Origin of the sequence: Longitalea arenae, from assembly GCF_016924755.1 — a bacterium.
GTDB classification, from domain to species: domain Bacteria; phylum Bacteroidota; class Bacteroidia; order Chitinophagales; family Chitinophagaceae; genus Niastella; species Niastella arenae.
The window spans coordinates 1-57671 of sequence record NZ_JAFFJX010000023.1 but is presented as its reverse complement, the minus strand read 5'-3'; the positions used below and the strand labels follow the sequence as shown (position 1 = coordinate 57671).

At 44.8% G+C, this 57671-nt stretch carries 45 protein-coding genes and 1 pseudogene; 23 read left to right on the top strand and 23 right to left on the bottom strand.

Features of this window, described 5'->3' with window-relative positions:
• Window positions 1-402: 402 nt before the first annotated feature.
• The 7 genes from JT717_RS26210 (at window position 403) to JT717_RS26180 (ending at window position 10309) form a co-directional block, all read left to right on the top strand.
• On the top strand, window positions 403-1023 hold the full coding sequence (locus tag JT717_RS26210; protein ID WP_205514191.1) for an RNA polymerase sigma factor: 621 nt from the start codon (window positions 403-405) through the stop codon (window positions 1021-1023).
• A gap of 90 nt (window positions 1024-1113) precedes the next feature.
• Window positions 1114-2694 carry a FecR domain-containing protein gene (locus JT717_RS26205; protein ID WP_205514189.1) on the top strand — a complete coding sequence of 527 codons (1581 nt, stop codon included), beginning with the start codon at window positions 1114-1116 and terminating at the stop codon, window positions 2692-2694.
• A gap of 22 nt (window positions 2695-2716) precedes the next feature.
• Window positions 2717-3151: a carboxypeptidase-like regulatory domain-containing protein gene (locus JT717_RS26200; protein ID WP_205514187.1), complete on the top strand. Its 435-nt coding sequence runs from the start codon at window positions 2717-2719 to the stop codon at window positions 3149-3151.
• Window positions 3152-3652: 501 nt separating this feature from the next.
• Window positions 3653-4207, top strand: coding sequence for an RNA polymerase sigma factor (locus tag JT717_RS26195; protein WP_205514185.1), 555 nt, complete (start codon window positions 3653-3655; stop codon window positions 4205-4207).
• A gap of 131 nt (window positions 4208-4338) precedes the next feature.
• Window positions 4339-5616, top strand: coding sequence for a FecR family protein (locus JT717_RS26190; protein ID WP_205514183.1), 1278 nt, complete (start codon window positions 4339-4341; stop codon window positions 5614-5616).
• Window positions 5617-5708: 92 nt separating this feature from the next.
• On the top strand, window positions 5709-8909 hold the full coding sequence (locus JT717_RS26185; protein ID WP_205514181.1) for a TonB-dependent receptor plug domain-containing protein: 3201 nt from the start codon (window positions 5709-5711) through the stop codon (window positions 8907-8909).
• Between the two features lie 32 nt (window positions 8910-8941).
• Window positions 8942-10309, top strand: coding sequence for a RagB/SusD family nutrient uptake outer membrane protein (locus JT717_RS26180; RefSeq protein WP_205514179.1), 1368 nt, complete (start codon window positions 8942-8944; stop codon window positions 10307-10309).
• Here JT717_RS26180 and JT717_RS26175 read toward each other — a convergent pair whose 3' ends face one another.
• The 6 genes from JT717_RS26175 to tssD form a co-directional block, all read right to left on the bottom strand.
• Entirely contained in the window at window positions 10310-10588 is a 279-nt protein-coding gene (locus JT717_RS26175) for a hypothetical protein (protein ID WP_205514177.1), read from the bottom strand.
• 228 nt (window positions 10589-10816) lie between these two features.
• Window positions 10817-11596, bottom strand: coding sequence for a non-homologous end joining protein Ku (ku, locus tag JT717_RS26170; RefSeq protein WP_205514175.1), 780 nt, complete (start codon window positions 11594-11596; stop codon window positions 10817-10819).
• Between the two features lie 1189 nt (window positions 11597-12785).
• On the bottom strand, window positions 12786-13187 hold the full coding sequence (locus JT717_RS26165) for a hypothetical protein (protein WP_205514173.1): 402 nt from the start codon (window positions 13185-13187) through the stop codon (window positions 12786-12788).
• 17 nt (window positions 13188-13204) lie between these two features.
• Window positions 13205-14002 carry a M35 family metallo-endopeptidase gene (locus JT717_RS26160; protein WP_240348441.1) on the bottom strand — a complete coding sequence of 266 codons (798 nt, stop codon included), beginning with the start codon at window positions 14000-14002 and terminating at the stop codon, window positions 13205-13207.
• Window positions 14003-14077: 75 nt separating this feature from the next.
• Complete coding sequence (locus JT717_RS26155) at window positions 14078-15745, bottom strand: type VI secretion system Vgr family protein (RefSeq protein ID WP_205514171.1); 1668 nt, start codon at window positions 15743-15745, stop codon at window positions 14078-14080.
• Between the two features lie 17 nt (window positions 15746-15762).
• Window positions 15763-16158 (bottom strand): type VI secretion system tube protein TssD, encoded by a 396-nt coding sequence (gene tssD, locus JT717_RS26150; RefSeq protein ID WP_205514170.1) that lies wholly within the window; start codon window positions 16156-16158, stop codon window positions 15763-15765.
• Window positions 16159-16586: 428 nt separating this feature from the next.
• Between tssD and JT717_RS26145 the strand changes: the two genes are divergently transcribed.
• Together JT717_RS26145 and JT717_RS26140 are read left to right on the top strand one after the other, a co-directional pair.
• The gene (locus tag JT717_RS26145) at window positions 16587-17486 is read left to right on the top strand and encodes a FimB/Mfa2 family fimbrial subunit (RefSeq protein ID WP_205514169.1); all 900 of its coding nucleotides are present in this window, start codon (window positions 16587-16589) and stop codon (window positions 17484-17486) included.
• A 3052-nt stretch (window positions 17487-20538) separates the two neighbouring features.
• A complete protein-coding gene (locus JT717_RS26140) occupies window positions 20539-21510 on the top strand; it encodes a Gfo/Idh/MocA family protein (protein WP_205514168.1) in 972 nt (323 codons plus the stop codon).
• Here JT717_RS26140 and JT717_RS26135 read toward each other — a convergent pair.
• Window positions 21507-21935 carry a response regulator gene (locus JT717_RS26135; RefSeq protein WP_205514167.1) on the bottom strand — a complete coding sequence of 143 codons (429 nt, stop codon included), beginning with the start codon at window positions 21933-21935 and terminating at the stop codon, window positions 21507-21509. The two genes, JT717_RS26140 and JT717_RS26135, sit on opposite strands and share 4 nt — an antisense overlap.
• Before the next feature lie 633 nt (window positions 21936-22568).
• Here JT717_RS26135 and JT717_RS26130 point away from each other — a divergent pair.
• The gene (locus JT717_RS26130; protein ID WP_205514166.1) at window positions 22569-22976 is read left to right on the top strand and encodes a nuclear transport factor 2 family protein; all 408 of its coding nucleotides are present in this window, start codon (window positions 22569-22571) and stop codon (window positions 22974-22976) included.
• Between the two features lie 243 nt (window positions 22977-23219).
• On the opposite strand, the gene JT717_RS26125 is transcribed toward JT717_RS26130, so the two are convergent.
• The 6 genes from JT717_RS26125 to JT717_RS26100 form a co-directional block, all read right to left on the bottom strand.
• Complete coding sequence (locus tag JT717_RS26125; RefSeq protein ID WP_205514164.1) at window positions 23220-24089, bottom strand: FHA domain-containing protein; 870 nt, start codon at window positions 24087-24089, stop codon at window positions 23220-23222.
• Between the two features lie 226 nt (window positions 24090-24315).
• Window positions 24316-28335, bottom strand: coding sequence for an FtsW/RodA/SpoVE family cell cycle protein (locus JT717_RS26120; RefSeq protein ID WP_205514162.1), 4020 nt, complete (start codon window positions 28333-28335; stop codon window positions 24316-24318).
• 144 nt (window positions 28336-28479) lie between these two features.
• The gene (locus tag JT717_RS26115) at window positions 28480-30246 is read right to left on the bottom strand and encodes a serine/threonine-protein kinase (RefSeq protein WP_205514161.1); all 1767 of its coding nucleotides are present in this window, start codon (window positions 30244-30246) and stop codon (window positions 28480-28482) included.
• Between the two features lie 2 nt (window positions 30247-30248).
• Window positions 30249-31748, bottom strand: coding sequence for a PP2C family protein-serine/threonine phosphatase (locus JT717_RS26110; protein WP_205514160.1), 1500 nt, complete (start codon window positions 31746-31748; stop codon window positions 30249-30251).
• A 90-nt stretch (window positions 31749-31838) separates the two neighbouring features.
• The gene (locus JT717_RS26105) at window positions 31839-32822 is read right to left on the bottom strand and encodes an FHA domain-containing protein (RefSeq protein ID WP_205514159.1); all 984 of its coding nucleotides are present in this window, start codon (window positions 32820-32822) and stop codon (window positions 31839-31841) included.
• 914 nt (window positions 32823-33736) lie between these two features.
• Window positions 33737-34591, bottom strand: coding sequence for an SMP-30/gluconolactonase/LRE family protein (locus JT717_RS26100; protein WP_205514158.1), 855 nt, complete (start codon window positions 34589-34591; stop codon window positions 33737-33739).
• Window positions 34592-34938: 347 nt separating this feature from the next.
• Between JT717_RS26100 and JT717_RS26095 the strand changes: the two genes are divergently transcribed.
• Window positions 34939-35295: a VOC family protein gene (locus JT717_RS26095; RefSeq protein WP_205514157.1), complete on the top strand. Its 357-nt coding sequence runs from the start codon at window positions 34939-34941 to the stop codon at window positions 35293-35295.
• 49 nt (window positions 35296-35344) lie between these two features.
• Here JT717_RS26095 and JT717_RS26090 read toward each other — a convergent pair whose 3' ends face one another.
• Entirely contained in the window at window positions 35345-35731 is a 387-nt protein-coding gene (locus JT717_RS26090; RefSeq protein ID WP_205514156.1) for a hypothetical protein, read from the bottom strand.
• Window positions 35732-35742: 11 nt separating this feature from the next.
• Between JT717_RS26090 and JT717_RS26085 the strand changes: the two genes are divergently transcribed.
• Together JT717_RS26085 and JT717_RS26080 are read left to right on the top strand one after the other, a co-directional pair.
• Window positions 35743-36597 carry a helix-turn-helix domain-containing protein gene (locus JT717_RS26085; protein ID WP_205514155.1) on the top strand — a complete coding sequence of 285 codons (855 nt, stop codon included), beginning with the start codon at window positions 35743-35745 and terminating at the stop codon, window positions 36595-36597.
• 139 nt (window positions 36598-36736) lie between these two features.
• Window positions 36737-37513 carry an isocitrate lyase/PEP mutase family protein gene (locus JT717_RS26080; protein WP_205514153.1) on the top strand — a complete coding sequence of 259 codons (777 nt, stop codon included), beginning with the start codon at window positions 36737-36739 and terminating at the stop codon, window positions 37511-37513.
• 84 nt (window positions 37514-37597) lie between these two features.
• Here JT717_RS26080 and JT717_RS26075 read toward each other — a convergent pair whose 3' ends face one another.
• The 3 genes from JT717_RS26075 to JT717_RS26065 all read right to left on the bottom strand — a co-directional run bounded on the left by JT717_RS26075 (window position 37598) and on the right by JT717_RS26065 (window position 40944).
• Window positions 37598-38542, bottom strand: a complete 945-nt coding sequence (locus JT717_RS26075) for an NAD(P)-dependent alcohol dehydrogenase (protein ID WP_205514152.1) — start codon at window positions 38540-38542, stop codon at window positions 37598-37600.
• 183 nt (window positions 38543-38725) lie between these two features.
• Window positions 38726-39463 (bottom strand): helix-turn-helix domain-containing protein, encoded by a 738-nt coding sequence (locus JT717_RS26070; RefSeq protein WP_205514150.1) that lies wholly within the window; start codon window positions 39461-39463, stop codon window positions 38726-38728.
• Window positions 39464-39552: 89 nt separating this feature from the next.
• Window positions 39553-40944 carry an MFS transporter gene (locus JT717_RS26065; RefSeq protein WP_205514149.1) on the bottom strand — a complete coding sequence of 464 codons (1392 nt, stop codon included), beginning with the start codon at window positions 40942-40944 and terminating at the stop codon, window positions 39553-39555.
• Between the two features lie 94 nt (window positions 40945-41038).
• Between JT717_RS26065 and JT717_RS26060 the strand changes: the two genes are divergently transcribed.
• Window positions 41039-41410, top strand: a complete 372-nt coding sequence (locus JT717_RS26060) for a winged helix-turn-helix transcriptional regulator (protein WP_305068084.1) — start codon at window positions 41039-41041, stop codon at window positions 41408-41410.
• A gap of 27 nt (window positions 41411-41437) precedes the next feature.
• Here the strand turns inward: JT717_RS26060 and JT717_RS26055 are convergent, their stop codons facing one another.
• Both JT717_RS26055 and JT717_RS26050 read right to left on the bottom strand, forming a co-directional pair.
• A complete protein-coding gene (locus tag JT717_RS26055; protein ID WP_205514147.1) occupies window positions 41438-42187 on the bottom strand; it encodes a glucose 1-dehydrogenase in 750 nt (249 codons plus the stop codon).
• Between the two features lie 115 nt (window positions 42188-42302).
• Window positions 42303-42959 (bottom strand): Crp/Fnr family transcriptional regulator, encoded by a 657-nt coding sequence (locus JT717_RS26050; RefSeq protein ID WP_369411757.1) that lies wholly within the window; start codon window positions 42957-42959, stop codon window positions 42303-42305.
• Window positions 42960-43040: 81 nt separating this feature from the next.
• Between JT717_RS26050 and JT717_RS28695 the strand changes: the two genes are divergently transcribed.
• Window positions 43041-43169 carry a hypothetical protein gene (locus JT717_RS28695; RefSeq protein ID WP_255553046.1) on the top strand — a complete coding sequence of 43 codons (129 nt, stop codon included), beginning with the start codon at window positions 43041-43043 and terminating at the stop codon, window positions 43167-43169.
• A gap of 155 nt (window positions 43170-43324) precedes the next feature.
• On the opposite strand, the gene JT717_RS26045 is transcribed toward JT717_RS28695, so the two are convergent.
• The 3 genes from JT717_RS26045 to JT717_RS26035 form a co-directional block, all read right to left on the bottom strand.
• Window positions 43325-44152, bottom strand: a complete 828-nt coding sequence (locus JT717_RS26045; protein WP_205514146.1) for a helix-turn-helix domain-containing protein — start codon at window positions 44150-44152, stop codon at window positions 43325-43327.
• A gap of 75 nt (window positions 44153-44227) precedes the next feature.
• The gene (locus JT717_RS26040; RefSeq protein WP_205514144.1) at window positions 44228-45019 is read right to left on the bottom strand and encodes an SDR family NAD(P)-dependent oxidoreductase; all 792 of its coding nucleotides are present in this window, start codon (window positions 45017-45019) and stop codon (window positions 44228-44230) included.
• A gap of 602 nt (window positions 45020-45621) precedes the next feature.
• On the bottom strand, window positions 45622-46269 hold the full coding sequence (locus tag JT717_RS26035) for an HAD family hydrolase (RefSeq protein ID WP_205514143.1): 648 nt from the start codon (window positions 46267-46269) through the stop codon (window positions 45622-45624).
• Window positions 46270-47966: 1697 nt separating this feature from the next.
• On the opposite strand from JT717_RS26035, the gene JT717_RS26030 reads away from it, so the two are divergent.
• From JT717_RS26030 to JT717_RS26000, 7 genes are all read left to right on the top strand, one after another.
• Window positions 47967-48542: an N-acetylmuramoyl-L-alanine amidase gene (locus JT717_RS26030; RefSeq protein ID WP_205514142.1), complete on the top strand. Its 576-nt coding sequence runs from the start codon at window positions 47967-47969 to the stop codon at window positions 48540-48542.
• A 20-nt stretch (window positions 48543-48562) separates the two neighbouring features.
• On the top strand, window positions 48563-49456 hold the full coding sequence (locus JT717_RS26025; protein WP_205514141.1) for a hypothetical protein: 894 nt from the start codon (window positions 48563-48565) through the stop codon (window positions 49454-49456).
• A 42-nt stretch (window positions 49457-49498) separates the two neighbouring features.
• Window positions 49499-51478, top strand: a complete 1980-nt coding sequence (locus JT717_RS26020; RefSeq protein ID WP_205514140.1) for a gluzincin family metallopeptidase — start codon at window positions 49499-49501, stop codon at window positions 51476-51478.
• 17 nt (window positions 51479-51495) lie between these two features.
• Entirely contained in the window at window positions 51496-52902 is a 1407-nt protein-coding gene (locus JT717_RS26015; protein ID WP_205514139.1) for a ComEC/Rec2 family competence protein, read from the top strand.
• Window positions 52903-53592: 690 nt separating this feature from the next.
• Complete coding sequence (locus JT717_RS26010; RefSeq protein ID WP_205514137.1) at window positions 53593-54102, top strand: hypothetical protein; 510 nt, start codon at window positions 53593-53595, stop codon at window positions 54100-54102.
• Complete coding sequence (locus JT717_RS26005) at window positions 54099-54797, top strand: hypothetical protein (RefSeq protein ID WP_205514136.1); 699 nt, start codon at window positions 54099-54101, stop codon at window positions 54795-54797. The genes JT717_RS26010 and JT717_RS26005 overlap by 4 nt, the downstream gene beginning before the upstream one ends.
• Before the next feature lie 690 nt (window positions 54798-55487).
• On the top strand, window positions 55488-56153 hold the full coding sequence (locus JT717_RS26000; RefSeq protein ID WP_205514135.1) for a hypothetical protein: 666 nt from the start codon (window positions 55488-55490) through the stop codon (window positions 56151-56153).
• 1009 nt (window positions 56154-57162) lie between these two features.
• Here the strand turns inward: JT717_RS26000 and JT717_RS25995 are convergent.
• Window positions 57163-57372 (bottom strand): transposase, encoded by a 210-nt coding sequence (locus tag JT717_RS25995; protein WP_205514134.1) that lies wholly within the window; start codon window positions 57370-57372, stop codon window positions 57163-57165.
• A 76-nt stretch (window positions 57373-57448) separates the two neighbouring features.
• On the opposite strand from JT717_RS25995, the pseudogene JT717_RS28930 reads away from it, so the two are divergent.
• Window positions 57449-57574, top strand: a pseudogene (locus JT717_RS28930) (DUF4276 family protein); the annotation flags it as partial.
• Between the last annotated feature and the right edge of the window lie 97 nt (window positions 57575-57671).

Genomic DNA, 57671 nt, shown 5'->3' with positions numbered 1-57671 from the left:
CTAAGGAAATCATGTATGGCGGGACTGTAAACATGTCGGTACTTGTATGTGTTGTGCAATATTACAGCATCGCCTTTTAAAAACAAGTTGCTTAGTAAGAACTTGATCACTGCTATGTTTTCAAAAAAAATACTCGAATTGTTTTAGTTAAAAACATCTATGAATTGTATGGTTCAAAAATGTACTTTTTATTTCACAACAGCATTGCAGTAAATTAAACTTTTGCTACTTTCGAGCGCATTAATCCTGCTCACCCACCCTGTGATGACTCACCTCGTTAATATTGATCCCACCTGATCCGCACTGCTATGTGTCGCTTACATATTTAGTAGCTACACAACGGATGCGCCATCAATTAACCATATTAAACATCTCGCTTCACTTTAAAAGTATAATGCCATTATGCTTGAACAATATGAGCTCGATCAGTTTAATGCTCGTAACCATGAAATATTCACTAAACTGTTCCATAAGTACCACAAAGAAATAGTTATTCTTTGTTTCTCTCTGTTAGAAGATTTAGATAAAGCCAAAGGTTTAGCGCAGGAGACATTCATCAAACTGTGGGAAAACCAGCGGCCTTTCGAAAGCGAAGGGCATATAAAAGGCTTCCTGTTTACCACCGCCCGCAACATGTGTATTGATAAACTGAGAAAATATAAAACGATCCGGCGATTCCAGAAATGGCTGCAGCAAAGCCAGGAGGTTGAAGATCCCCAGGCTATACACGATCACGCAGCTACTGATGCTATCGTTCAGATCATTCAAGACCTGTCGCCCAGGCAAAAGGATATATTAACTGAGGCTTATACCAATGGAAGAACCAACAAAGAAATTGGCGCGAAGCTGGGGATTTCCGCGGAGGCAGTCCGCCAGCAAAAAATCCAGACTCTTCGACAAATTAAACTGCAGTTGATGAATACCATCCTGGCCATACTGGTAATTGCATGCGCATGGTCTATGGCAACCTTGCTAATAAAAATACCATTTACCTTGTTTTTGTACCCCCCTTTACGTCTTTAGATTGCTATCAGTACATAACGAGGTGAAACGATAAATACTTCTGTTCGAAAAACCATCACTTACCAGTTCTTCATTAAAACATCGTTACATATGCCATTGAAAAATGAAGCTTGCTCTATCGATGAATATAAGGACCAGACCTTTGTAAATGCTTACAATGAATTTTACCCGCTGTTAAAATATGTTTCCTATAATCTCCTGGCCAATAAAGATGATGCTGAAGCCGTTACGCTAAACGCATTTATGCAGTTAGGAACCAGCAAGGCACTCTTCAAAAGTATACCGTACATTAAAGACTACTTGTTTAACATCATGTTGGATGCCTGCTCTGACACACTTCGGCATAAAAAGCCACAGAAAAAATGGGTGAAAGAATCCATGCGGGTGCTATCCGGTGACAAGCGGTTACTATACCTGTTGCTGGATGAAGCGGCCAGCTTAGCTGAGTTGGTAGAAATCATAGAATTGCGCCATTACCGGCCAAGTAAAACTTCTTCACCGTTAATGAGATATCTAACTGGCGGCGCCACTGACGCAGAGATCATGCAGGTGGAAGAGTGGGCTTCTTTATCGGTGGAGAACAGAAACTGGCTGAACCGTTCCAATAACTTCAGCCTCATCCGGAAGCGCTACGGGCGGATGGAAAAAATCTATAGGGAGGCAAACGCGAGCGATTGCTTACAGCACTTAGAGTATTACCAACGCATTAAAAGCTTAAAACGCAAACGCATGCGGCGTAGCTTCGCTGCTGCGGCCGCTGTTTGTATACTTTTCTTTGCTGCCTGGTTACACAACCACGATCTATTAGAAGTGGCGCAAAAACAACCTGTTGCACAAACCACTCCAGTTACAATCAATCCGGCAGCCAATCACAAGCCAACGCACGCCACATCACACTTACCGGATAGTACCGACCAGCCTTCCAGATTGCACCTGCCAGCAGACACTGCTGAAAACATAGAATTAACACCAGCAGCGCCAGCCTTTGTCAGCAAGAACGCGCACGGCACCAGGTCCGTTTTGGGGCCGCGGAAAAAAGAACACGTAATCATTAATAAGGAGAGAACTATCTTACCTAGCTTCCTTCCCGATGGAAGTGCCTTTATTTTAAATGCGGGATCAGAGATTGGCTATTCTGATCCATTCGATACTAGTAATAGAAGGATAACGCTCGAAGGAGAAGCATATTTCAACCTTGTGCAGAATGCAGACCAACCCTTGCTGGTTAGAACGAAGAACGCCCTTATCCTAAGCTATGGCGGTAGTTTTAATGTGCACTCTTATAGCAACGGAAAGCAGACAACGGTAACCGCACTGACAGGCGATAACCTAACTGTGCAGGCCGGCACCTACCAGGCCCAAATCGAGGCAGGAGAAACCGCTATCATTCAAAGAGGAGCTCCCATTGAATTGTACAACAGAAAGAATGTTGAAAAAATAGTAGCCTATACCAGAAAGCTTTTTTATTTCGAGAACGACAACGTAAATGACGTGGCCCGGGAGATTGCCCGCTGGTATGGCCTGACAGTGGCTGGCAATGATAGCAGCCATACACGGGTTAGCTTCCGGGGGTCGCGACTCGTTGAAGTTACAGATGTCATAAAAAAGCTTGTTACCTCCGATGGTCAATGCCATTTAACACTGAAAGGCAATGAATTGATCATTCATTAATTTTATACTCAACTCTAAGCACATGGGATTGCCCAATAGACCAATAATTTGCTTTGCCATACTCCTGCTCCCGGCGCAGCCGATCCATGCGCAAATTAGGGAAAAGGCGAGCCGCAGTATAAGCGGCAAACTGATCAATCAGTTGGGTGAACCGGTTCAGGATGTTACCGTGGCCAACCTGCGTACAGGTGTTTCTACCATTACCAACAAAAAAGGTCTTTTTCATTTCAAGATCCTTCAGCCAAATACCTTCTTAAAAGTCTACGGTACAAACATAAAAACCGACAGTTTCTTCGTGCGGCGGGTACACAATATTATCATAAGCGTACAAGAGACAATAACAAAGAATGTGGTGGTACCGCCCACCCCTCAAAACACTTTTTCACCTGCAAACTTGTACCTGAATTGTACCCAACTGGCCGGGTCATGGTGTGCAACAGCACAGGGACTGCTCTAAGATAGCTCTGAGATAGCTCTAAGATAGCTCTTGATCCCTGGGGCGTAAGGCAAGTCCCAGACAACTCTTAGACAACCCCCAGAGAAGTCGTCGGCAGCTCTTAGGCAACTCCCCGGCCACTCCGACACTACTTGTCTCGTCCTAACATAGCTATACAGGTGAAGAATAAATCCTGAAATAACTTTACACTTAAGAGGGTTAAACTGGTGTAAATCGGATCGTGTCTGACCAACATATCGCATTGCTCCGTTAGTAATTATTCAAACTTCTAGAAGTACTAAAACTTACTAATTTTTTTTTCTGTATTGAATTACTATACTTTTGCGTGCATTAATCCACTACAGCTCACCTGTGAAACACATCTATACTCTTCGTTAATACTGATCCCACCTGATCCGCATTAATATATGTGTTGCTTACATATTCAGTAACCGCACAATGTATGCGCCATCACTTAAGATGCTGAACAACTGCTATCAACTTTAAAAGTATAATACCATTATGCTTGAACAACATGAACTCGATTTGTTTAATCAACGTAACTCCGATGTATTTACCAAAGTACACAACAAATATTTCAAACCCATATTGCTCCTTTGCTACAGTATTTTAAATGACAAAGCAAATGCCCGCGACAAAACACAAGACATATTCATAGAGTTATGGGAAAGCCAACAAAGATTTGAAGGTGAAATGAATATAAAGGCCTTCCTCTATGTAAAAGCCAGGCACATGTGCATAGATGAACTTAGAAAGCACATACCTCATCGAAGACTGCTGAAATGGCTAGCATTTGGCAAACACGCCGAAAATCCCCAGGTTGTAAACGAGCACGAATGTATAGAAGCCATTCTGCAGATAATTAAAAACCTGCCGCCCAAAAAACAGTATATCATAGACGAAACTATATTAAAGGGAAGAACCTACGAAGAAGTTGGCGGCGATCTGGGTATTACCGGGGAAGCAGTTCGACAGCAAAGAAAATCGGCGATTAATGAAATCAAATTGCAGCTGTTGAATACCATCCTTACGATCGTGGTTATTGCCTGCGGATGACTTGTTCGCCACCCCGCTAAAAAAAAATTTTACCATCCACCTTGTTTTTGCAGCCCCCTCTACGTCTTTAGAATGGTATCAGTATTCAACGAGGTGAATTTACAAACATACTCTTTTTAACCTACTACATCATGTCAGAAACACATGAACCTATAACCGCGCTGCTCGTAAAATACATGAACGAAGAAGCTACGCCGGAAGAGATCGCCCAACTGGAAGCCTGGGCTTCGCTCTCGGTGGAGAACAAAGCCTGGCTCGAACGCTTTAAAGACAAGGACTGGATCCTGGCCCGCGCCAAACAACTGGAGGAAATAGACCTGGAGGCCTGTACCAACGACTTTTACCAGCGCTTACATAAACACCGCCTGGCAAAAACGACCAGGAAGACTAAGAGAAAACGAATAGCGGCAGCAGCTTTTATAATAGCGGTTTCTTTCACACCGTGGCTGGTTGACGATTTCCGTGGGGGATCACCTGCACCTTTAGTGGCAGAAACAACACCGGCTACTTTCAAACCGGAGAATGATGTGGTTACATCGCCTGCAAGACCTGCAGAGCCGGGCAACACCAGCCATGACAGTTATGTTGCTGAAGTACCATCCCTTTCCAGAAACAACGGGCCGCGCGCAGCAGCGCGGCCCTTTTCAGTAGATCGTGACACAGCTCCCGAACAACCCGATCTGCAGTTCGTAAGCCGCCGCGGCGCCTTTGGGGATAATAACACCGCCCGCTATAAAAAAGACCACAAGATCAGCAATAAAGTGAAAACCATTTTACCAGGCCCCCTGCCTGATGGCAGTTCTTTTATCTTAAATGCAGCATCGGAGGTATTATATCCCGATCGCTTTGAAGGCTCCAACAGAGAAATAACGCTTAACGGCGAAGCCTATATTACCGCTGTTCCGATCGACTCAACCCCCTTTCGCGCCAAAACCAGTACCGCCCGGATCACCAGTTATGGCGGGGCCTTTAATATTCGTACTTACGATAATGAAAAAACAACAATCGTGACCGCCGTCTCGGGTAAACTGGTACTGAATGCCGGCCCCTATCAGACCACCCTCCTTGCAGGAGAAACAGCCATGATCGAAAAAGGCAAACCTATTGAGATCTATAAAAAGAAAGATGAGGATAAGGTAATCGCCTATACGAAACGCCTGTTTAATTTCCGCAACGACGATCTGAATTGCGTGGCTGCTGAATTAGCCCGGTGGTATGGCCTCACCCTGGTGGGTACAGCAAACACTAATACCAAGGTAAGCTTTCAGGGTTCAAGGACCATGAATATAGAAGAGTTGATCAATAAAATCATGATCTCTGACAAAAACATCCGTCTAAAAGTAAAAGGCAATCAATTGATCATCGAGGCCGCCAACCAGCCATACGTTAACAATAAGATACTACATTGACCATTAGCCTATCCTTTGCCTCCATCAACCACCCGCCTTTAGCAGATCCACTTCCAGCCGCATAGATTCCCGATTTTAAAATGAAATGCTACATGGGACAATTCCATTTCCTGGCCTTTTTTTGTACGGCCTTGTTATTGAGCTCCGTGATCCATGCCCAACCAGTTCCCTCTATGGTTGAAAAATATCAAGGGAAAGCAGCGCCTGGTACTAAAAGTGGCAAAGTGATCAATCAATTGGGTGAACCCGTTCCGGACGTAACTGTCGCCAACATGCGAACAGGCATCTCTACTTATACGAACTCAAAAGGTTTGTTCTATTTTAAGGTATTGAACCAGAATACCGTGTTGTTATTGTATGGCGATCATATAAGAACAGATAGTTTCCGGGTGCGGCATGTACGGGACATCCTCATCCGGGTGGAAGAAAAGATCGTCCCCAATGTGCCCCAGGTGATCATCAATACCGGCTACCAGCAATTTAGAAAAAACCGCAATGCAGGCTCCGATTTCTCCGTAAACCAGGAGCAGTTTCAACAACGGGTAGCAATAAATGCAGTGCATCGCCTGGAAAGCATTGTACCCGGTTTGCTGCTTACCCCCAAAACGCCTTATTTAAACCAGCCCAGCTGGTTCTCCGTGGGCGCCCGAACCAGTATGTTAAACCCCAACCCATTGATCGTTGTTGATCATTTTCCCCTGCAAGGCAATCTCATTAATATCAATCCGGATGACATTTTAGATATCAGCGTTTTACGCGACGCGTCGGCCCTTTCTTTATGGGGCAGCCGGGCGGCTTCCGGCGTCGTGATCATAAAAACGAGGTCTTCGCAATATATCGACCGGTTCCGCGTATCCTTCAATACTTCCATTAGCCTTGCGGCCAGACCTGCACTTTTTACAACAGGCCGGATGAGCGCCGCTGATCACATTATCTTCGATACTACTGTATTCCGGAGCAAATATTTTGATCAACTGCTTCGATTTCCTACACGTCCACCTCTGTCGCAGGTGGTCGAAGCATTATACAAGCATCTTCCGGATGCGCAAAGACTGGCTTTTTTGGATTCCCTGGCCAGCCTCGATAACCGCCATGATCTGAAAAAATATTTTTACCGCCCCAGCCTGCGCCAGCATTATTTTATTCAAATGGAAGGAGGCAGCAAGGCCTATAACTACTATATCTCTACAGGCTATGACCGTATTCATCCCGAATGGCAATTGAGCCGCGAAGAACGAACCACCGCCCTGTTCAAATTCAATACTAAATTCAGAGCCCTGGAAATCTCCACAAGTGTTTCATTGGCCCAGCACCTGCAAAAGAATATGAACGGTGTTCCCGAATCAATGCTGCCTTATCAAATGCTGTTAGACAATAATAATATGGAGGTGGCCATGCCCTATAAATACCGTTACAGCTATATTGATACGGCCGGAAAAGGCAGGCTGCTGGATTGGAGATATTATCCATTGCGGGAGTTCCGTCTGCGCAATCACCTGGTTACTGAAAACGACTACAGGTATAATCTGGCGCTGAAATGGGATGCGGGCAAAATAGTACCGGGACTTATGATGAATGCTTATTTTCAACATCAGGCAGCCCGTAACCAGCTCAAGGAGGTGCAGGATGAACAAAGTTTTTTTACCCGTGACCTGGTGAACAGTTATTCGCAACTACAACCAGGTACTGTATTGCAACCCATTCCTGAAGGCGATATTGCCGAACGGTACAAAACAAAATATGCTTCCACCAATATGCGCCTGCAGTTCAGCTACAGCAAAAAATGGAGCAACAAGCTCCTGGTGCTGATGGCCGGTAAAGACCGCATCGTCAATGAAGAAATGTACTCGCGTGAACGCATCTACGACTATAACGAAGCAAGCGGCAAAGGCCAAACGGATGTCAACGATACCACCCTTTACCCGATGTACTATTTCCAGGGACTCAGATTAGCTATACCTTCCCCGCAATTATCCCGGTCTTTATATCACACATATGCTTCAGCTTATCTGAATGCTTTTTTTCGTTGGCGGGAAAAATATGATCTCACGGCCAGTGCCCGGCAGGAACGCTCCAATTTATTTGCCCGCCGGATCAATAACCAGTTCTCACCCCTCATGTCCGTGGGCGTTGCCTGGCAGTTAAGTTCCGAACGTTTTTACCACAGCAACTGGTTGCCCTTTGTGCGGCTAAGCGCTACTTATGGCAGTACCGGCAATCCGCCTTACGATGCTTTTGCATGGCGAACCATCAGTTATAGCGGTAAAAATGACAATGGCGATCCTTATGCCTTTCTAACTAATCCAACCCAAAATACCCTGCGCTGGGAAAGGGTACGCAATCTTAACCTCGGCGTAAATCTCAGGACGGTTAATGACCGTGTCGAACTCAGCCTGAACTGGTATCGGAAATCATCCCGCTACCTGGTTGGTTATAACGACCTCGACCCAACCCTGGGCACTGATCTTACTGGCAACGTAGCCGCCCTCTCATCACGTAATTTTGATATCGTTATTGAAAGCAAGAACGTTTTGCGGCAATTCAGCTGGCGCACCAGCTTTATGATGAGTATCATGCAGGAAAAAATAACGTATACAGATGATACCCTGCTGGCGGCCTGGAAGTATTGTGATCCGAATTATTTTACAACAGTAAAAGGCAAGCCCCTCTATGGCCTGTTCAGTTTTCCCTTTAAAGGGCTCGACCAGCATGGTGATCCCCTCGGTGAAAAAGGTACTCAATATATAGATATGATCATGGCCCGTGGCAGCAGCAGCCTCACCTATCATGGCCGCGCCACCCCACCAATATTCGGGAGTATTACCAATGATTTCAATTTCAAACAGTGGAACCTATCGATAACGGTCTCCTACAAACTGAACTATTATTTCAGAAGGCAAAGCATCAATTATTATGACCTCTACCAGGGCGTGCCGGCCGGATCTGCTGATTTTAGCCGCCGCTGGCAGCAGCCCGGTGATGAAAAGACCACCACCGTACCTTCCATACCGGTATCGGTTGAACCGGATCACAACAGGGACATATTCTATAACTTTTCAAGTGTACTTGTTGAAAAGGCCGATCACCTGCGGCTGCAGAATATTCATTTGAGCTATGACCTGGAAGGCCGGGCCTTGAAAAAAGGTCGCCTGCGTTTGGCCAATATATATCTTAACTGCAGCAACCCGGGTATTATCTGGCGGGCCAACAAATGGGGTATCGACCCCGACCAGCTGAGCGGTTACCGCCAACCGGTGCTGTATACAATTGGCTTTAGGGGAACTTTTAAGTAGTGTTATTATTTTTCAGCAATAAAGCCCATGTTATGTATAAGAAACCCGTTAACCGTTTAACCATCCTGCCTGTCGCATTGCTGATGCTATCCATTGCCTGTACTAAACAAGCTGCACTGGAAAGAGTTCCGGACAGTAGTTTAGACCTCCTGAATAGTATCGAAGATGTCCAGGCTTTGCTCGACAACATGATCGTGATGCGCGAGACTCCGGCCTTACCGGAGATCTCCGCCGACAATTTCTATATTGTTGATTCCGGCCAGTTTTACCCGGTGGAACGGAATGCCTACCTCTGGCAACGGGAGATCTTCGAAGACAATGCACCCGTAGAAGACTGGAACCAACCCTATAAACAAGTGTATTATGCCAACTCTGTGCTTGATGCTTTGCCCGATCTGCTGGCCGACAAACCGCAATTGATCAGCCAGCTTCGAGGCGCTGCACTCTTTATCAGGAGTTATGCCTTTTACAACCTGGTCCTGCAGTTTGCCAACCTGTATGATGTAACCAGTGCAGGCGGCCCGGGTATTCCATTGCGCCTGACAGCTGATCCTTTCGAGCAGATCCGGCGGGCGACCCTGGGCGCCACCTATGATCAAATAACGAATGATCTGAAAGAGGCAGCCCATTTGTTGCCCGCCATGCCGGATCCGCTACGCAAGAACAGGCCTTCAGCACCAGCAGCCTATGCCTTGCTGGCCAGGGTATATTTAAGCATGAGAGATTACGCCGGTGCCTTGTTATATGCAGACAGCAGCCTCTCATTGTATACAAAATTGCTGGATTATAACAGCATCGATACTTCCGTGATAGACCCTTTTAGCCGCAACAACGAAGAAGTGTTGTACCAAAGCAACCTGTATTCCGGCGCCACGATGTTGCATTCAGGTAACTGTTATATCGATTCTCTTTTATACCGGTCTTATGCTGCAGCAGATTTACGCAAGCAGCTCTTCTTTACCATTGACAATACCGGCCATCCGATAAGCAAGTATAGTTACAGTGGTTACAATTTCCCTTTCAGCGGCCTGGCGGTAGATGAAGTTTTGTTGATACGGGCAGAATGTAAAGCCCGGCTGCAGGACGCAGCCGGGGCTTTGGAAGACCTTGTTACCTTACTGAAGAGCAGATGGAAAAACGGCGCCTATACCCCGCCCCCGGTAAACACGCCCGCTGAAGTTTTAGCGCTGGTATTAATGGAGCGCCGCAAGGAGCTGATCTTCCGCGGGCTTCGCTGGGCTGATATCCGCCGCCTGAACAAGGGAAATGCAAGCATTACCTTACAACGGAAGTACCGGCAGCAACTATATACCCTGCCCCCGAACGACCCACGGTATGTGTTCCCCATACCACCCGATGTGATTGCCTTTAACAATGACATAGAACAAAATCCGCGCTAGCTATTTTTTACCCGGCGTATTGATCAACCAGGAAAAGGCGCCGGTGCGACAGGGCGCCCAGCTGCTGGGATTGAAAGGATTGGGTTTATACCAGGTGCAGGTACCGCCGCCTGCCTGGCAGGTAAAGTGAACCCCATAGTCCCCGGCCGGAAAATAGGAATTACCAACACGATAATACTGGGGTTGTCCTTCGCAGGAGTTTGGAGCTCTGTGCGCAATAGCGCCGAAGACGCCGCCGGCAATGGCGGCAGCAATAAGGCATACTTTGATTTTTAGCATAAAAAACCAGTTTAGGATTGAGAAATAAATAATAAATAATGCTGTAAGTATGTAGCCAGGAGAACGGAAAGCAAAAAAGCCCGGGCTTTGTTGAATGCGCTTATTATATACAAACAATTGTATAGGCCCCTTGACAAAAGCGGGAATTAAAAATGTGTATTCGTTATGATAACAAATACCCTACAAATTATAATATGTGCTTTCCTTTTCTGGAATGTATATCAAAGACTAAGATGCCTTTTTGGTGGTTGATTTTGCAGCAATACTTGCTTTTAATTTTTCCATGAGGTCAGTGGTGGTGGCATTGTGTGCTACCTTCAACGGTTTGGCGGTTGGTTTGCCTTTGGCCTTGGCTTCAATGACCTTCATTAATTTTTCTGAGTAGGTATCCCGGTATTCTTCGGGTTTAAAGGGTTTGGTGAGCTGCCCTACCAGCATGCTGGCCATTTTCAGTTCTTCGGGTTTAATGGTGGTATCGGGCACTACGATACCGGCGTCGCTTCTTATTTCATCGGTAAAACGCAGCCGGTGCATCACCAGCACTTTACGCAAGGGTTTTATGAGGCAGATCCATTCTTTGTTATGGTATACCAAGGGGCCGAGGGCCGCCTTGTTCTCTTTTTTGAGGGCGTCCCGGAGCAGGACGTAAGCTTTGGCGCCCATTTTATCGGGCTCAAGGTAATAGGGCTTTTCGTAGTAGACGGCGTCTATTTCTTTTTCATTGATGAACTGGGTGATCTCGAGGTGGTCAATCTTTTCGGGGGCGGCTTTTTCAAAGTCGGCATCATCTACGATCACATAATCATCGCCCATTTGGTAGGCGCGCACGATGTCTTCCTGGAAAAGTTCCTTGCCGGTGGATTCGCTTACTTTTTTGTAGCGCACCCGGCTATGGGTTTTCTTATCGAGCTGCACAAAAGGGATGGAGCTTTCTTCGGTAGCGACATACATTCGCACCGGAATGTTTACCAGGCCGAACCCGATCGACCCTTTCCACATCGCACGCATAATTACACTTTTTAAATTTTAATGGTGAGGGTACGGCTGCTACCGGTTCAAAAGATAAGTTTTATAGGCCAATGGCCTTGTAGAAAAACGCATTACAAATAGCCGGGAGGTACGCAAGAGGAACGGATGCATGGTGGCAACCCATGTTGAGAACAATTCCAGGCCAAAGATAGTTCAGAAATTGAGCCAAACTACGCCCGTAAGCAAGAATGCCACACCATTCTGCCGCAGGGCGGCCTGAACAGATGTGGCATATCTTTTAACGATCCCAGGATATTGAGGTGATTCAACTCACCAGGTGGCAATACCGCCTGCCTCATGGCAGGACCCTTGAGGCCCAGACCCGAGCAGAGAACGGACGACCCGGTACCGGCGGCATTAGCCTTCGCCGGATTTTAAATAATTAATGGTTGTATAATAATTTGGCTTGCAGGAAGTATTGTTGCTGTAAGAATCTTCATTCAAGACAACCCAGTGGCAGGTTGCTATAGGAAAACTTTGAAACGGCTGAAATGGAGAAGCCGGATAATATTTACTCATAAGCGCGCAATCGTTTTATAATCCCCCTCAAACCTTCCTATCTTAATATTTCAGAAAATACTTTCAGAATGAATGCGGGATAGAATAGTTGCAATTTTGGTACCCGGGTGTCTAATTGAATGGTATTAGCTACACAGTAAAATCTGTAATAATTTATAGTGTGGATTAGTAGATATTTTTACACGATCCCACGTCTCATTAGAACCGGTCGACAAATCATAAAAAACAACCAGTTCTTCCCAGTAGCAGAAAAACCGGTTATTAAGTAGCCGTGCAGTTTCCCGAATTATTCCGGAACATACTGCTCATTAAATTTTTGCTCCTTTCTGAATAATCAATGAGACAGGCCGGCTGTGCTCAGTTTACCTTCCTTTATTGATCTCGATTTTCTGAAACTAACACTTGGCGACTGAGTGAAGGCTTAAAGGTATTCTCGAAGTCGCTAGTAGTTTCCATCAAGTCTTGCGTTAAGTGGCTGTTTATCGGCGTGGAATCGAGGATATTGTGCCTAAGAGCCGGGCAACAAAATGTAGATCAGCGGTTGCAGGATTATGGCAGCGGTAGTTTTGGAACTACTGCACTGGTGGTGTGACAGGTGTCACCATCGGACAAGAGTGGTTATGTCCTATTCTGGCTGCTTGTTTGCCCATTAATAAAAGACTTCAACAATATTGGATTCGAGTATAGTGAACTCTGCGTCCTCCATATACGTTGGATGGAATACTGAATATTGAACAAAATACCTGTGCCCTCTAAGAACCTTATATACATCATTTAGTACCACGTCCGTCTTAATTTTTTGTCCTCCTTTAAGTGGAATAAAGTCCTCACGCCTAACCTGTCTATTTACAAATCTTCCTACATAATCAATTTCATTGTTCTTTTCATCTAAAACTTTGAAAACGTTTCTATGAGTTTTTGAATCTGCGCATATGGTCTGGCTGTCCAAATAAATCTCATCACTTGAACTATTGGAAAACACCAAATGAGCCACCAACAAGCTCTCATTCTTTTCAATATTTAATTCAATATTTAGTAAATTTTCATCCATAATTAGACTTCTTAGCTTCAGGTGATAATAAAATATTCATAGGATTCAGCATTTTTACAAGCCAAATGCGAATGAGTACTCGCCAATTTTAAACAACGCTCTTGGCCATATATTACATCTTCGGTAGCCCCTATCGCTTTAAAATGCGATAACTCATGAATAATTATACTTGCCTTCGTTTTTTCATTAGATATCTCATCTTCCCAAAACCGATCACCAAGCAATATACTGTAATCAGGATCCTCGGGATAAGAATTGGCATATTCGTTCATCCTGTTCTTTTCATTTATAATTACGGAAAAGTTATCGATCGTTAAGGTTCTACCCACCTTCAAAGCCCTCCTTGTCATTGTCAATATTTTTTCCACCGCCTCCTCATCATCACGGCCAAACCATTTCTTAAACGCAGCCATCGTAGCAGGATCGTTATTCTCCATCAACACCAGCTTTCTTTCCAGCAATACAATACAATCTTTAATCGCCTGCTCTATCAATCGAGCCTTTTCCTCTTCCGACGGTTCAACAAACTCCTCGCTTTCAATTTCAATCCTTATACTGATCATCCTTCCTCCAATGAAAACAGTACCACTTCCAAATGACACAGCACCTCCATGCGCACATTTATCACCTTTACGGGCCGCAGGCTTCCCGCCAATGAAGACGCTGGCCGATCCTGACAGTATGGTATCCAATGCCCCTACACAAGTACAGGTATCACCAGCCACCGCTGCCGACATACCTTCTATTAAAACAGTAGAGCAACCCGGACCTATAACAGGTCCGCCCTCGTGTGGCACGCCACCTGGCGATACCATCAAACATACATGTTTATCTCCTACCCTTGCTGCCGGCTTACCCACTCTATTGAAATTTACAAACCATTGAATATTCTAGTTAAGATTGATCTTTGCACCTTTTATATCCATATTCTTCGCCGCATTAATATTCGCACTCGCTGCACTGGTGATCTTCAATTCGTCCCTGGCTTCGAGCTTTATTTCCGACGAAGATATCCGGATGCTGTCTTTACTTAATTCAAATTTAGTATCCCCAACCTCAAGCATTATATTCTCCTTTGCTTTCACTTTAATGACACCTTGTCCATTCAGATGTACGCTATTTGCCTGCTTATCTTGCAGAACAATACTTCCCTGCTCATCATTCATTATTACCTGGATCCCGCTTCGTGATTGTATCGCTTTTACATCATTGCCTTCATTGCCAAATGGCGTTTTAGCATTGGCATTATAAACCGCGCCGATTACATAAGGCTGGCTGGCCTGGCCACCGACAAAAGCAACCATCACTTCATCTCCTATTTCCGGCATCACGAAAAAACCATTTCCATTTCCCGCATAAGGCAGGACTACACGTAACAAGGGTGTTTTATCCTTCTCTTCCATCCAGTGAAATCTTACCGCTATTCGCCCCAAGCCTTCCTGGTCATAATTTGTTACTACTATCGCCGGCTGTGCTTCACAATAGGGTTCTGGTATCGGCCGGAAAGGCGGACCATTTTCTGTTAACGGCACTGCTACAAATTCATTGAAATAATTTCCTGCATCATCCCAACAATGCTCAATTGACATAATCCTGTATTCACTGTTCGGCTGATCCTCTCCTTTTTTGACACCGGTATCTATTTCAATTATATCTCCTGTCTGAAAAGCGGGTAAATCACTACTGCCTGTGAACAGTACCATATCACTTTGTTGAATAGCGGCCTGGTTATCCCGGTAATCATTCACCTGTTTCAGGTTCTTTACAAAACGGTTGTACCAGGTTTCCTTCGGGCTGCCAAAAAATTGTTCGCTCAATACCGAAACATTGGCTTGCAGCTCATTTCGATTTACTATCGCCTGCGTTTGCATGTCACTATTAAAAACTTTTCCTGCCACATAACTATAAGCCTTTACACTATATCCAGCCGGCTTCAATTGCATTTGCAAACCAAACTTAAATAAATGTTCCTTATACGTTAGCTTCACTTTTTTACCCTTGTCTGCGCTTACAACCAGTCTTTGTCCGTCATAATACAACCATTCACCCCAGTTACTGGCCAGCCGTTTAATGAACTGCCAGTCTGTTTCGTTATATTGCACCTGGTAATGAAAGGTTTCAGAATTAGATGGATTGATGTAACTGGAGTATCCGGCGGACTGATAATTCTCCAACATTTCACTGAAGATACTCTTTATTGATCCCCTGGAAAATGCTTTGCAATGGCGCCCATTGTCTAACAGTATTGTTGGACTATATCCTTTGATGATTAAGTTCGAGGGATGTTCATTATTGCTGGCCTCTTCTACCTCCGTTATCACACCTGAAAACATTATTTGTGGACTTTCATTCGCCAAAACGGCTTTTATATGTATAGGTACACCTAATAATTGCTGAGGCTCCTTTAAAAGATCGTTCACCGTTTTATCCGTTCCTTCTAGTGGACAAATAAAGCTAAATGTATGGTGTTCATATATTCTCTGACTAATACGCAATGCTGACTGATCCTTAATAATAACTCCATTGATATTAATGATCGTTTCAATTGTTCGTGCCATAACAATAAGTGGTTTGCTTAACAAGGCGCCCAATGCTTTTTAAACATCAATCCTTCCATTTTAATATAATGAGCGTTCAGTACCAACTGTAATACCATTGGATGTTCGGCAGTTGGATCAAAAGTTTCGTGAAACTCAACGCAAAGGGTATCCACAAACTCGAGGGTTTTTAACTTACTCATGGTATCGTATCGGATAAAAGTGATCGTCCCGTTCTTTTTTTGATGCTTTTCTATCATCCACTCAAATAAACTGGGATTGCTGCTACTTACCAGCGTAAGGTTAATGATGCCACCTAATGGTACTGTGGCTACCCTTCCACCCGGATCCAGATTCTGGTAAAAACGATAGCTACATTTAAGCACACTGATCTCATCCTCATTCTGCAATTGCAGTTTGGCAATAAATGACATACTAAGTATTTTAAACAGTTACAAGATTATCTGCAAGACATGATCATGCATAATCATTTTATATAAATGCACTGAAGTGGTTGGATCCTGCTGAAGGTGTGTAGATGATGCAACAAAAATCAGAGATGCTTAACGCAGCGTGTATGTTTGATCAAATATATTACATTATTCGATTACATGATATAGTTATTATATAATTTTTTATATGGCTTATTAACAGTGATAATAAGTACTCAAACAGGTAAATTAAATTACTGAAGCCTGCCAGTTGGGGTTAACTTCCTGGTTTTCTGCAAAGGCGTCGATCCCAGGTCAGGGTCAGGATAAGTTGTGAAAATTAAGAATGTGGGCGCTTTTGACCTATGCTTTTTAGGTGTATCTTGCATTGTTAACCTTAAGTACTTTATTAATTAACTTTGTACCCCTTCATGAAAAAACTAGTTCCTGCCCTCTTACTGGCAAGTGTACTGTTTGCTTGTAAAAAAAACACTTCTACCGGCGAAATACCAACAAATCCTGAAAACAGATACCCGGTAAGTTTCAGTGTTACCAATTTTTTAGTAGAAACGCAAAGCATGCGTGTAGCCACCGATGCATCGTTGTCAAAAATTACCGACGTGTATTATTTCGCGTATGGCAGCGATAATTTGCTAAAAAGTTCTATTCACCAGGATACGGCCAACAACAAAACCGGATTTGGCATTATAAAAGATTCGCTGCCCGCCGGAACTTATACTATTGTGTTATATGCGTCCAACGGGCCCGTTGCCAGGAACGGCGGCGCCAACCTGAACTGGGCTGATCTTGGTCCCCAACAAATAAACCAAACTACAGTGGGTTCAATGCCCGATGTATTTTTCAAAAAGTTCATCGATACGGTAACGGACGCCCCCAGTGTTAATCCTCAGGACGTAAGCCTGAACCGGATCACCGGTTTGTTAAGAGTGGAATTGTATGATGCATTACCGGCATCACATCCGAATGGCGAGGTTAAGCTGTATGTAGCCCCCATCAATGGCAACTATTCTTTCAGCTCGCTTGGAACAACGATGGGCAGCAAAGACGTTTATGGCATAAGGCGGAATCAAACCACTTTTGAAGAATACTTGTTTGGCAGTCCTTATACGATGTGGGTACATATTTTATATAAAGACAAGGTAACAGGGCAATCAAAAAGTAAAACCTTTGAGAACAATATCAAAGTAGAGACGAATAAAAAAACCATCATTAAAGGTTATTTATATGGTGCGCCCGATACCACCCAGGGCGATTTCCATTTGAAGGTAAACACCTCCTTCACGGATTCCACAGTGATCAATCTCAACTAAGTTGATTTATACGATTTTCTAAGCGCTTTACGGAATCGTAAAGCGCTTTCTTATTATGGGAACCATCTCCCTATCGGAAAAAGCGCTATTTCATAAACGGGGGTATTACCAGGTTTGGGTGTTGGCTGGCCGTACGAGTTAGAGCGTATTTGGGTTTGGGTTTCGCAGCCTGCTGCTGCGCTTGCGGTTATGGTCACAAAAAAAGGCCCACTGTAGAAACAGCTGGCCTCTAACGATTGCTTGCCATATGAAAAAAAATCTAAGTCAAATTGGGGTGAAGCTTCCGCTTCGGTTTCCAGCGCTGCACTCAGGTTCTTACTTGCTCCTCTTTGCTTCTTTCCTTACCTTCTCTCTGCTACTCTTTCTTAGCCATGTTTCTATCTTCACTGTATCATCTTTGTCAACCTGTCAACTGTATCACTTCTCTTCTCATCTTCTTATTCCTGCTTCTCTCTCTCGTCGCGCTTTTTTCTTTTCTTCTGTGTTACCGTTGTTTGATGAAGCAAATGTACAGCGCGTTTCCATTTCATCATAATCCTCTTTGTCACGTGTTTATTATGCCTAACGCTGTTCCGCAGCTGCAAAACCCGCATCTGTACTGCAATACAGCAACAATCGATTATGATCTGTAACGAAGAAAAAAGGGTAAAAAAAATGCTCTAATTCGCAAACATGATGATAAAAATAAGGCAGTGCTGAAATGGTTGCATGGGGGATAAATTTTTTTATTGATGACTTGACTGTTGACTTCCTGACTTGTTGAAAAGTTGACAGAATTGAAATAGCTGATAGTGAAATACAGCGGCTTTTTTGTGATGAATTACTAAGTTAAGTTGTTAACCTGGTAATAAGGTCGGCAGTTTTGTAGCAGGCGGCCGATTGAGTAGTTGGGTGGGTTGACAAAGTTAATATACTTGAAAAAAAGAAAGCAACTTGCGTTGATATGTCAACTAGTTGGTCAGTTGTTTAGGAAGACAACTATTATCCGGTTGAGTTATTCAGTTCCTGAGTTATTCAGTCCAACGAGTTCCTGAGTTATTCAGTTATTGAGTTATTCAGTTCCTGGTATTCAGTTCCTGGTTATTATTCGTTGTTGAATTATTCAGTTATTGAGTGCTTGAGCCGGCTGGTTATTGATGTTATAAAGCGATGAGTGGCTACGGAGGTAATCTTTTTAATTCCGTTTTGGGGCTTGGGTATCGAACTTTTAAAGCCCTGCAGTGGATCGTTGAATTTTTGAAGACACTTTTAGGATGATTTGGGTTTAGCTTTTCCTGCTTTAGGGGTTTTGGAGGTTTAAGTTTTCTCCCCCTTTTAGGGGGCGGGGCCGGGGTTGCGGGCCGGGTGCGGCTCGGGGGCGTTGGCTTAGGTGGTATAAAAGAAAAAAGGTCCACTGTAGAAACAGCCGACCTCTAACGATTGCTTGCCATATGAAAAAAAACGTAAGTCGAATTTTGTGGTGAAGCTCCTGGCTTCTGGTAGCGCCGCTCTTTCTTTCTCTCTGTTTCCTCGCTACCGTTCTTTGTTGACACAAATGTACAGCGCGCTTCCGCGCAGTCATAATCAGGTTTTTCACGGTTTTATTATGGCAAAGCTTGCTGAAGATTTGCAAAACCCTTGTAGCACAAGGGTTTCAGCCCAAAATGTCTCGGATTTCCAACGTAAAAACACGGTACCAAAACCAGCTCAAATCTGCGTACTGTTTACTTTTCTTTAACATTTTCGGCTTCAAAACGGGCTGAAATGCACTCCAACCCCTTTACCGACCCGTCCCTGAAACCACTCGCCGCCTTCAGCGCTGCTGGGCGCTTCGTATCGGCGGTCGGTTTTCCTGACTTATCGACCATCGTGCCACCATTCGCGCGCCCTTCCGCGGACAGTTTTGAGCTTTTCTCTGGGCTCAGCCGCCTCTTTGAGCATTCCGGTCAGGCTTCAGCGCCCTTCAGCCGTCTGTCCTGGACTTCAACGGACAGTTTGAGCCATTCACTCCCACCCTTCTGTTTGAGCCCTTCAGGGATCGCCTTGCATTCCGCGTCAGCGGACAGAATTGCGCCTATCATGTTACGCCCTCCGCTCTCCGTTTCGCTTCTCTAAGGCCTCTATGGACTTTCAAGCCTATTGTGAGCCTATGTTGAAAGGATTTGCCGGTTGCCGCCTGGGAAAATGCCAATTGTCCACTGGAAACTGCCGTTTGGGTTTGCTGCAACAAGTCGGAAACTTCGAACTGAGAACTGCCAACTGCGAACCGCCAACTGCCACGCAGGTCTGCCTCAACAACTCGTAAACTTTGAACTGAGAACGATGAAATGTGAAGGGTGTAAGAACAGTGCGTGAACAACATCAATGGCGCTTCCGCCCACATTAACATAACTGTTTACGAAAATTCTTAAGGTTTACCCTATTTGGTACGTTTCTTAATTAGAGGGCCATGCATCTTTTTGTAAACTTTATGCATCTATAAGTGATAGATAACCGATGTTAGGCAAAAGAGATCAAGGGCAATGTGGAAAATACGGTGACACCCTTAGTTGAGAACAGGAAAGTGCTTGTATTATAAACAGGGTTAAGCCGAAAGCGGGTCTTTGCAGGAAATGAAGAAATGATAATTAGGAAGAAAATTACCCGCTGCTGAGGAAATTAATTCACATTGCTGCGAATTAGATATACAAAAGTTAGTTTATTATACGATTGGCGTGTAATTTGAATTATGTTACATTAGTTTTTCAAAGAGTATTTTTGGATTAAAACGGGGGCGGATGTCCATCCAGCCCCTCTTTTAACCCAGTTGTTCAAGCGATCCTACACTTCCTAGAATACAATCACAGTGCCAAGCTCGGATGTACTTTAATACACAACAACTTATCTCCGCTTCTTCTTCTCCTTAGCTATTTGTTCTAAAGATCGTCGTGGAATTGACTGCACAATTGTGGCATCATCGCCCCCATCAACATCGATGCACCCGGTAATACTGCAGTCTTTGAATACTCCACTGAACTTTGACCCATACAACTTGTTTCCCTTATATTTGAGCACTCACTTAACATCGTTCATCATGACCAAAATACGTTGGGGCATATTAAGCACTGCCAAGATCGCCCGGGAGAAAGTAATTCCAGCCCTGCAACGCAGCCGCTATGGCGAGGTGGTAGCCATTGCCTCGCGCAACAAAGCGCAGGCGCAGGAATGCGCCGACCGCTTACAGATCCCAACGGTGTATGGCTCCTACGAAGAATTACTGAACGATGCGAATGTAGACGCGATCTATATTCCCCTTCCGAATCATTTGCATGTGGAGTGGACGGTGAAAGCCATGCAGGCTGGTAAACATGTGCTCTGTGAAAAACCGATCGCATTGACGGCTGCAGAAGCCATGCAATTATTAAAAATAGCGCAGCAATACCCGGCGATAAAAGTGATGGAAGCTTTTATGTACCGCTTCCACCCCCAATGGGTGCTGGCCAAAGAACTGGTAGATGAAGCACGCATCGGCCAGCTGAAAACGGTTCATTCCTTCTTCTCCTATTATAATGATGATCCCAATAATATCCGGAATCAAAAAGACCTGGGCGGCGGCGGTATGATGGACATTGGCTGTTATTGCGTGTCCCTGGCCCGCTTCCTCTTCAACAGCGAACCGCTTCGGGTGATCGGCCATGTTACGATCGACCCGGTGCTCTTAACAGACACCATGGCTTCGGGCATTCTTGAATTTGTGAACGGAACCGCCACCTTTACCTGTTCAACCCAGCTGATGCCTTACCAGCGCGTGCAGATCCTGGGCACAGAAGGCCGCGTTGAAATAGAAATTCCCTTTAATGCACCGCCCCACCTGGCTACCCGCCTTTGGCTGCATACCAAGGAAGGCGCAGAAGAAATGGAGTTTGAACCCATCGATCAGTATACCCTGCAGGGCGACCTCTTTGCGCAGGCGATCATCAATAACACGCCGGCGCCTACTCCTTTACAGGATGCGATCAACAATATGAAAGTGATTGAAGCCGTGTTCGCCAATGCAGGCCGCTAACGTTCCAGTTCCGTTTGCTGGCTGCCGATAGCTGATTCATGCAGAAATTTTGCCGTTGAAATCGTTTGCTGGAAGCGCGCCGGTTTCTTGATGAAATCAACCGCTCCGATTTCAAGGCATTTTGCTTTTTCTACCTCATGCACCGAGGTAGTGAACATAATGACAGGGATGTTTTTGTATAAATTGTGGGCTTTTAAGCGTGAAAGTGTTTCCATACCGTTTAAGAACGGCATGTTTAGATCAAGCACTATCAATGAGGGCATGCCCGACTGTTCAATAGAAGTATCGAGGTATTTGAAGACCTGTAACCCATTTTCGACCAGGTAAATATCGTTCGACCGGCCAATCTCTTCAAAAGCAGTATGCAACAAATAACGGTCCTCCTGGTCATCATCAGCAATCAAAATAAAAGGTTTTTGACTCATCTTTTTTGTAATAACTGTAAACAATACAAATCAGGTAAATACACTAGGTAATTACACACAGAAGAAATCACTATCCGGGTTTTTCATCTTAACAGCAAAAACATTCCGATAACAGGGTTTCTTTATTCGGTACAGGATACTAATAATCAGAGAGAGAACCTTAATCCTATAATGAAAAGTGGTCTATGGGTTGTTAATCTCAATCAAGAAGTAAATTAAATCTTATACTTGAAATATAAAAATGTTTAACAAAATAAAGTGCGAAATCCCGTTTTTTTACGGTATGAAAAGCCCGGCATTTGAAGTTAAACCTTCAATTCATGTACGTACGCACACGATTGCTCATCAATAGCTTTATGTATGGTAAGCAGAACGAAATTGATTTTGATCACAAAAAAATAAAGGGCTGCGTATTAACACCGATCGCCTTCCAATTGTAGTATATTTATAAACGCGCTTTTAAAAATTATCCTTATTCTGATCCCATCCTTTTTACCACTTATCCCACTGATCGCTTCGCACTTTATGAACAGGCTTACCCCCAGCAAGACAGTTAATCTATTTCGTTGAAAGATCGATCTTCCTCCTTTGAAAGGTTCTAAAGCCATTTATTCACCTCAAAAATTACTGTTTATGGAAACATTAGTTCACCATGGTCAGAAAGTAAGTCAATTGTATGATGCTTTCAACCGGCGCGACCTCGAAATGATCTTAAGTAACCTGAGCAACGACTGCATCTGGGAGGTCATGGGGCAACCCGATATTCCTTTTGCCGGCATTTATCATGGCCGGGAAGACATCAAAGAATTCTTTGGCAAGCTGGCCAATACGCTTGACATCACAGAAATGACACCGGAACATATTTTGGAAAATGGGAACCTGGTGGTGGCTACCGGTCATTATACCGCCATGGCGCTTACTACCAATAAACGTTTTTCATCTACCTGGGCCATGATCTATGAATTCAACGAAGAAGGCCAGTGCGTTCATTTCCGCGATTGCTATGATACGCTGGCATGTGTTCGCGCGATGACAATGTGATAATTCGATAATTCGATGGTGTGATAATGAAAAGGCACAATGCTAACACCTGTACATGCTTTAAATGGGAATTGCCACTTGCATTGGTATTTGTGTATTTCATTATCACATTATCACATCATCACATTATCACATTAGCTAATTATCACATTGCTTTTTGGTTTTCCATTAGCACATCAGCACATTAGCAAATCAGCACATTAGCAAATCAGCACATTTCAAGCTATATCCTCAATTCATTACTTAACCCTGAGTAAACACTAAGATCGCCGCTCCTCCCAATTCAATCTGGTCTCCGCTTTGCAGCTCATGCGCCACGCCGGGCACATTCAATGATTTTATTTTATCATCCGCCGTATATATTCTCGTTTTATTGCCATTCTCGGGCAGTCCACCCTTGTCGGGAAATAAGAAGAATTTATCCAACTGCGGATTGTATTGAATATAGGCATGATTGCGGCTCACGTGCAGGTTGGGCGCCGCTTTTTGCGCATCGAACAGCGGGTCGTCCTGGCCCCAGAAAACAATATCATTCGTGTGGATCTTACCCGATGATAATTTCGGATGCGAAGTACGGCCGATATTAAATTTCAACTGCTTTTGCGGGTTCAGCTCATATTGGGGCTGTTCAGTTTGTCCGGCCAGTACCTGCAGGCGGGCGATGGAATAGTGTTGCACCAGGTCCTGGCCACGGCGGATCACTTCCAAACCCATTGCGCCCTGCGTAATGCAATAGTCGGGCAGTTTATCTTTTACGGGATGGTATTCGAAGAACCAACCGGTCGAGAGCTGAATGAAATTGTTCACCAGCTTGCGTTCGAGATGGTCTTTCTGGAACATGCCGGGCGTATCAGTGCAGAGCGCTACTTCCAGGATCTCTTCCTGCTCCTTGTCCGTGCATAACACGTATAAACGCAATCCGGCAATGGTATGCGCCTTCTCATCGATATATGGCTTCAGGCCATTGATGATAAAGCGGATGATCTCTTCCCGCCTTGTGCGCGTAGCCGGGATGCTCAGGCCTGGCTGAGTATGACCGCTGGCCGGCCCCGGCTCAGTGCCCGATGGCGCCGGGGTGGGATTGCTTAATAAACGTTTTAAAAACTTTATCATTATGGTTATTGATTTAATGGTAGCTCCAGGTTAATTTATAACGTTACCAGTCGCCGGGTCCCAGTCGCCGGGTCTAATAATTCAGCATCTCCGACACCTGCTTAAGCGTACGAAATGCAGGGCCCGGGAACCGGTAACTGGTAACCGGCAACCTGTACCCGGTAACTGGTGACCGGGGCAACCGGCAACGCCTTTTAACCAGTAAGACATCGCCTTACTACAATCATTAAAAAGAAACGATATACCCCCTCCTTTCCAACACCTTCGCAATGGCATTGGCCACCAATACGGCATTGGAGGATCCTTTTCCTCTTTCAATTCTAATACAGGTTACGGTGCGCGAACGCTGATCGGGTGTGGGCGCAAAGAACACATACCAGCCATCCGATTCTATCTCCCCATTGATCACCCGCTCGGGCGTACCCGTTTTTCCCGCCACCACGATGTTCTTTATCTTTTGTTTGCCCGGCTGATTACTCTGGTCGATCATATACCGTGTAAGCATACCTGCATACACCGTATCCTCCGCCAGATCGATGCCCGTGGCCGCTGCCGGCCGCGTACCGGCCTCTTTCAGTAAATACCTGGTCGGCATCAGCACGCCCTTATTCGCAATGGCGCCCGCCATGCGGGCCATGGCCGCCGGGGTGGAAGTCAGGGTGCTTTGTCCCCAGGCCAGCCCCGAAAACGGACTGCGATAGCGGTTCTTGGTGCCCTGCAGGCGTGGATTATTATAAGCACGCCGGTCATGGTTCATCACCTCCTTCCGCCAGTTGGCCAGGTCTTCGGATTGTTTTTCCTTATTCATGGTCGGCGCATAATCATAACCGCCCCGTTGATTGATATTCATGCCCGTTGCCTGGTAGAGCGCCGCCATCTGGTCTTCGAGGCTGTTCTCATTCGCCATGCGAATGAAAAAGATATTGCTTGAATTAATGATCGCTTCCCGCATGTCGACATAATTCACTTTTGGTATAAAAGGCTCCTGCTCGGTAGGATTATCGCGGAAGATCTCATTGCGAGAGATATCGGTATATTTTACTTTGGCCGCATCGGGGCCCATTTTATTAAAAGCGGCCAGGCCGGTCAGAATTTTTGCAGTTGAACCGGGCGCCGTTGCATAGGTCATACCCAGGTCGCGATCGGTAACGGGTTTCGGCAGTTTGTTGCGTTCCCGGTCTGGCAATAACATCAGATCGGGCATTTGCAAATTGGGCAAGGGATGCAAGGCCGATGCCAGCAGATCGCCGCTGGCGGCATCCATGACCACTACCGCCATGCGGTTATTTTTGAAATTGCTTTTCTGCAGGGAATCCTGGATCTCTTTCTGCAGCGCCGCATCGATGGTCAAATGAATGTCGCGGTCTTTATGTTTGATGGCGCGCACCGCTTCATTCGTAGTGTCAATACCCGATTGCAGGCTTTCTACCAGCGGCGTATAATCATAACTGACCAGTTTAATCGTCTTTTGTACAGGTTTGGTGAATTTATCGGGCCGGTATTCAGTGCTTATATAGTCGCGTTTTTCCGGACTGGTAGCATAACCACGCAAGGCAGTGAGGTGGCGCGCTTCTGCAAAATAGCCATTGCTTTGTCCCCAGAACAGGCGGTTATTATAATCGCCAGTCCAGAAGAAAAGAGCCGATTCAAACGGATAAAAGCGTTGTACCCTTTTCTGCACCAGTTGCTGCAATTGGAGGGTATCAAGACCGGCAGACCGATACGTTTCCATCTGGCTGCGGATGGTATTGGCTTCGCTCGTAGCGATGGCCAGTCCGTTGCGGTCATAGATATTACCGGCAGCCAGCACGCGGGTCAGTTTATCGATGCGCGGGTTATAACTATAAATGGGTAAGCCGTTGCGATTGATCACGCGGGCTGGTTTTACGAGTATTTCCTTACTATTTACTACCTGCACCTGGTACAACTTCACCATTAATACGGCTATGCCTGCCAGGAAGAAGAGAATACCGGTGCCCAGTACGAAATCGTAATACTTGCGCAGGTGCTGGGTTTGAATGGCCAGTCCGGGCCGGGAAGAAATGCCCGCCACGATGCCCATGGCGGCCAGGTTCACGATGAGCGAGATCTTGCCATAACTTAAAAAAGGAACCGTAACGCCGGTGAGGGGCAGCAGGCCAATGGAACCGCCGGCGATGAGCAGGAATTGAATACCGGTAGCAATAGCAATACCCGCACACAGGTAGAAACTGAAGGGTTGTCCGGCCCTGCGCGCATGCAGGAAAGAGCGATGGATCAACATCCCAAACAGGAGGAATACGGCAACCAGTCCGAGCCAGCCCAGTTCTTCTCCAATACTTGGCAGGATCATATCGGTATGCGCTGCAGGCATGGTATTGGGAAAACCACGCCCGGGGCCTTGCCCGGTGAGGCCACCCGAAGCGAGTGTCCAATAACTATGCGCCAGGTGGTCGCCGCCAAAAACGTCATTATCCCACTGGCTTAACCACATCGATTTGCGATCGGCCAGGCGGTCGCCAATGCCCGGCAGCTGATCGCCAAAGGCAAAGGCAGCGATCACCAGCAGCACGATCACGGGCGCATCTGCAAGCACGGCCAGGGCCCCATACCATTTCACGGTTTTGATCTGGCGCTGGATGATCATGGTGATGATCACCGCGGCAAAACTGATGGCGGTAGCCAGCCAGCCGGGCAGCCAGTTCAGCAAGAGACAATACAGCACACCCGCCAAAACCGTCAATAATAAATTACCCCGCGCTATGCTGAAGAAGAATAAGAAGGTAAAACACATGACCATGGCAGGCCCCATATCGCCCATGAGCAGGTAGAGGGCCAGCAGCAAACCGGTGCCCAGCAGCACGCCGATGCTTACCTGGAAACGCCAGCGGATATCCGATAAATTGCGGATATTCTCTTCATTGGCAGCAAAAAAACCAGCCAGGAATACAAGCAGGAGATATTTGGTTATTTCACTGGGCTGAAAAGTAAAGCCCCCCAATTGAATATTCACTTTAACGCCGCTGCCTTCCGGACCGGTGCCTACCAGCAGGGTCAACAAAGCCATGGCAATGGCCAGCACGAGCCAGGTCCAGCCCCGCAAGCCATATACATTCCTGCTTTTAAAATTGAAGAGCGCATCGAACCACCAGCGGGTATATAATTTCCGGATATCGATCAGGGCAAAAGCGACAAAACCGGCCAGCCCAACAATAACGCCTTGCAAGGCCTGTGCAGCATGTAAGGTATCAGTGAGCGGGTTCTGGATACTAAATAATAACAATATTGAAATGCCACATAACAAGAGCAGCAGGGGCAGGATAAATGGATCGGGTTCTTTTTTGCGCAGCCACAAAATAATATGGGCGAGAAAAAATGCCAGGATGCAGCCACCGGCGATCAACCAGTAGGAAGTAATAAATTCCTCGGGTGTCCGGATCATCAGTACCCCATCTTCTTTGATCTGGCCATAAGCAATGGGACCGATCAGCCTTACTTTATGCGGTTTGGCGGTGAAGCTAACTGATTTGTTTTTGGCCAGGCTTGGACTGCCCTGGCGGCCGCCGAATTCAAAGCCGGGTTTCAGGGGCAATACACTATAGCCGGAATCTTTTTGCAGACCGGTGAACTGAAATTCCCCCTTGTTATTGGTGCGCGCATATACAACGTGATCGTAGAGGGTATCTTCATCGAGGGTAGCAATATGCTCGCGCAATTGCACCAAAGTGCCGGGCATGGGTTCGCCTTCGTAAAGAATACGGCCTTTGATGGCCAGGCTTCCGGTGGATACATTTACCTCCACCGGATAATTGGTGGGTTCATGCAGTTCTTTATTATATAAGACAGAATCGAAGCCCAGGCGCTGGCGCGATGCTTCGAGGCGGCCCTGGAAATCCACACCGCCATTGGGCGCTTTCCAATCGAGGGGGGCGAAAAGGCCGAAGGCGTTTTTATTGATGGCGCCCAGGTTATCGGGACTACCGATCGTGCTCAGGCGCATGTACAGAGAATCCACAAGCAGGTCCACATCGCGGTCATCGGTAAAATAGTTACCGTTGGTTAAAATATGCCGCAGGGAATCTTTGTTAAGACTGGCTTCCAGCTTAATGGCATGTCCAGTTTTTAATGCTTCGGTCGAACGGGTCAACCCCGGCGTGAGCGTAAAAAACAATTTTACGAACAAGACCAGCATCAACAGGGCAGCGCCGGTCAATAACCACCAGCCTTCTGTTCTACTCGAATGATATGTGCTTCGGGGGACTTGCATGTTTCTTTTCTATTAGGAGTTACCGGCTTTCAGTTACCAGTTACCGGTTACCAGTTACCAGGACCTGCACTTCGGGCACGCTGCTTATAGTCAGGTTCTCCGATTGTTTGCCCGGTAACCGGGAACCGGTAACCGGCGACCATTCTATTGAGACCCCTTAACTATTAGTTGATCAAACGCTACGGTCTGTGCGCCATCTACCCGCAAACCAAAACAGTTTCCATAACCACCGGTAAACGGCAACACGTTCTCCACTTTATCATTTATGTAAAAAAAGATCGAATTATTCTTCTTCTCAATAGAAAGGGTATTCATTTCATTGTTGGGATGGATATTCGACGTGTGGGTCCAGTTAACGATCGGGTGCCAGTCGCCGTTGGTCATGGCGCCAATAGCGTAATAACCGCTGGCCGTGATATAGTACACGAAATAGGCATCGCTGTCGGTATTGCCGCAAAAATTGATGCCATAGGCTTCATCGGGTTCATTGCCCCATTGGGTAGCGCTGGCCGAAATGCTGAAGTTCCTTTCTATATCCAGGTCGAATTTTACGGTAGCGTGATAGGTCAGGCTATCGGTCAATCCTTTGATAATATATTTTCCATGCGAGAATTTAAATTCGCTGTTCTCATCTTTGCCCGTATCCCAGATGCTGTCGCCATCACCGGTGAAATCATCGTAATACATGCCGTTGGAAAGGCTCACGCCTGCATCACTCGTAACAGGCGGTGGATCTACCAGCACCATATCAGGGTCAGGACTGGCATTCGACACCGGTGTTACCAAGGATTTATTTTTGGCCGGATTGCTTTTATGCGCTACCTCCTCCACCGATACCGAATCTACCGGCAGGATCCTGGCCGTTTTGTCATCTTCCGGGTTCTGGCCGGCGTGGTGCGGGAACACGGCCCACATGCCCATCATGAAAGCGCTGAAGAGAAATACGCCGAGGATGGTGAATACAATTTCCTTCTTCTTACTGGCCACCGCTTTCGGCACCAGGGGTTTGGTAAAGACCTGTGTAAGCTTTTTTGTATTACCGGCTGTGGATCGACGAAAACGGGCCTGGGCATTTTCAATGGCGGCCAGCTGCAACAATTGTTTTACCTGGGCCGACTCACTTAAACGATGCACCGCCTGTTTGGCCGTTAAGCCGCGCAACAATTGCAACAGGCTGGGCGGCAGATAGCGGTCGGGTGGCAATACAGGTTCCGGTACGGGACATTCGATCACGCGGTTGATATGCCATAAGAGATCTTCATCGTTATAGGAAAAAGGCACGGAGCCGGTCAAACATTCATACAACACGATACCGAGTGAATAATAATCGGTAGGCGTTGATACTTTCTTTGCATGATTGAATTGTTCCGGCGACGCATATTCATAGGTGAGCATGGAAGAACCGGTGACTGTATTGGTTTGTTCCCGCAATTTGGCAATGCCAAAATCGGTCAAGAGAAAATGCAGCTCGCCATTGGGCAAACGGCGATACATGATATTCTCCGGTTTAATGTCGCGGTGCACCACGCCTTTGGCATGGATGGCATCCAGCGCATCCGTCATATGCTGCGCCAGCTGGATCACCGTATCTACTTCCAGGGTACCTCTTTCTTTCAGCAGGCGGCGTACATCGCCACCCTCTATCAATTGCATCACCAAATAGGGCAGCTCCGCGTCGAGGTGTACGTCTACTATTTTAACAATGTGATCATGCTGAATGCTCTTCATGATCTCCGACTCGCGTTGAAAACGGCGCAGGGTATCGGCATCGGTGTTAAAGGCAAAATGTTTGATGGCAACCAGGTTACCAGAAACCAGGTTCCGGGCTTTCAGCACGCGGGCATTGCCGCGGCCGATCTCGCCCAGGATCTCGTATCCTTTAAAGTATTCTTTAAAAATTGATGTTGCCATATTTATTGCATCACTGTACTGGTCATTATTACAGAACCAGTTTTATTGGTAGAATCGGGTTTAACATAGTTTCGCACAGGATACTTAATGTTTTCAAAAAATGTGTTCTCCAGTTTTACATGCACCGGGATGCTCACTTTAATGCCCGTCTCAAAACCTTGCAGCCGCAGGTTTTTGATGACAAAAGTGTCGCCGGCCTTGCCTGATAATTTGTTAATTTCCAGCGCGGCAAACGCAGCTTCCTTTCCTTTGGCTGGCAACAAGATCAAACTATTGCCCAGGCTGTCGGCATATTGTTGAACAGCCACCAGATTTTTTGTGCCTGATAAACGCAGCGTATCCGGCGCTTTAGCCGTACCCGGCCCTTCCGGTTTTGCATGTTGTCCACTGAAGATCGAAGACGGTTTTTCCTGCGTGGTATCGGCAACCGTCGTTACCTGTTGCACATCGGGGGTATTGGTTTCCGGTGTTGCGGGCCCCGCATGCTTCCGCGAGAAAAAGAACCAGGAGCTTGCTGCCAGCAACACTACCACCAGTACGTTCCAGCGTACCCACTTGTTACTGTTACTTGTTTTTTTAACAGGCGTTTTGCTGCCGGTTGGCTCAACCACCTTTGCCGTGGTATCAGGTGGAGGGAGCTGCCCGTTCTTTTTCTCCGGAGATTTGGAAATGGTGGTATCAGAGGAGTCGCTTGTTGCTTTGACGGTCTTTTTTACTTTGGCGCCACTTACCGCTTGCGTGGTGGTTTTGTTGATTTTGGTCTTCAGCAGTACGACGGTAATATTATCATGCCCGCCGGCGTCATTAGCGAGTGCGATGATGTTATTCACTTTTGTATTCAGGGCAGCGCTGGTAGCCAGGATCTCCGCGATCTGTTTGGCAGTGACCATATCGGTAAGGCCATCGCTGCATAAGAGCAGTCCATCGCCGGGCAAGAGTTCTTCCGTACCGTATTGCATAAAGTCTTCATCATCGATGCGATGAATGGCGGAACCTACTTCACGCAGGATCTGGTTGCGTTGCGGATGGCTCATGGCTTCGCGCTCAGTGATCTCACCGGCGTCTTCACGCAGTCCAACAAACGAATGATCTTTAGTAAGCTTTTGCAATACGCCTTTGCGGTAACGGTACATACGGGTATCGCCCACATGCACAAAACATACGGCGCCGGCCGTTGCATCTGCCACCGCCGCCGTTAACACGCAACACATTTCACTGTACTTCGGATTATTGGCCCGCTCTTCGGCAATGCGGTTATTGGCAAAGATCACCGCTTCGCGCAACATGGTGAGCGTATCGCCTTTCGGCGTTTGCATGTACTGGTCAATAGATTCCCTGGCAATAGCAGCGGCTCTTTTTCCGCCTGCATACCCGCCTACCCCATCTACCACCACCAGTAAGGCCTTATCGGGCGACCATAACTGGCGGCACGTATAGGTATCCTCATTTTCCGTTCGCCGCATTCCGGGATGCGTATTGCCACTGATCAACATAGTTTTCATATTATCGTGGCAGGTTTTTAAAATGCCGTATTAATAAAACGATCACAAATACAAACAGCGCTATGGATGAGATAGTATTGAGCATGTACTTTACAACTGTTTAAACGTAAGGGTTACCATACCATTCAGCAGCACCTGGCTTTTATCGCGCAGGTCGAACCAGCGGGGGCTGCCGGCTTCGCTTTTAGCGATCACCGTTTCGTTCACCCGCGTTTCATTATTGCTGAAAGAAGCGATCTGGAAGGACTGCTGCGCTTCATTCCAGCGGATGCGCGCATGCGGATTGCTTACAAAACCCGATTCAATGAGCAGGTAATTGCTATAACCCAGGTTCTCGGGTTCCTTGCGCGCGATCACGATCTCGGTATCTTTCATAATATACACCGCATCTTTACTGGTATCGGCTGTGTAATATTCAATGCGCGCGAGGCCATTATCATTGCGCACCGTTCTTTGGGTGGCGTTGTTCGTGACCGCTACATTGGTCACATTCAGCTCGGGATTGAATTTCACGGTAAAAGTTCCGTTCTCGGCAAAATGAAGGTGGCGCAGCACATCGAGGTTGATATCCATTTTGTCGAACACATTGGTCGCTTTCGACTTCATGGTCACCTTGGCGGTATTATGTCGTTCGCTGCCGCTATTGCCCATGGGTTTCAGGCCGGTCAACATGCCGATCACCCGCACATCCTCTACCGTTATTTTTTCCTGGTTGAAATCGGTGCCGGGCGCAAAGCGGAACTGCCAGTGAAACGACACGGGCGACAATTCATCATAATTCCGTTTGTAGGTCTTCAGTTTATTATAAAATGCTTTCAGCGCTTCTTTCACGATGATGGGGAGGGAAGGCAGGCGTTCTTCGTACACTTCGGGGTGAAGAATGACCAGGTAATGCATGTTAAACAGGAGGCTTTTACCAACCGATTCGCGCTTGCAGGAATTATCGAAGCAATCGAGTAATTCTTTTAAGATATAATTGTTGGTGACCGGACCGGTAGTGGCGCGTTGGTCGTTGCTTTCCGGCAGGATCATTGATTTAAGGGCTGCAAAAAAATCACCTGATTTTTTCTTCATGGCTTTGCCTGATTTAACATGGTAAACAGCGAACATTTATACGATTTAAAAATAATTGATTTGGAAACGTCCTCTTCGTAAAGAAAACATAAAATACATCGGTTTGGAATGCTCTTTGTTAGGGAGAAAATCGTTCCAGAAATGATTTAACAATTCGAAACAAGTGGTTTAACGTTGTCTTAGGAAATCTCAGTTCACAGTTGGCGGCGAATGGTGAATGGTCAATGGTCAATGGTGAATCGCGAAGAAGCTTTGCTTGCCGGGTGTAAACGATGGCAGAACAGACGAAAGGAGCAATTGGCAGGCTGCATCAACAAAAGGCGGCCCTTATTGGACTAGGTAGTAAAACGGCAGCCACAAGCGCTTCGAAAGAGGCCGTGCAATGGCGAGGCACGGGCACATCGGGTAGCCGTGGGCGGCAACGGCCAGCGTCATCAGGGAGCAGTGCAACGGCGAGGCGGGAGCACATCGGGTAGCCATGAAACCGCTACGGCCAAACTCATTAAGCAGCCGTGCAACGGCGACACTCGCAAGATCGTCGGGAGCCGTGAAACGGCGAGGCAGGAGCACATCGGGTAGCCATGAAACCGCTACGGCCAAACTCATTAAGGAGCCGTGAAACGGCGACACTCGCAACATCATCAGGAGCCGTGAAACCGCGACGCAGCAACATCGTCAGCCGCCGTGCAACGGCGACGATGACCTCATTGAGAGCCATGAAACCGCGAGGCAGGCCTCTCCATCCTGGCATACGATACATTAAAAAAGCCCTGCAGCTTGTAGACCGTCAGGGCTTTACTATGTAAATTCCGCTTATAAATGAACGTTGGCTTACCTGTAATCTTTAGCTTTTTGCCTTCAGCTTTATACCTTATGCCTCGTTACCTTGTTGCCTTTGCCTTTTTTGCCTTTTTTTAAAGCTGCTGTATCAGGATCTTACTATCGATCATCACCGGAATGAACAATTTTCTTTCATTGCGGTCGAGGTAGAGATCAGCAGGGCCATTGATGGCGGGGATCTCGAGTTTGGTGGCTTTTTTGGTGGTGAGGTCTATCTTTTGAATGATGCCGGCCGGTTTGTCCATTGCTACCCAGTCAGAAACGATCAGGGTATTGCTGTCGAGCAGAGCAATTCCGTCAAAAGCGCCATTGATATCGGCTATTTTACTATAGGAAGGAACAGATCCGTTCCAGGCAACTACACCAATTTCACCGCCCTGCAGGTTGTTGAAATCAAAGCTGCAGGTGTATAACTTTTTAGTGGCTTTATCATAGTGTAAGCCGTTCACCCCTTTCACATCGGTCACTATCTTTTTCATGCCGGTCCGGATATTCACTTCTACGATTTTACCAACATCCGTAGCCGATACGTATAATGTAAAATCGTCTTTCACGGCAAGATCATTGGCAAATTTTATGGAATGGCCCAGTTTGATATCAGCGATCTTTTTTCCGCTCGATAACTGGATGCCAACGATGCGGTCGATATCGGCCACATAGAGTACGCCCCGGATGATGGCGGTGCCTTTAGGTGCATTCAGCTTTATGTCAGTGATGGTGGAATCAAGTACTTTGCCATCGAGCGATAAGCGGCTGATATAACCATTGCCATCGGCTGCCATTGGATCCAGGGGTTTGCCCACATTGGTTACATATAAAAGTTCACCATCGGAGATCACGCTTTCAGGATGTGCGAGGCGTTGGTTATCCTGGCCCATGGTATTTGCAATCAATAGCATACCAGCAAAGAAGGAGATCATAGCTTTCATCTGACTTAATTTAATGCCACTAAGATATATTACGGATGCCTGCTTGTAATAACGATAAAAGTTCAAAATATTGCGCTTGTGGCCGGGGATAATATTGACAGTTATTCAATAAACCATGTTGATAACATTTATAAATAATATCCACATTCGCAGCCGGTTAACCCAAAGTATCCTAATCGAAATTTACATGATGACCAGGCGGTCGCCGCCCCGGGTAGAATAGAATTGTCAGATCGCGTAAAATTCAGTAAATTATAGGTAGGCAACTGTTCCATTATCCTTCGCGCTAACACGATCGACTCCTGCAAACAACGCCAACAACATTATTTTAAAAAAATATACATTATATGTCAATCCCTATTGCCAACCCGGTTGTTTTTTTCGAGATCGGTTGTAAAGATTTACCGAAAACCTCTTCATTTTATGCCGATCTGTTTGGCTGGACGCCCATTGGCGTACCCATGGCCTCGCTGATCAACACGAATACTGAGGAAGGAATTCAGGGGCAGATCACCTCATTGGGACATGACCCGCGCAATTATGTGCTGTTTTATATCCAGGTAAACGACATTAACGAAAGCCTGACCAAGATTATCGAGGCGGGCGGCAGGAAACTGGTTGGTCCGGTCATTCTCCCCAATAACAAGCAGTTTGCGTGGTTTACCGACCCGGAGGGTAATATGGTGGGACTGGTTACCCGGTGAGGCGGGGCTCGAAGGCAGAGGCCGGAAGGCGGAAGCCGGAACGCTGAAATCAGAAGCCGGAAGTTGAAAGCCAGTATTCATTGACCTTCAAAGATGCAGGATGGACGCCCCAGGCCGGGAACTGAAGCCTGGCTCTTTCTGATAGAAACTGGAGACTTTGGTCAGCGGCTTGAGCATGAATAGATACTCCTTGCCCATTGATTAAATTTCGATTTGCTGTTTGTAGGGCTGCCCGCAGCGGCTTTTCAGACGCTTTGGTCGTTTTCATCACCGCCGGCTTGCCTTTCCTGGTGTTTTCTTCCGATTTATCCAATTCCCGTCCGCCGGCCCGGCCTATTTTCGCTGGACGGAAGCTAACCCCCTGGGTAAAAAGACAGACAGCCAGTCGTTTTTGACGCGCTTTTGTATCTTTAATACAGCAAGCAGCTTCCGACAAAAGTTACCACCATGACCTACTATGAAATAAAACCGGGCAAAGCGCTGCAGCCTTATGTGAAATGTTATTATGTGTATGCATCCTCAACCGCGGCGGCATTTGAGGACACGGTATTTCCCAGTGGCTGTATCGAACTGGTCTTTAATCTGGGCAGCGGGAACTGGCAAACATTTACCGGCGAAACCTTTGTAACTACGCCCGCCATTGAATTGTGGGGGCAGTTGAACCGGCCATTAGCCATCCGGTCTGTGGGCCGGAATACGATGCTGGGCGTTCGGTTTCACCCGCATGCAGCCGCCAGTTTGCTGAGTGATCAAATAAATAGCTTTAATAACCAGGTGGTGGACTATGGAGCCGTTGGCGGTGGAACGGTAAATAGCTTACATACCCGGTTGCTGGAAACCAGGTTGTGGAATAAAAGGATCGCTTTGGTGGAAGCCTTTTTAGGGCAACTAATAGCAAAAGCAGGAAAAAGATTGAATAAGGTGGCCGTTGTAAGCGAGCTGATGTTTGACCTCCGGCAACCAGGTGCATTTGACACTATGGAAACCCTCGCCTCGCGCTATGGCATTACCGCCCGGTATATGCAACAGTTATTCTTACAAACGACCGGACTTACTCCCAAATTATATAGCCAGATAAGCCGTTTTCAACAAAGTTTACGCCTGGTGGGCGCCAGGAACACGTCATTAACGTCCATTGCGTACGAATGCGGTTATTCCGACCAATCGCATTTCATCCGGGAATTTAAAATGTTCACTGGTGTTACGCCATCCAGTTATTCTATAGCCAACTCACCGGTGACCTTGGCGGCCAGCGGCGCAGAACTTCAGACCCCGGAAAGCGCTTTGCTCTCCTTGGTTTAATCGACAGCACCTCCCCAACTACTCTTCCGTTTTATACAATTTTGTCGTTTTTACCGCGGCTAATTTTGATCCCGGTATCAGGCCTTAACTGGCATCCTTACCCAGACGAAACATATTATTCATCCCAACACAGAAAATTATGTCATCATCCCTTCAACAATTCAGGCAATTACACCAGTCACCCGATTTATTCATTTTACCGAATATCTGGGACGCCAAAAGCGCCTTGCAAATTCAATATGAAAACTATCCGGCGGTGGCCACATCGAGTGCAGCGGTGGCCAATGGCCTGGGTTATGAAGACGGCGAAGCGATGCCTTTCGACGAGTACTTACTGATCATTCGCCGCATTATCGCCACGGTGCAGATACCGGTAACCGTCGATCTTGAAATGGGTTATGGCAAGACCGATGAAGCTGTTTATGCGAATATCAGCAAGCTGGTTGACCTGGGCATTGCCGGCATCAATATAGAAGATTCAATGATCTCAGGATCTGCCAGGGTCGTGCAGGATGCACAGGCCTTCGCCAAACGGATCGCCTATATCAAAAATAAACTGGCCGCTGATGGTCGTGATATCTTTATTAATGCACGTTGTGATACGTATTTATTGAAAGTAGCCGATACGAAATCAGCGACGGCGGAGCGTTTGCGGGTGTATGAAGCGGCCGGGGCCGATGGCATCTTTTTACCCTTTATCAGTAAAGCAGCCGACATTTCCGAAGCGGTTAAGAGTACCACACTACCGGTCAACGTGATGTGTGTACCAGGACTACCGGATTTCGACAGCCTGCAAAAGCTGGGCGTGAAGCGGATAAGTATGGGCCCATTTTTATTCAACAAGGTGTATGAGCAGGTTGGGTTGTTAGCGGGGTCGGTCAGGCAGGCGAAAGATTTTGGGGCCTTGTTATCATAAATAAGTAAAGCCATGAGAAAGGCTGCCTCGCGGGCAGCCTTTTTTAATATTCTTACGAAATGTTGTGAATATTTTGAGAAGTTCTTAATTTGTTTCTACGACAACTTTGCCGATATATCCACCTCGTTCAGCATATTGATACGCTTCTTTAAATTGAGCAAACGGGAACACTTTACTGACCTGAACCTGCAGCCCATTCTTCAGTGCATGTAACAAAAGATCTGTGTATTTATTGGAGGGGCTTGACAGTATTACAACATGCTTCTTACCAGTAAAAAAGTTCCTGAAAAATGACGTGAGCATTTCAACTGGCTTAGGCGTGGGGTTTAGAAACAGGGCTTTTGATCTCATGATTTGCCGGGCATTTTTGTATCCCATTTTGCCCGATAGATCGATAACGATATCGTAGGTAGTTTGCTTAGCAAGTACATTCTCCTTAGTATAGTCTATAACAGTATTTGCCCCCCATTTTTTTGCATGTTCTGCACCTTTTGCGCTGGTTACTGCCGTTACATGGCCGACATGTTGTTTTAATAACTGGAGTAAGAACATGCCGAAACCGCCGGTGGCGCCATTTACTAGAATTCTGGTTTGTGAATTGATAGTACCCATTTTTTGTAATGCTATAATGGCGGCAGTACCCACTACCGGTATGGAAGCAGCTTCGGCAAAGCTGATACCGGATGGTTTTTTCCAGACCAAAGAAGCCGGCACGGCAACATATTCGGCGGAAGCTCCTTCTTTCATCAAATTTTTAACTACACCAAAGACTTCATCGCCTGATTGGAAGCCACTCACTGAAGCCCCGAGATCTTCCACAATCCCGGCGAAATCGGTACCCGTGTGCTTTGGAAATTTTGAGCCGGACATGAGCGTCATTTCTCCTTTGCGGATTTTCCAATCCAACGGATTGATAGAAAATGCTTTCACCCTTACCAGTACCTGATCCGGTTGAATAAAAGGTTTTGGCTGTTCAATCGTTTCCAGAACATCTGCCGTCCCGAATTTTTTATACGCTATTGCTTTCATGATATTATTTTATTATTTAATTAAAATGATATCACAAAGTTGCAAACAGCCGCATTGCCAAACTTGTATCAGATCACTGTTTTGCCGTTTAAAGTCGGCGATGTAAAAGTAAAGGCGCCTTTAAAATGAAGGCGCCGCTGCATCTACTGTCACATTAAGCATGTCACGAATGGGACAACTGCGCTAATAGATCTGAATCAAATCGGTGCTATTTTTTAAAGCTTTAGGCGGCATTCCAAACATTTCATACATGTATTTATTGAATTGAGGGAGGTCGTAAAAGCCGGTCTCATAAGCAATATCAGTAAGGCTTCTGTCTTTTTCAGAAAGCGCCATATAAATTGCCTGGCGTAACCGTGTCCATAATAGATATTTGGAAAGGCTGCTGCCAGTCTGCTCTTTAAAGAGAGAAGCCAGCCGGGATGGTGAAAGAAAGACCAGATCGGCAAATGTTTGCGGTGTTATATCCGACTGAAAGTAATTCACCTTAATGTAATCTACGATCTTTGTAACCCTTTCATCATATTCTACAGGTGATAATCCGGATAGCAACGTATTAATTAGGCTGTGCACATCCAAACCGTCTTTCGGCAGCTGAAAAAAAGCATTTATTTCGGTTGGAGAGTTGAAAACAATATATTCTTCCTTCTTTTTTATTTTACTTGCCAGTTCAAGGCCGATAGCGGAATAGGGTTCTATGTTCAATACATTTACTGTTCCTTTTTCTGCAACGCAGAAATGTGCAATATGGGGCTTTATGAGAAAACCGTAAATGCGCTCATATAAAGTTCCACTGATCGTTGAATTAAAAGGAGCATCATTTGACAGAACGATTTGATATGCTGCATGATGATGAATGTCTACAGTAAGATTACGCGCCTGCAGGGCTAGTATAAAAGGATTATTGATCTCTTTGATCATGTGTTTTATTATCGCTGTCGGTCGTGAAAATTACAAAAAACCCTGGATTGAATAAACATCCATCAAAATTCATCAGGTATTTATAATATCTATAGCCGCCACAAAAAATAACTCACCATTACCAGGAAGAACATATTCACCCCTGTAGCCCATCGATAAGCCAGCAGCCATTGGTGTAATGATGGCGAATCGCCCAATAACTGAAAGAACAATCCACCGGTTATACATACGCCCAATGCAATGGCTGTTTGTTGAAAGGTCACATAGGTACCGGCAGCTGTGCCTGCCATCGTTGGCGGAATATTTTGCAATGCCAGGGTTAGTAGTGATGGCAGCACCGATCCACAGCCCATTCCATACATAAAGAGCACGATCAATAACAAATGCCGGTTTTCTATTAGTAATATATGCAGGAGAAGCATTACCAGCATTAACAAAACGCCGGCCTGTAACACCTTCTTACCGTACCTGCCTACAAGCCGGATCGAGGTAAGCGCTGCGACTACATAACCAATTCCCTGGAGCACAAAATAATTACCCGTTGTTACCGACCCCATATCCAAACCCGATTGCCACAAAATGGTATTGATCAGGAAATAAGAATCCTGCACAATAAAATAAGCGATCACTGCACCCAGTCCTACATTGAAATCACGAAAAGCAAACAAACGCAGATCAATAAGGTATGGTTTCGCCGACGCTAGCTTGCGGCGCTGATCATACACAAATACTATCAATAGCAATACGGAAACGGGTAATAACAGTAAACTCCATAATGGCCATCCCAATTCACGCCCCCTGATGAGTGGAAAGATCAAACAGACAAGCGCAATACTCAGCAATACCACGCCGAAGAGATCTGGCCGGCTATCGTTTGCAGGTTTTGACTCCTGTAAAAAGCGCCAGGCTATATAGGCAGAAAGCAGTCCCACCGGCAGATTCACCAGGAATAACCAGCGCCAGCCGGCAATTACACCATCCATTTCAGGAAGAACGCCACCCAGGAATTGTCCGATCACAGAAGCAGTACCAGCAATGGCGCCATAAATGCCCAATGCTTTTACCCTGTCTTTATGATTTGGAAACAGCACCTGCACATAGGCTATACTTTGCGGCACCATAAAGGCGGCAAAAGCGCCCTGGCAGAAACGGGCTATATTCAACTGAGTAGCGTTCTGTGCAATTCCGCAACAACCAGAGGCCAGTGTAAATAAAAGCATTGACCATACAAATATTTTTTTCCGGCCATAATGATCACCCAGGCGGCCACCAGTGATCAAAAAGGCGGCATGGCCCAGTAAGTAAAGCACAATCACCAGCTGCGTATCACCATGGGTGCCATGAATACCAGCACGGATAGAAGGCAATGCGACATTTACGATAAACAGGTCAACAACCGACAAAAAGGCCGCCGTGGATACAATAAGTAAAGAAACCCAGCGCGAAACGGTAACAGTAGATTGATAAAATGAGGCATCCATAAACTAATCTGTATCTTGAATGTTTTCTTTTAGCAACCTCAAATTTGAAGATGGCCACCTTAGTAAACAAGTAGGGCCGTATAATATACTAAGTATGAAAAAAAGTACTATTATTGAACACCAGGCTGTTAGCGATCAAAATAATTTGGTAGAGAACGAAAAAAATCCAATGACCGCTGCGCTTCAGGCCATTGGCGGGAAGTGGAAACTCTTACTGCTCGACAGTATTCGTAAAGAATGCCCCAAGCGTTTTGGCGAGTTACGAAAAGAGATGAAATACATTACGCAAACCACGCTTACCGCCCAATTGCGGGAGCTGGAACGGGATGGCATTTTAACGCGCGCCGTTTTTCCCGAAGTACCGCCCCGCGTGGAATACAAGCTGACAGAATTGGGCAAAAAACTCATACCCATCATGGATGCTTTGTGTGAGTGGGGTAAGTTGTATGATGAGCATAAAAAGTAAGAGGCCCAGGTTGTCATAATCTTCTTTTTAGAGATCTCTTAGGCCACCATCGAGCAGTATCTCGGATCCAAGCATAAAAGAGGATTCATCTGAGGCAAGGTATAATGCTGCTGAAGCAATTTCTTCAGGTGTACCCAGTCTTTTCACCGGAGTGAAATTCCCCATATTTTCTGCCATGGCTTCTGCTTCTTCAGCACTGCTAGTTACCGTATTAAACAGGGGTGTATGTACCGGTCCGGGTGTAAGCGCATTCACCCTGATCCTGCGGTCGATCAATTCGGCTGAAAAGCTTCTTGCAAGTGAGCGTGTAGCCGCTTTGGTGGCGGCATAAGCCGCATGATTAGGAATACCTTTACCATTTACGGTAGAAGAAACCAGAATAATGGAAGCGCCATCATTCAATACAGGCAGTGCTTTTTGCACGGTAAAAAAGGTTCCCTTGAAATTGATATCGCTTACCTTGTCAAACATTTCCTCAGTGAAGGAGGTGAGTGGACCTATAACATATACACCGGCATTAGCCACAAGCACATCGAGCCGGCCAAACTTTTTAGCCACGGTGCTATAGATTTCACTTAAATCGGCCAGGTTTGAAACATCGCCCTGCAAGCCGACAGTGTTAAAACCGATTTCGACAACAGCCTTGTCAAGCGTAACTCTATTACGGCCGGTTATAATCACCTGGGCCCCCTCTGCGGCAAATGCTTTTGCGATGCCGAGTCCAATACCACTGCCGCCACCTGTGACAACAGCTACTTTGTCTTTTAACTTTTGCATAGTTTATACCTTTTATTGTTTCAGTATTACCAGGCAAAAATGGTAAAATGGCTGGCGTCTAAAAATGAACCAGGTTAATAAAAATGGTTGAACTAGTTCAACTTTTCTATGCTGATCATCCCTTAAAGCGGAGTTTTTGGTTGCGAATGCGGGAAAGAAATTCAGTAGTCATACCCAGATATGACGCAATTACATACTGAGGAAAGCGATTAACCATGGCGGGATATTTTTCTAAGAACAGGTCATAGCGCTGCTCAGCTGATTTGGTAAGATTGGTTATTACGCGTCTTTGCATAAAAGCGGCGGCGCGCTCGGCAATGATGCGGAAAAATGTTTCATATTTATAATTCGAGCTTTTGAGGCGTTGTTCGTCCTCGAAACTGATTTGTAACAAGGTGCTGTCTTCTACCGCCATCACAAACATGCTTGCCGGTTGCTGGAACATATAGCTGTTGTAATCCGATATCCACCATTGTTCAATAGCGAGTTGAATGGTGCGATCCTGACCTTCTTCATCCACTACATAGGCCCTTAAGGCGCCTTTAAGCACGAAAAACCGGTGCCTGGCTACAAAGTTTGGCTGTATCAAAAATTGTCTTTTTTGAGCCCTTATTTCCTTGAAAGCGGCAGAGAAAGTTGCCAACTCTTCATTATCCAAATTAACAAACTGCTGAACATAACTATCTATGGAAGTTGTACGCCCCATTGCAAATAGCCGGTTTACCACAAAATTATGAGATTTATTACCACCGCACCCTTCGAATATCTTCACTGGGAAAGAAGTTATTTTAAAGTTCTCAAACAGATGAAGAGGCCATCCGGAGGTCGCTTTAATTTACATCGATAATAATATATGGAAGACAGTACCCTTGTATTTGGTATTGCCATGGAGGCGTGTAAAAACATTAAAAATCCGTCAGGCATCTCCCTGTTCGAAGCGGCTTATTTCCTGGCGACGAGTGCGTATCAAAAAATTGTGTAAAGAGTTGATCAGGATGCGACTAGGGAAATAGAGGCTAACGGCCGAATTCACTCTGTAATGGTGCTTTATTTCGTTGATGTTCCAGGAAGTTCTATTACTAAGGACGCTGGTAAAGAGATTGCAAGTCCGGCTCACGGCTTTGCTCTTCTTTTAAATTATAGGGTTTTATCCTTTTGCGCGTGCTTAATTTCTGTAGGTGTATATCCAAAATGCTTTTTGAATGCATAAGAAAAATGCGAAAGGTTTTCAAACCCGGCTTCATGATATACATCGACCGGCTTTTTGTTCTTTTCGACCAGTTGGTAATGAGCTGATTCCAGTCTTTTTCTCGTAAGCCATCTTCGTGGGGTCATATTGAAGGCTTGATGGAAATCCCTTTTAAAAGTTGTAAGGCTGCGACCGGTCAGGTAGCTAAATTTCTCCAGCGGCATATTGAACATAAAATTCTTTTCCATAAAGTCTGCCAGGTCTATCCTGCCGGGTTCTTCGAAGTTGGCTAAAATATCATCGACATCCTTATCAATTTCCCTTAAAATACTAATGGCTTCAGTAATTTTTAAGGAAGCGATCTTTTCGGGAAACGTTTCCTGAACGTCAAAGTAAGGTATCAACGATACTAAACAACTATCTAATAAAGGATGCCCATTGAAAGTCCTTATCTTTTGTATGGGCATCCCGGCTGGTTTTATATTTAGCCCTGCATAAAAATCCCGAAGTCTTGTTGTGGTCAAATGCATGACTACCGATTTATGTGGCAAGCCATCCTTCGGATAATTAATGATCGAGGCCAACTGGTTCCTGGGAATTAAAAATATATCACCTGACTTAAAAAGATAACTGGTGTCTGCTTGTACAATCTTTGTTTCTCCTGAAATAAACCATATCAGCATATGATGCTTAAAGGCCAATTCTGTTTTATACGGCTTCCCTTCATAGCAAGACAGCTTAATGTCGGGTGTGATATATTTTGTCTTAAATTCCATTATTCAATAATACCAATTTTAGTCCCCTGCAAAAATACAACTCATTTATAGCAATTGACTACAACAGCCGGCGAACTATAATTTAAACCCTCCCGATACTTCAATGTTCTGTGCAGTAATCCAACCCCATTCGTCGGATAAGACCGATGCAATAACTTTCCCGATGTCATCAGGCTGTCCCAGTCTTGCCAGTGCAGTTTGTGCAGCAAGAGGAGCGATCACCTCAGGATATTTATCAAAGGCGTCGTTAGCAAAACGGGTTTTTGTAGGCCCGGGCGCAATAGAATTAACCCGGATGCCACGTTTGCTGAATTCCTTGGCCATATAACGGGTAAGTACCATTAGAGCGCCCTTTGCTGAAGCGTATACCGAGTAACCTTCAGCCACAACCGTTGGTAAGGCGGAATTACTGGTCACATTAACAATTGCTCCCCCATTCTCCAGCATAGGTAATAACTTCTGAGTGATAAAGAAGGGGGCTTTAAATAGCACGTTGACAAATTTATCAAATAGTTCTATCGTTGTATCTTCTATCAATGCCATTTGTCCGAATCCGGCGTTGTTAACCAGGTAGGTAAAAGTGCTTCGCTGCCATTTGTCGCTGAGCTGCCTGGCTACCGCATCTTTGAATGCTACAAATGTTTCGCTTTCACCCGCTTCAAGTGGTAATGCGACAGCTTTGCCGCCAGCATTCTCAATTGCTTGGACAGTCTGCTCGGCTCCTTCTTTGTTACTATTATAAGTTAAGATGATACCCACACCACGTCGTGCAATTTCAATAGCCGCACTTTGGCCGATACCTGAGCTTGCTCCAATGACAACTGCGACTTTGCCCGCATCATTTCCCATGTAAATTTTGTCTGACATTTTTATAACATTTTTATTTAGACAAAATTACCAATCACATCATTTGACAGTTTTGTTCAAAAGTCCGAATTTGATTTGTTCAAAAGGCCAGTTGCAAAGTTGACTTCAACTGGCTAGCTGGGCGGCTCTTACAACAAAACGGTCCCGTACGAAGCCAATACCGTCAACAAAGTGCTTGCAACTATCACAGGCAAAGCGACTGCCTCAAACAGCAATGAAGACACTAACTTATTCAGCCGGGGAAGTAAAAAAAGCACAGGCCGAAAATGGAACATTTCCCATATATGATTTCAACTACGCCACACCAAAATTTATATAAAGTTCCTATGAAATTTGAGTAATGCAATAGCTAATGAAAACATATCTCCAAAACCCGAGCACCAAGATGCTCAAATGGAATTCAGCGCCTACCGCCCGCAATTACCACTAACTATGGAAGGCGAATCAAACGTAATAAGGCATGTTAAAAAGGCATATTTGAAAGGTCCATTAAGTTGCACACGACACCTTGGAATGTTACGAGCTTATGTATTAATATAGCGCTTTATTAAAGCACTATATAAGGCACTAGAGAAACGGTTATAAGCAACGGCAATCCGGTTCTAAATAACCGAAATAGCCCATTCCGTAAATTTTTTTACATCGTAAAAAATAAAATCAGGAGCCAGCGATAAAAGAGTTTCAGGGCTTGCAGTCGGCGCCCATGCTGCGGCGGCAATGGGAATGCCAACCTGCCGGCACGCAAGTATATCAGTAGGAGCATCTCCGACATAGATAACTTGTTCTCTTTTAATATCTGTCCAACAAGACAATATAGTATCGATGCATTGATGTTTTATTGGCCCTGCGGCAGAGCCCGTTTTTACATACTCGAAATAGTCCTCGAGTCCAAACCGTCTAAGAGAAATTTCGGTGCTGCGCGGTCCCTTACCTGTAACCATTGCCAGTCGCACATTTTTATTCCGAAGTTCCTCTAATGATTCCGCCATTCCCTCGAAGGGCTTTGAACATTGGTCATGTAGCTCTTCATAATGGAGCAGGTAATTGGACAAAGCCAGATCATATTGCTCTGGGACTAATGCCTTTATGGTGCCCTCTTCTGATGGGCCGAACGTTGCCACAATTTCCTCGTCGGTGATAATTCGCTGCACCAGGGGACTGATCGCATTTCGAAAGGCTTGAATGCATAAGGGCAATGTATTTGCAATTGTGCCATCGAGGTCAAAAATGAATGCCTTAAACTTTGACATAGTATATCGTTTCTTCTGTAAGATGCTTGTACAAAGAAAAATAAAAACGTCGAAAAAAAGCTACCCTCATATCTTCAAATAAGAAATTTTGAAGAGAACTTTTTTACAGGTATCGAAGAAGCGTTAATCAGAACATCACATAATAATACTTCCTACCTGGTTTTACGGGCAACAGCTGGCTCGAGGAAATTGTTCTGTTACTTCTTGTGATCCTTCTTACCTACACAAATAACATAATGGATCGAATCGAATTACCAACGGCATCAGTAAAATAACTGAACGAGTGTTCTTTGTGGAATAAAGTGTACGGTTACCGATAAATGATCATACATCATTACTCCAACTGTTTTAGATCAACTTTAGTTCTATAGCTGTAATGGTCTTGCTCATTCAAGAGCCATTATGCATTCTTATATTTACAAGGTAGTATAAAGTTCTTTGTGTAACTGTTGTTAAGTAACCGTATTAGGGGTTTATTCCCCCAGGCAGGTGGAGCGAAGTGAGGCGGAGCATAGCGGATTTCCAAAAAGAAAATGGCCGTTTCCTCGAACTTGGCTTTTTGATGCAAGCTCGTCCGAACAGATTCTATCTGATAGTGTTCGTGTTCCTCAGGCCGGAACTTTGCTTTAAGCTCCTTCAGATTCCATTCGCGGTGGACACTCTTGCTCTTGGATAATGGTTGGCGATTACAAACCTCATAACGGACTTCCACCGTCAAGTTTACCGCCATGCATGGCGCACAACAGGAAACCCGCGCTGGGCATGGGCTTTATGCGATATTTTTCGGATCGGACAGTCGACTCAAAGGCTCCTTTCTTATTAATTTTCAATCGGTATATATTCAGTCGAGCTTTTCGTCAAGTGAATCTCCAAAAAACAACTATCCTTACTACTGAAAATTCGATATTGTTATCGATTGCAGGCTCGCCGTTGTTATTTGTTAAGGCTCCATAATTTTTTTAACCGATATGCTCAACTTGAAAGTTTACTCAAGGGAATAAAAACCATATTACGGCGAGTAAAAGATTAACAAGATTAGAATCATGGACGGACACTAAAGGCATTCAAATTCAGCCGTACAAAAACACTACATGCATTTAAAGCAATTGTTATTCTCTTTTTAAGAGCGCACATCCGCATTAGTGCGGGGTTTTCTTGCAGCTTAACAAAGGCATCTATTGTAAAGGTCGCATTGGTGGCATGAATGCAGTCATGTACAATTTCAGGTGTTTTTCCCGTAGGCCAGGAACTAAAACTCACCTAATTTGCAATCGGACTACACTATCCAGCTAAGTGTAAAAAATGGCTTCACGTTCCCAGGTATCTTAAAAGTCAACACAAAGCTTTACCGAACGAGGTTTCAGATGGTGGGTGAGGAAATCTATGATACTACTAAACTTCACGAAGCGAATGATTTACCAGTCCAAACGTTATTGTTAAGTACATTAACAGGATATAGAATCGGTTGTGAAATAACAAAATTTACTATCCTGTTTTAATTGTTCCTGTGTAATATATTTAATCCGCACGACAACTTTTTCTGCACACAATAAGATCCTGTTATACCTGCCATAACGTTTCGCCTGTGGTATCGATAACTTATTTTTGCTTTGAACCAAAATCGATGAAAATATCCTTCGCAAAACCATACGAACCATTTCCATTTCACACATTGTTTCAATATTAAACAACTGTTTATGGCCAACTGGAAAGGTATCATTGGTACGAGTTATTCACCAAAAGAATTCGATAGTTATTGTCATGAGCTGTCCTGGACGGCGTGGCGCCCTTCGTTCATTGTGTTGCACAATACCGCCATTCCGACGCTTGCGCAAAGGCCTAATGGGTTTACAGCGCAACATATTAAAAGCTTGGAGGTCTTTTACCGCGATACCCAAAAATGGAAATCGGGGCCTCACCTGTTTATTGATGATCGCCTCATTTGGGTTTTTACCCCCCTGACTGTGTCGGGGACTCATTCGCCTTCCTGGAACAAGGTGGCGCTGGGCATTGAAATGCTTGGCAATTTTGAAAAGGAAGATTTTACCAAAGGAAGAGGCCTAAAGGTATTTCAAAACACTGCAGCGGCCCTAGCAACCTTGAATGCCATTTTAGGCCTGGATCCTTACACCATGCGGCTGCACAGGGAAGACCCGTTGACGACCCATGCCTGTCCGGGAAAAGGTGTACGAAAACTGGAGATCATCCAAAAAGTGCAGGATCTAATGGTTCAACGACACGCGGGTGAACACCCCATTAAACCAGTCGCTTAATTTAAATTCAACAAAACCATATGGGAAAGAGTAATGATCCCAAGCATGTAAACAAAGCAATGAATGAGTCCATTGCCAAGCAGGAAAAACTGTTGGAACCAGAAGAAGCAATCAAAAAAATGCAACTCAATTTGCAAATGGCGTTTATTGATGCTGACGCCTATGCTTCCGATCCATTTGCTTTGCTTGGTCAGGTTTTTCAAATTCGGAAAAACAATGGCAAGGTTCCCACATCGCTGAACGCGGGTGGGTTTCCGGTGGAGCTCACTCCTTATCCTCTTCCGCACAAAGTGAATGAAAAATCAAAGACCATTCAACCACTACTCCGTAGCTCACTGATTGTTGATCAGAAACTGGCTGCGGGTGTTTCTTTTTTGAATTATTTATCTGCTGAATTGTCTGCTGATTCGAGTTTCTCAGTGATTGTATTTGACCAGGCAAGTGGAACGATTGATATGCAGGATTCTTTCTGGGTGGAGGGAATCGAAAAATGGATGGTGGCCCACAAAAATCTGATGGATGATCCAGAAATCTGCTACCTGTTTGCTGTGACAGCGTTTATTCAAAAAAACATTGTCCGGAAAAAATACAAAAAGTTCACGGGTAAAACAAAGGGAGGTGCTTGGGGCGTGAATATCAATGGCGAACTATCGACCAGTACTGAGGAGTATTCCTTGGATATAAAGTTTGGTTTGACGCCAATTGTATTGAAGCGGCCTTCGCCAGTGGCAGCCGGTGCCGTTTTAGCCCTAAATGGAACAACCCAACAAAATCTCAAACCGACCAGAGAAGAAATGGAACTGTTTCGTACTGTTACAGGCTTTTCCCTTGCCAAAAACAAACTGATGAAAAAGGCTAAGAAGCCTTCAAGAAACAAACCACAAGCAGTGACAGCTATGAAAAAGAAAGGCTAAACCGTCTCTTAAAACGAAACTTTTACTAAAGAACGATTGCATATGGTAAAACGTTATTACCGCAAGCTCAGAGGCTATGCGTTTGACCCCTCGTTTTCATCCACAATCGAACGACGACAAACCAACGAGGTTATTTATAAAATAAAATGGGAAAAAATATCTCCTGGTCCCTGTGGTGATTATATCGAAATCATCGATTATGACCCTACGAAACAGGTTTTTTATGAACCTCTGAATTTAATTGAAGAGTATGTGCTGTCTGACTATGGCCTCCCTCTATCAGCGGGTGACCCTAAATTTCACCAACAGCAGGTTTATGTGGTAGTAATGAGCATTATTAGTCAATTTGAAAAGGCGCTGGGGCGAAAAGTTATCTGGTCTCGTATGATTGACAAAGATGACTCCGGAAGAACAGAGTTTAATCATGAGTTTGTAGAAAAGCTGCGAATCTACCCGCATGCCTTGCGACAGCAAAATGCTTTTTATTCACCTCAGAAGGTAGCGCTGCTCTTCGGCTACTTCCAGGCAGCCGAACACTGGACGGGTAACAACGTGCCCAAATCAGCTGTCTTCACCTGTCTATCTCCGGATATTGTGGCACATGAAACCACCCATGCGATCCTTGATAGTCTTCATCCCTATCTGCGAAAGGATACCAACGATGATATGCTTGCTTTTCATGAAGGATTCGCCGACATCATTGCACTGCTTCAACGTTTTACCTTTCAATCGGTAGTGGAAGAACAAATTCGCAACTCAAGAGGAGATTTGCTTTCGCCCCAGAACCTGCTCGGGGACTTGGCCATTCAATTTGGGCAGGCCGTTTCGCAAAATCGCCGGGCCTTGCGCAGTTTTCTTGTTGAAAACGACAAAGACGGCAAGATTCAACTGATCAAACCGGACCCCTCGAAACTTGCCAGTACTACAGATCCGCACGCAAGAGGCGGGATACTGGTAGCTGCCGTATTTGATGCATTTGCGCGACTTTATAAACACAGGGTGGCCAATTTAATTAGACTGGCGACCAACGGGACCGGTATTCTTGCTCAAGGTGAGATTGACCCGGACCTCGTGCAATGTCTTTCCAAAGAAGCATGTGATATTGCCAACAAACTCATGCTGATTTGCATTCGCGCACTAGATTATTGTCCACCTGTAGACCTTGACCTGGGGGACTATCTACGGGCTCTTATCACGGCGGATGTGGAACACAGTCCAGAAGATGAAGATGGCTTACGTTATGGCTTACTGGAATCGTTCCGTAGCTGGGGCGTGGTACCGACGGACGTAAACAATTATTCGGTGGAGTCGCTCATGTGGCAACCGCTTGAAGAGTACGCGGATAAGAAGACGCAGGTTGATGCGTTGAAAAAAGCGATTCATTACATTTTCAACCCCGACATGGGATCGCGGTACAAGCGGGGTTACATTGCCAATACAAGAATCAATGAAGTCATCCGCAGTATTGAAAAAATTCTTCGGGAGAATGAACGCAAAGCCATTTTTGAAGAATCGAAGCGATTGTGTGCAGCGGTGCATTACATGTTTGACAAAAAGTTCGCCTATTATGTTGAAGATCTTGAGCAATTGTTAGGGATGAACTTTAAGGATATCTCGTATCATTTTGAGGATCGTGTTTTTGGCCGTGAAATTAAACTAAGGGCAAAAGCAAGAAACGTGTTTCAGGTTTACCGCTGCCGCCCTTTCATCCAGCATAACAACCGCACAGGCAACTCCTCGAAACTTTTGCTAATCACCTTTTTGCAAAAAGTTTACGTGGACTTAAAGGGAAGTTCTTACCAGGGATTTTTTCTGGATGACAAGTATGACTTTCGGGGTGGAAGCACAGTGATCATTGACCTAAGCACCTACGAAATCAAGTATGCAATTGTGAAAAAAATATCGAGCTCGCAGCGGTTAAAATCGCAACTGGAATATTCGATGAACCGCATCGGTGAGTTTGAAAACGCCGCCCTGCTGATGCAAAGCGAAGAACCCTTTGCGGCTTTACACATTCACTAACAAGAAACCAAACGAATATGCCTGCCAGCGTATCGGTTAAAATGTATAACCAGCTAAATCTGGGCGATTGTTTTTTATTAACCTTTTCCGAAGAAGAGCAAAGGTCTTTTGTACTCATAGACTTTGGTTCTTATGAAAGTGGCAATGACGATCGCGAAATGGAGATTGCGGAAGACATTCAGAAAACAGTTGGTAATCAGCCCCTGACGATTGTGTTGACGCACCAGCACAGAGACCATCTAAGTGGTTTTATTTCCTGCGTCTCTGTGTTTAAAAAAATGAAGATTAGAGAAGTATGGCTCAGTTATCTGGATGATCCCGGTGGACCAGAAGCCATTACCATGCGAAAACGCACCGAACAATTTTGGAATAAAAACAAACGGATCAAAAAACTGGTTAAGGATAAGTTTAACAGCGTGGCATCGGTACGAAAAATGTTGCATAGTAAAGAAGGCTTTGATTTGTTTGCAGAAGACCAAACCGGTGGTGAAGCAATCACCAATTTATTGACCTGGTCAAAAAATAAAAAGAAATTTTTAATACCGGGGCAGCATTTTGACCTTCCGCTTATTGGTAATGACCAGGTGAAGGTGTATGTACTGGGACCTCCTACCGATCCGGAACTGATGCGGAAACTAAATCCGGGCAAGGGCGAAGGCGTACATGGCTTGGGTGCCATGATGGAATTGATGAACATGGATACATCGACCAACCTGATGGCCGATGCGCTGAGTTCACTTTCGAGTTCTGTGACCACCACCAAATCGATGGAAAATTTTCCGTTTAACAAAAAGTACTCCACCCATGACGGCGACCAACGGGACCTAGATTACATCAAAGGTCTTTATAACAAAAAGGACAATGCCTGGCGCCGTATTGATCATGAATGGCTCAGTGAGGTAGGGCGCGTGTCGCTACACATGCATTCGTTAACGAATAACAGTAGTCTTGTACTGGCGTTTGAACTGGTTGAAAGCGGCAAAGTGTTGTTGTTTGTTGGGGATGCACAAATTGGTAACTGGAAGAGCTGGAAGGACGTCAGTTTTGAGAATACGAACGTGGATATCTATGACCTGCTGACACGAACCGTATTGTACAAGGCTGGCCATCACGGTTCGCACAATGCCACTTTGCTGGAAAGTCTTGATTTGATGAACACCGAAGAACTGGTGATCATGGTGCCTGTGAACGAAAAAATCAGCAAAAAACGGCGGTTTTCGATGTTACGCCCTGGTATGATGCTGGGTTATAATCGGAAAACCTGTGGAAGGGTTTTGCGGTCTGATACCATCTTTCACAAAGCCGATAGCACCAATTGCTATAAGTTTCCGTTTGCTAAAACCGATAAGGATTTCAAACCCAAAATAAGAATTGGAAAAGACAATACAGGGGGACATTTATTTATTGAATACGTAGTAACATAAGTCATCGCCCCCTCTCTGCAAAATTGTGTTGATTTTTAAAATCTCTGCCACCCTTAATTTTTATAGGAAATAAAATGGGAAAGTATATTCCAACAAAATCGACTATCCTGGTGACATTGATTGCCGCTTTTGTTGGAACCTGGATTGGAGCCATTGTCGCTTTTAACCGGAATAAACGCGAAAAGGGCTTTGAACGACGGGTGTGTTGGTATACCGAATAATTAAACTATCGTAATAGACGGCATCCAACATGGCTATTGCAAAACTTTGAAGAAAACAGTGTTCTGTAGCGGTCCTCAGAAAAATTTGGGGCCGTGTAGAGGTAGACACCTTGAAGTAAACAAATTAACGCAGCAGGAGTTGTTTACGCAGAAGCTCGGACCTATAAAAAAATTATGGTCAGCGATGGAACAATTTCCAGAATTTATTGACAGTGTGCACTTGTTTGCAGATGGACGGGTAAATGAACGGTTTACACTTGTAAAACCACTGCTGAGGACACTTCAAAAGATGGCGGATATATTGGAGACAGATGTGCGTAAGAATATGGACTTGGAATCCTATTGTAAAACATCTCCGTGACTAATAACGAAAACAGCCAAAACTGAAGTGCATTTCCGGGCGGATGTCCGTGATGGCACGACTAACCTTTTGCCATCTTTCTTTTCGATGGCAACAAAAAACACCGTTATGAAAGATTTCTTCTTTTCCCTGTTATTGCTGTTATATTTTGTCGATGGTATAGCTCAAGGCAACATGCAACTACAGATTAATGGGAAGACCGAGGCATTAAACAAACCATATTACAAAATTGGTGACAAAGATTCTGTTACCATACTCATTGATCTGCCTGAAGGTGTTGATGCAAACAGTTTTTTAAGTAAAGTTGATGCCAAAGTTTGTCGGCCAGTGCAGCATCAAAACCAAAGTCAGAAACAACAGGTGCACGACCAAATTACCATTTTTAAAAAAGTGGGAGAGCAGGTTGGTGACTTTTTCTCCCAGAAAAAGGAGAACTATATCCAAACTCTTTCAAACAGCAATCAGGATAAGACAGTGAAGATTGTTTTTAGAGGTACCATTAATTCGTGTGATAACAATTTTTTCTGGGTGCGCTTAACGGTGAACCCGAGTTATCAAAAGATGGTGAGTACGATTAAAAATTTTAAATCAGAATTACGCTTAAAGAAGAAACCATGAATCTCATTAAACGATTAGTCTTGGTGCTCAAACCATTAGAGCCGGAGAAAAAAAAATCTATAAACTGGTCGGTTTTTCCCGCCTATATCGGCCTGGTAGCGACTGCCATCACCATTTATTTTACCTCTGAAAATTTGAGAGGAAATGAAAAGTGGCGGAAGGGGGAATTTATTGCGACACAGTTCGAAAAATTTAATGCGGACACTAACGTAATATTTGTGACCAGTTTTGTTGACTACTATTCCAGACTAGTGCGCTTCCCAAATGAAAGAGATACATTTTTGGAGCGGGATAATGTTTCAGAATACCTTTTTCCAACTTCTCTCAGCGAGGACTTGGATGGGAGGAAAAGAGCATTTATTCGCGATCGTTTTGATGCTTACCTGGATAAAGTAAGTTTGTTTAATCGCTATGAAGAAGCGAATCTGATGAGTTTGGCAGACATAAAACCCTATCTGCGGTATCAGGTAGGAATCTTAGGAAAACCGAGTACCGAACAACATCTCTCGACGTTTCAGGAAGCACTCTGGAGTTACATTGACCGATATGGTTATGATGATATTCAAAAGCTGTATTGTAAATTTGGTTTTAATATTTATCCTGCTTCCAAGGGAGATTCGTGTTCGTGTGCACCTATTGGAGATCTTAACCGAACCATTATGACTTCGATACAAATGGAAGCGGTGGTGGACTAGGAGAAATCGTTAGGCAAGTTAGAAGAATAGCGGCAAATACGCCAGCAGGCACATTCAGAAAAAAGCGTTTGCATTACAGGTATTACCCAGTGGTAGCAATGACTCATAACAAGGGCAATCTACTGAAAAGGAAATTTGAACAGAAGCTTTTAATGCCAAATCAAAATCTTTTAGCGCCTCTGCAAGGGGTGTAAAGGAGATCAACTTCTTCTTATTCACACTCGCTAAAATTTATGCTTAACAATCTAATCCCGAAAAACTGATTTGATCCATATTTGGCTTGAACACCTGCGGATTTAATAATGACCGTCAGCGTGCACAGGTCTGAAAAGCATTTCGTAGATATATTAATGTAGACCAGTTACAAAAGGCGAAACCTGGTTAAAAAGTTTTGGGAAGCTGCTCCTTGCCTATAATTTTGTTTTAAAGCAATGTAGAGATAGAGTAAAATAGAGTGGAAGAATTTGTAAAAACGTGAAAAGCACCCATTTTCAATTAAGTAATTAATTGTAAACTTGCATCAGAAAGAAAAAATAAGATTTAGGAATGGTAATACCTCCGGGATTTCCGACAGAACAACTATCCGGTGAATAATTGAACAATAAATTTCGGCTCTCATTCTAAAAATATATGGTATATACTGATGACTTATGCGTTACGTTAAATAAATAGCCAATATTTTGTAAAATTATGTTAGGCAAAAATGAACACAGAGAAACTAATACCAGAGTAAGTAGGACCACCATTGAACCTCCGCCTGAAAAAGGTGTCTGGAATAGCTTAGAAGTTGTAAAAATTTTAGTTGCGTTGCTTACGCCTATTGCTATTTTTGTGTTTACAAAACAGACGAATGAAAAGTTAGATCAGAACAACAAACTGCTACATAACAATAATAGGGTTTTTGAAAACCGACAAGCCTTTTACGACAAAGTCGGAACTCTACTTAATGATCTCTACTGTTATCATATTTACGTTGGACATTGGAAAGACATTACGCCATTGGACATAATTAAAAAGAAAAGGATATTAGACCAAATTGTTTATACTTACAGCCCTTATTTTGACACACCATTTAAATCAGCTTACGATGCTTTTATGACGGCCACTTTTAAACCTTATCAGAAAATGGGTGGCGACGCAAAAATCAGGAGCGAGTATAAAGTACATTTTGACTACTGTAAAAAGGACAGCTCTATGAAAGAGACCGAATTTGCAGAAATGTTTAGTGAGGAGGATAATAGAACCCAAGTATTTAATACCTACTTTTCGCTATTGAAAGAAATTGCTAAAGAACTTAACTTGACAGTTGATTATTCGATTTATAAAATGCCAGATCAAAAACCGGATCCGAAATAAGGCGAATACTCACCTCGTTCTCCAAATATTATAGAAGCGACGTAAATTATTTTTATACTTCTAATTATTTAAACAGACGCTTTGGTTTTGCTCAACCAGGAAATCAAAAATGAAGTCAATAATCTCTCGGCAGTAATAGCATCCCTTGTAATGTTTTAGTGAATGAATTCGCGCGCGGAAATAAAAGGAGAAATTAAAATGGAGTTTAAAAAGCATTTGCAAGTGAGTTTAACGGGCTATTTAAAAATGAAGCCAGGAAAGAGGCTGATCGAAACCACCCAAGGAAGCTACTTTCAGCAGGAAAAAGTAGAAACAACGAATATTTGTACCCTCAGACCATAACTGCAGTGAATTAAAATGTATACAACCGGGTTAACCGGTGTTAATGGCCTTGAGTTTATTAGCGATAAACGGACGATCAATGGTTGTTTTAGACCCGCTGTGGCAGTCGTCGCTTCAACTTTCGGCGAATATTCAGCTTTAAGAGCTTGTACACCTTGTATAGCCGCGTCTGGTTACACTGGTATGCTTCATTAACATTTTAGAATTCTGAAACTTCGTCCGTCGACAAGGCTATCACTCATAAAATTTATACTCCATACCTGATTAAGCCCTTCAGGAGCAGAACGCTTTTATTGAACGAAGATTATAACCGGAAATCGCTATGGATAGAGATAGATACCTCGCTACCTAGTTTGCGGGTAATCCGAGTCCTAGAAGACGCGTTGAAATGCGCGGTACGCCACAAAAAATAGGGTGGATTCGCAGGCGGTACCAAAACCCGATGGTCGGCCGCTTTTTAACCAGCTCTTCCAGCGTCCATAAGCATACTATCATCTTTGGGAATCTTCCTGTACCTGCATGGTCGGGGAATACCGATCAATCTGCAGGCTTAGCGAACACTCACATGTTTGTCTCTTACCAATATACGCACTGCTTCCCGTTTGTCGTCAGGCCGCTGAACTTTTTAGCACATGTTTGATGGCATCATTCTCGAGTGTAAGGTTGGCTACAATACGTTAAACCTGTTATTTTCCTCTTCCAGGTCTTTCATCCGTTTCATTTCATTGGCTTCCATACCGCCATATTTAGCGTTCCAATTATAGAAGGGAGCTTCGCTTATTTCATGCTCCGGAGCAAGACCTTTTACTGATATACCGGCTTCTTGCTGCTTAATAATGGAGATAATCTGCGTTTCTGTGAATCGTACTTTTTTCATACTGACCCATTCAAGTTAAAGATTTTTCTCTAACTGTTCATGGGCGACTTTTGGGGGAGTCGACAATAGACTTCAGCGTATAATAAGAGGATATAATAAAATCGTTTATGGAGATATCCTTTCAGAAGCAATTGGCTTGGACCGCATAAGAGCAAAATGTCCACGTTTTAACGTATGCCTTCGACTAAGTACATATTGCTAAGCTGCTCAAAAACACGTAAGAACTATTTTTTGAAGCGATGAGGAAGTAGCTCGTGAACTCTATTAACAGGATGGTCTGCAATTGTGTGAAGAACCTC

Coding starts and splice junctions, on each gene's coding strand:
- JT717_RS26210 (WP_205514191.1), top strand. CDS start 403: ATGCTTGAACAATATGAGCTCGATCAGTTTAATGCTCGTAACCATGAA.
- JT717_RS26205 (WP_205514189.1), top strand. CDS start 1,114: ATGCCATTGAAAAATGAAGCTTGCTCTATCGATGAATATAAGGACCAG.
- JT717_RS26200 (WP_205514187.1), top strand. CDS start 2,717: ATGGGATTGCCCAATAGACCAATAATTTGCTTTGCCATACTCCTGCTC.
- JT717_RS26195 (WP_205514185.1), top strand. CDS start 3,653: ATGCTTGAACAACATGAACTCGATTTGTTTAATCAACGTAACTCCGAT.
- JT717_RS26190 (WP_205514183.1), top strand. CDS start 4,339: ATGTCAGAAACACATGAACCTATAACCGCGCTGCTCGTAAAATACATG.
- JT717_RS26185 (WP_205514181.1), top strand. CDS start 5,709: ATGGGACAATTCCATTTCCTGGCCTTTTTTTGTACGGCCTTGTTATTG.
- JT717_RS26180 (WP_205514179.1), top strand. CDS start 8,942: ATGTATAAGAAACCCGTTAACCGTTTAACCATCCTGCCTGTCGCATTG.
- JT717_RS26175 (WP_205514177.1), bottom strand. CDS start 10,588: ATGCTAAAAATCAAAGTATGCCTTATTGCTGCCGCCATTGCCGGCGGC.
- ku (WP_205514175.1), bottom strand. CDS start 11,596: ATGCGTGCGATGTGGAAAGGGTCGATCGGGTTCGGCCTGGTAAACATT.
- JT717_RS26165 (WP_205514173.1), bottom strand. CDS start 13,187: ATGGATGAAAATTTACTAAATATTGAATTAAATATTGAAAAGAATGAG.
- JT717_RS26160 (WP_240348441.1), bottom strand. CDS start 14,002: ATGGTATCGCCAGGTGGCGTGCCACACGAGGGCGGACCTGTTATAGGT.
- JT717_RS26155 (WP_205514171.1), bottom strand. CDS start 15,745: ATGGCACGAACAATTGAAACGATCATTAATATCAATGGAGTTATTATT.
- tssD (WP_205514170.1), bottom strand. CDS start 16,158: ATGTCATTTATTGCCAAACTGCAATTGCAGAATGAGGATGAGATCAGT.
- JT717_RS26145 (WP_205514169.1), top strand. CDS start 16,587: ATGAAAAAACTAGTTCCTGCCCTCTTACTGGCAAGTGTACTGTTTGCT.
- JT717_RS26140 (WP_205514168.1), top strand. CDS start 20,539: ATGACCAAAATACGTTGGGGCATATTAAGCACTGCCAAGATCGCCCGG.
- JT717_RS26135 (WP_205514167.1), bottom strand. CDS start 21,935: ATGAGTCAAAAACCTTTTATTTTGATTGCTGATGATGACCAGGAGGAC.
- JT717_RS26130 (WP_205514166.1), top strand. CDS start 22,569: ATGGAAACATTAGTTCACCATGGTCAGAAAGTAAGTCAATTGTATGAT.
- JT717_RS26125 (WP_205514164.1), bottom strand. CDS start 24,089: ATGATAAAGTTTTTAAAACGTTTATTAAGCAATCCCACCCCGGCGCCA.
- JT717_RS26120 (WP_205514162.1), bottom strand. CDS start 28,335: ATGCAAGTCCCCCGAAGCACATATCATTCGAGTAGAACAGAAGGCTGG.
- JT717_RS26115 (WP_205514161.1), bottom strand. CDS start 30,246: ATGGCAACATCAATTTTTAAAGAATACTTTAAAGGATACGAGATCCTG.
- JT717_RS26110 (WP_205514160.1), bottom strand. CDS start 31,748: ATGAAAACTATGTTGATCAGTGGCAATACGCATCCCGGAATGCGGCGA.
- JT717_RS26105 (WP_205514159.1), bottom strand. CDS start 32,822: ATGAAGAAAAAATCAGGTGATTTTTTTGCAGCCCTTAAATCAATGATC.
- JT717_RS26100 (WP_205514158.1), bottom strand. CDS start 34,591: ATGAAAGCTATGATCTCCTTCTTTGCTGGTATGCTATTGATTGCAAAT.
- JT717_RS26095 (WP_205514157.1), top strand. CDS start 34,939: ATGTCAATCCCTATTGCCAACCCGGTTGTTTTTTTCGAGATCGGTTGT.
- JT717_RS26085 (WP_205514155.1), top strand. CDS start 35,743: ATGACCTACTATGAAATAAAACCGGGCAAAGCGCTGCAGCCTTATGTG.
- JT717_RS26080 (WP_205514153.1), top strand. CDS start 36,737: ATGTCATCATCCCTTCAACAATTCAGGCAATTACACCAGTCACCCGAT.
- JT717_RS26075 (WP_205514152.1), bottom strand. CDS start 38,542: ATGAAAGCAATAGCGTATAAAAAATTCGGGACGGCAGATGTTCTGGAA.
- JT717_RS26070 (WP_205514150.1), bottom strand. CDS start 39,463: ATGATCAAAGAGATCAATAATCCTTTTATACTAGCCCTGCAGGCGCGT.
- JT717_RS26065 (WP_205514149.1), bottom strand. CDS start 40,944: ATGGATGCCTCATTTTATCAATCTACTGTTACCGTTTCGCGCTGGGTT.
- JT717_RS26060 (WP_305068084.1), top strand. CDS start 41,039: ATGAAAAAAAGTACTATTATTGAACACCAGGCTGTTAGCGATCAAAAT.
- JT717_RS26055 (WP_205514147.1), bottom strand. CDS start 42,187: ATGCAAAAGTTAAAAGACAAAGTAGCTGTTGTCACAGGTGGCGGCAGT.
- JT717_RS28695 (WP_255553046.1), top strand. CDS start 43,041: ATGGAAGACAGTACCCTTGTATTTGGTATTGCCATGGAGGCGTGTAAA.
- JT717_RS26045 (WP_205514146.1), bottom strand. CDS start 44,152: ATGGAATTTAAGACAAAATATATCACACCCGACATTAAGCTGTCTTGC.
- JT717_RS26040 (WP_205514144.1), bottom strand. CDS start 45,019: ATGTCAGACAAAATTTACATGGGAAATGATGCGGGCAAAGTCGCAGTT.
- JT717_RS26035 (WP_205514143.1), bottom strand. CDS start 46,269: ATGTCAAAGTTTAAGGCATTCATTTTTGACCTCGATGGCACAATTGCA.
- JT717_RS26030 (WP_205514142.1), top strand. CDS start 47,967: ATGGCCAACTGGAAAGGTATCATTGGTACGAGTTATTCACCAAAAGAA.
- JT717_RS26025 (WP_205514141.1), top strand. CDS start 48,563: ATGGGAAAGAGTAATGATCCCAAGCATGTAAACAAAGCAATGAATGAG.
- JT717_RS26020 (WP_205514140.1), top strand. CDS start 49,499: ATGGTAAAACGTTATTACCGCAAGCTCAGAGGCTATGCGTTTGACCCC.
- JT717_RS26015 (WP_205514139.1), top strand. CDS start 51,496: ATGCCTGCCAGCGTATCGGTTAAAATGTATAACCAGCTAAATCTGGGC.
- JT717_RS26010 (WP_205514137.1), top strand. CDS start 53,593: ATGAAAGATTTCTTCTTTTCCCTGTTATTGCTGTTATATTTTGTCGAT.
- JT717_RS26005 (WP_205514136.1), top strand. CDS start 54,099: ATGAATCTCATTAAACGATTAGTCTTGGTGCTCAAACCATTAGAGCCG.
- JT717_RS26000 (WP_205514135.1), top strand. CDS start 55,488: ATGTTAGGCAAAAATGAACACAGAGAAACTAATACCAGAGTAAGTAGG.
- JT717_RS25995 (WP_205514134.1), bottom strand. CDS start 57,372: ATGAAAAAAGTACGATTCACAGAAACGCAGATTATCTCCATTATTAAG.